Source organism: Bradyrhizobium sp. BR 10289, from assembly GCF_019455385.1.
Lineage (GTDB): Bacteria > Pseudomonadota > Alphaproteobacteria > Rhizobiales > Xanthobacteraceae > Bradyrhizobium.
Map to the genome: position 1 here is coordinate 1 of NZ_JACOFR010000041.1, position 46,186 is coordinate 46,186.

Annotated in this window: 42 protein-coding genes; 13 read left to right on the plus strand and 29 right to left on the minus strand. The window is 64.0% G+C overall.

The features are described 5' to 3' along the window. Window positions 1-251: 251 nt before the first annotated feature. The 7 genes from HYH08_RS36285 to HYH08_RS36315 all read right to left on the minus strand — a co-directional run bounded on the left by HYH08_RS36285 (window position 252) and on the right by HYH08_RS36315 (window position 7,807). Complete coding sequence (locus HYH08_RS36285; protein WP_220014612.1) at window positions 252-1,055, minus strand: hypothetical protein; 804 nt, start codon at window positions 1,053-1,055, stop codon at window positions 252-254. Between the two features lie 388 nt (window positions 1,056-1,443). Continuing rightward, complete coding sequence (locus HYH08_RS36290) at window positions 1,444-2,448, minus strand: 4-hydroxythreonine-4-phosphate dehydrogenase PdxA (RefSeq protein ID WP_220014613.1); 1,005 nt, start codon at window positions 2,446-2,448, stop codon at window positions 1,444-1,446. Further along, entirely contained in the window at window positions 2,445-3,983 is a 1,539-nt protein-coding gene (locus HYH08_RS36295; protein ID WP_220014614.1) for a tripartite tricarboxylate transporter permease, read from the minus strand. Before HYH08_RS36295 ends, HYH08_RS36290 begins: the two co-directional genes overlap by 4 nt. An 11-nt stretch (window positions 3,984-3,994) precedes the next feature. Beyond that, on the minus strand, window positions 3,995-4,477 hold the full coding sequence (locus HYH08_RS36300; RefSeq protein WP_220014615.1) for a tripartite tricarboxylate transporter TctB family protein: 483 nt from the start codon (window positions 4,475-4,477) through the stop codon (window positions 3,995-3,997). A 229-nt stretch (window positions 4,478-4,706) separates the two neighbouring features. After that, a complete protein-coding gene (locus HYH08_RS36305) occupies window positions 4,707-5,699 on the minus strand; it encodes a Bug family tripartite tricarboxylate transporter substrate binding protein (protein WP_220014617.1) in 993 nt (330 codons plus the stop codon). Between the two features lie 50 nt (window positions 5,700-5,749). Further along, a complete protein-coding gene (locus HYH08_RS36310) occupies window positions 5,750-7,003 on the minus strand; it encodes a CaiB/BaiF CoA transferase family protein (RefSeq protein WP_220014618.1) in 1,254 nt (417 codons plus the stop codon). Window positions 7,004-7,012: 9 nt separating this feature from the next. After that, window positions 7,013-7,807, minus strand: a complete 795-nt coding sequence (locus tag HYH08_RS36315; protein WP_220014619.1) for an enoyl-CoA hydratase/isomerase family protein — start codon at window positions 7,805-7,807, stop codon at window positions 7,013-7,015. Window positions 7,808-7,925: 118 nt separating this feature from the next. Here HYH08_RS36315 and HYH08_RS36320 point away from each other — a divergent pair, with 118 nt between their 5' ends. Both HYH08_RS36320 and HYH08_RS36325 read left to right on the plus strand, forming a co-directional pair. After that, window positions 7,926-8,591, plus strand: coding sequence for a GntR family transcriptional regulator (locus HYH08_RS36320; RefSeq protein ID WP_220014620.1), 666 nt, complete (start codon window positions 7,926-7,928; stop codon window positions 8,589-8,591). Between the two features lie 190 nt (window positions 8,592-8,781). After that, a complete protein-coding gene (locus tag HYH08_RS36325; protein ID WP_220014621.1) occupies window positions 8,782-9,753 on the plus strand; it encodes an MBL fold metallo-hydrolase in 972 nt (323 codons plus the stop codon). 60 nt (window positions 9,754-9,813) lie between these two features. Here HYH08_RS36325 and HYH08_RS36330 read toward each other — a convergent pair whose 3' ends face one another. Further along, complete coding sequence (locus HYH08_RS36330) at window positions 9,814-10,542, minus strand: haloacid dehalogenase type II (protein ID WP_220014622.1); 729 nt, start codon at window positions 10,540-10,542, stop codon at window positions 9,814-9,816. 166 nt (window positions 10,543-10,708) lie between these two features. Between HYH08_RS36330 and HYH08_RS36335 the strand changes: the two genes are divergently transcribed. After that, complete coding sequence (locus HYH08_RS36335; RefSeq protein ID WP_220014623.1) at window positions 10,709-11,905, plus strand: hypothetical protein; 1,197 nt, start codon at window positions 10,709-10,711, stop codon at window positions 11,903-11,905. A 75-nt stretch (window positions 11,906-11,980) separates the two neighbouring features. On the opposite strand, the gene glpX is transcribed toward HYH08_RS36335, so the two are convergent. The 4 genes from glpX to HYH08_RS36355 form a co-directional block, all read right to left on the minus strand. Then, window positions 11,981-12,982 carry a class II fructose-bisphosphatase gene (gene glpX / locus HYH08_RS36340; RefSeq protein WP_220014624.1) on the minus strand — a complete coding sequence of 334 codons (1,002 nt, stop codon included), beginning with the start codon at window positions 12,980-12,982 and terminating at the stop codon, window positions 11,981-11,983. Between the two features lie 93 nt (window positions 12,983-13,075). Then, entirely contained in the window at window positions 13,076-14,392 is a 1,317-nt protein-coding gene (locus HYH08_RS36345) for a homoserine dehydrogenase (protein WP_220014625.1), read from the minus strand. Window positions 14,393-14,421: 29 nt separating this feature from the next. Next, the gene (locus HYH08_RS36350; RefSeq protein WP_220014626.1) at window positions 14,422-15,642 is read right to left on the minus strand and encodes an LL-diaminopimelate aminotransferase; all 1,221 of its coding nucleotides are present in this window, start codon (window positions 15,640-15,642) and stop codon (window positions 14,422-14,424) included. Window positions 15,643-15,875: 233 nt separating this feature from the next. Then, a complete protein-coding gene (locus HYH08_RS36355; protein ID WP_220014627.1) occupies window positions 15,876-16,151 on the minus strand; it encodes a hypothetical protein in 276 nt (91 codons plus the stop codon). Between the two features lie 258 nt (window positions 16,152-16,409). On the opposite strand from HYH08_RS36355, the gene HYH08_RS36360 reads away from it, so the two are divergent. Beyond that, a complete protein-coding gene (locus HYH08_RS36360; RefSeq protein WP_220014628.1) occupies window positions 16,410-18,227 on the plus strand; it encodes a PHA/PHB synthase family protein in 1,818 nt (605 codons plus the stop codon). Between the two features lie 63 nt (window positions 18,228-18,290). Next, window positions 18,291-18,689 (plus strand): MAPEG family protein, encoded by a 399-nt coding sequence (locus tag HYH08_RS36365; protein ID WP_220014629.1) that lies wholly within the window; start codon window positions 18,291-18,293, stop codon window positions 18,687-18,689. A 3-nt stretch (window positions 18,690-18,692) separates the two neighbouring features. Here HYH08_RS36365 and HYH08_RS36370 read toward each other — a convergent pair whose 3' ends face one another. The 6 genes from HYH08_RS36370 to HYH08_RS36395 form a co-directional block, all read right to left on the minus strand. Beyond that, window positions 18,693-19,286, minus strand: coding sequence for a class I SAM-dependent methyltransferase (locus HYH08_RS36370; RefSeq protein WP_220014630.1), 594 nt, complete (start codon window positions 19,284-19,286; stop codon window positions 18,693-18,695). Between the two features lie 198 nt (window positions 19,287-19,484). Next, on the minus strand, window positions 19,485-20,468 hold the full coding sequence (argC, locus tag HYH08_RS36375; protein ID WP_220014631.1) for an N-acetyl-gamma-glutamyl-phosphate reductase: 984 nt from the start codon (window positions 20,466-20,468) through the stop codon (window positions 19,485-19,487). 43 nt (window positions 20,469-20,511) lie between these two features. Next, window positions 20,512-21,561: an N-acetyl-gamma-glutamyl-phosphate reductase gene (gene argC / locus HYH08_RS36380; RefSeq protein WP_220014632.1), complete on the minus strand. Its 1,050-nt coding sequence runs from the start codon at window positions 21,559-21,561 to the stop codon at window positions 20,512-20,514. After that, on the minus strand, window positions 21,561-22,241 hold the full coding sequence (locus HYH08_RS36385) for an FMN-binding negative transcriptional regulator (protein WP_220014634.1): 681 nt from the start codon (window positions 22,239-22,241) through the stop codon (window positions 21,561-21,563). Before HYH08_RS36385 ends, argC (HYH08_RS36380) begins: the two co-directional genes overlap by 1 nt. Before the next feature lie 241 nt (window positions 22,242-22,482). Further along, complete coding sequence (locus HYH08_RS36390; protein WP_220014635.1) at window positions 22,483-25,155, minus strand: DUF3857 domain-containing protein; 2,673 nt, start codon at window positions 25,153-25,155, stop codon at window positions 22,483-22,485. Between the two features lie 129 nt (window positions 25,156-25,284). Beyond that, complete coding sequence (locus HYH08_RS36395; protein ID WP_220014636.1) at window positions 25,285-25,815, minus strand: DedA family protein; 531 nt, start codon at window positions 25,813-25,815, stop codon at window positions 25,285-25,287. 272 nt (window positions 25,816-26,087) lie between these two features. On the opposite strand from HYH08_RS36395, the gene parE reads away from it, so the two are divergent. The 4 genes from parE (at window position 26,088) to HYH08_RS36415 (ending at window position 30,576) form a co-directional block, all read left to right on the plus strand. After that, complete coding sequence (gene parE, locus HYH08_RS36400) at window positions 26,088-28,127, plus strand: DNA topoisomerase IV subunit B (protein WP_220014637.1); 2,040 nt, start codon at window positions 26,088-26,090, stop codon at window positions 28,125-28,127. 395 nt (window positions 28,128-28,522) lie between these two features. Beyond that, entirely contained in the window at window positions 28,523-29,305 is a 783-nt protein-coding gene (locus HYH08_RS36405) for an outer membrane protein (protein ID WP_220014638.1), read from the plus strand. A gap of 293 nt (window positions 29,306-29,598) precedes the next feature. Beyond that, window positions 29,599-29,784, plus strand: a complete 186-nt coding sequence (locus HYH08_RS36410) for a hypothetical protein (RefSeq protein ID WP_220014639.1) — start codon at window positions 29,599-29,601, stop codon at window positions 29,782-29,784. Window positions 29,785-29,805: 21 nt separating this feature from the next. After that, window positions 29,806-30,576: an SDR family NAD(P)-dependent oxidoreductase gene (locus HYH08_RS36415; protein ID WP_220014640.1), complete on the plus strand. Its 771-nt coding sequence runs from the start codon at window positions 29,806-29,808 to the stop codon at window positions 30,574-30,576. A gap of 71 nt (window positions 30,577-30,647) precedes the next feature. Here HYH08_RS36415 and HYH08_RS36420 read toward each other — a convergent pair whose 3' ends face one another. The 5 genes from HYH08_RS36420 to HYH08_RS36440 all read right to left on the minus strand — a co-directional run bounded on the left by HYH08_RS36420 (window position 30,648) and on the right by HYH08_RS36440 (window position 36,302). Beyond that, window positions 30,648-31,481 carry an outer membrane protein gene (locus HYH08_RS36420; protein ID WP_220014641.1) on the minus strand — a complete coding sequence of 278 codons (834 nt, stop codon included), beginning with the start codon at window positions 31,479-31,481 and terminating at the stop codon, window positions 30,648-30,650. A gap of 389 nt (window positions 31,482-31,870) precedes the next feature. Next, complete coding sequence (locus HYH08_RS36425) at window positions 31,871-32,638, minus strand: outer membrane protein (RefSeq protein ID WP_220014642.1); 768 nt, start codon at window positions 32,636-32,638, stop codon at window positions 31,871-31,873. A 179-nt stretch (window positions 32,639-32,817) separates the two neighbouring features. Continuing rightward, entirely contained in the window at window positions 32,818-34,065 is a 1,248-nt protein-coding gene (locus HYH08_RS36430; RefSeq protein ID WP_220014643.1) for an FAD-dependent oxidoreductase, read from the minus strand. A gap of 357 nt (window positions 34,066-34,422) precedes the next feature. Next, entirely contained in the window at window positions 34,423-34,614 is a 192-nt protein-coding gene (locus HYH08_RS36435) for a hypothetical protein (RefSeq protein ID WP_220014655.1), read from the minus strand. A 164-nt stretch (window positions 34,615-34,778) separates the two neighbouring features. Then, complete coding sequence (locus HYH08_RS36440; protein ID WP_220014644.1) at window positions 34,779-36,302, minus strand: caspase family protein; 1,524 nt, start codon at window positions 36,300-36,302, stop codon at window positions 34,779-34,781. A 213-nt stretch (window positions 36,303-36,515) separates the two neighbouring features. Here HYH08_RS36440 and HYH08_RS36445 point away from each other — a divergent pair, with 213 nt between their 5' ends. From HYH08_RS36445 to fabA, 4 genes are all read left to right on the plus strand, one after another. Further along, window positions 36,516-37,481 carry an AraC family transcriptional regulator gene (locus HYH08_RS36445; protein ID WP_220014645.1) on the plus strand — a complete coding sequence of 322 codons (966 nt, stop codon included), beginning with the start codon at window positions 36,516-36,518 and terminating at the stop codon, window positions 37,479-37,481. Between the two features lie 298 nt (window positions 37,482-37,779). Then, window positions 37,780-39,324 (plus strand): DEAD/DEAH box helicase, encoded by a 1,545-nt coding sequence (locus HYH08_RS36450; RefSeq protein WP_220014646.1) that lies wholly within the window; start codon window positions 37,780-37,782, stop codon window positions 39,322-39,324. 177 nt (window positions 39,325-39,501) lie between these two features. Further along, window positions 39,502-40,569, plus strand: coding sequence for a GGDEF domain-containing protein (locus HYH08_RS36455; RefSeq protein WP_220014647.1), 1,068 nt, complete (start codon window positions 39,502-39,504; stop codon window positions 40,567-40,569). A gap of 77 nt (window positions 40,570-40,646) precedes the next feature. Continuing rightward, the gene (fabA, locus tag HYH08_RS36460) at window positions 40,647-41,186 is read left to right on the plus strand and encodes a bifunctional 3-hydroxydecanoyl-ACP dehydratase/trans-2-decenoyl-ACP isomerase (protein ID WP_220014654.1); all 540 of its coding nucleotides are present in this window, start codon (window positions 40,647-40,649) and stop codon (window positions 41,184-41,186) included. A gap of 2 nt (window positions 41,187-41,188) precedes the next feature. Here fabA and HYH08_RS36465 read toward each other — a convergent pair whose 3' ends face one another. The 6 genes from HYH08_RS36465 to sufC all read right to left on the minus strand — a co-directional run bounded on the left by HYH08_RS36465 (window position 41,189) and on the right by sufC (window position 45,998). Next, window positions 41,189-41,650: a TfoX/Sxy family protein gene (locus HYH08_RS36465; protein ID WP_220014648.1), complete on the minus strand. Its 462-nt coding sequence runs from the start codon at window positions 41,648-41,650 to the stop codon at window positions 41,189-41,191. Between the two features lie 201 nt (window positions 41,651-41,851). Next, complete coding sequence (locus HYH08_RS36470; RefSeq protein ID WP_220014649.1) at window positions 41,852-42,250, minus strand: HesB/IscA family protein; 399 nt, start codon at window positions 42,248-42,250, stop codon at window positions 41,852-41,854. Between the two features lie 49 nt (window positions 42,251-42,299). After that, complete coding sequence (locus tag HYH08_RS36475; protein ID WP_220014650.1) at window positions 42,300-42,671, minus strand: SUF system Fe-S cluster assembly protein; 372 nt, start codon at window positions 42,669-42,671, stop codon at window positions 42,300-42,302. Further along, on the minus strand, window positions 42,668-43,915 hold the full coding sequence (locus HYH08_RS36480; protein WP_220014651.1) for a cysteine desulfurase: 1,248 nt from the start codon (window positions 43,913-43,915) through the stop codon (window positions 42,668-42,670). The genes HYH08_RS36475 and HYH08_RS36480 overlap by 4 nt, the downstream gene beginning before the upstream one ends. Beyond that, window positions 43,912-45,234 carry a Fe-S cluster assembly protein SufD gene (gene sufD / locus HYH08_RS36485; protein WP_220014652.1) on the minus strand — a complete coding sequence of 441 codons (1,323 nt, stop codon included), beginning with the start codon at window positions 45,232-45,234 and terminating at the stop codon, window positions 43,912-43,914. The genes HYH08_RS36480 and sufD overlap by 4 nt, the downstream gene beginning before the upstream one ends. 11 nt (window positions 45,235-45,245) lie before the next feature. Further along, window positions 45,246-45,998: a Fe-S cluster assembly ATPase SufC gene (gene sufC, locus HYH08_RS36490; protein WP_220014653.1), complete on the minus strand. Its 753-nt coding sequence runs from the start codon at window positions 45,996-45,998 to the stop codon at window positions 45,246-45,248. Window positions 45,999-46,186: the final 188 nt, after the last annotated feature.

Here is a 46,186-nt window from a genome sequence, read left to right on the forward strand (position 1 = left end):
ATCGCGCTTATGGACGCGTTCGAGATGCATGACACCAAGTGATGCCGTGTCTGCTTTGGGTCATTCGCGTCGGTCGAGCTGAGGCGCGCCGGCTTCCGGTCCACCCTGAAAAGCCGACATTCTCAGTTCGGCAACGAACGTCGCAGTCGGGCCATGAAGAGACTCATGCACCGCAGCAATGTGGGCTCAGGAGCAGGCATCCTTGTTGCCAGACTGACGTATCAAGTGTTGCCTGCGCGGGCTGGCTGGGCCTATTTTTCGACAAATGAATCCAAGAGCAACAGAAACCGCTTCCTGATCTCGTCCGCTTGGTAAACGTATTTGCGACTGAACTCTAAAACCAGAACGCCGTATTGCGCCCCGGTCGGCCCCGCAACAGTGCAACCAGGATTCTTGTCCGTGATCTTCTCGCAGCTGAAAATCAAAGGGCCTTCAGTCGTATCCTTCAAAAACAGATCGGAATTAGAAGCCTCACATAGTCTGTAACCGGAATCGACCTGACGAAAAGCACCTTGGCCTTTCTCTGCACACCAACGATCCCACTCAAGCCGTCTTTTGGACCAGTCCAGCTCCTCCTGGCGCCCTCGGATAGTCGCATTCATCTGGTCTCGAAGTCCGCCGTAATGCGGGGGCTTTAAGAACTTATCGGCAGTGTTAGCCGTCCTTGGCACCAAGTCGGGAAGCAGGACGTGAATCTCGAACGTGGTCTCTTTGAGATCGGCACCTGGCCGGTTTAAATCCACTAGATAATTGCGCGGGATCTTGTAGACCTTTTTATCAAAAGCGATTGGGATCGGCCTCGTATCAAGAGAGACATACTCTTGAAAGAGTTCTTCCTCAGACGCATGCCTATCTACCATCGCTTCAAAGGACTCATGGCTCTGCAGCAGCGGATCTTGGTCAGCAGGGAGATAAATAACTCTGTAGCCCAGGAACGAGCCTGCGATCAGCGCAATCGCAGCGACGGTGCCGGCAAGCCACCTCATCGTGCCCTGCGTTTCCGCGCGGTTGCGATCGCTGGCCGAATAGTATTGCCTACGTCCAAACTCAGTCATGTCCGCGCTCCGCAGCGAGGAAGGGCATCGGGCGCTATCCTTGCGCTAAAAAAGCGAAGAGCTTTCAGCCCGAGCTGACTTCTCCCAGCTTCATCGCGATCTTGAGTAGAGTGAACTGGTGAATTTCCCGCTTGCGTATTTGGTTTAGCTTTCGTTGCGACGATTGCTCAAAAGCTTTGCTGGAACTCGGAACCGGCCGCAAGAAGCAACCGCCATCAAAAGTCGGCAATGGGTCACAAGCCGCCCTTGGCGGGTTGTTCGCCTTGGTCGGCTCATCTCCTGGAAGCAGGCTTTTTGGCTCTTCGACGCAGTTCGGCAACGGCTCATTTGCGGGCCTGGGAAAGCACCCAATGATCCGGCTTATGGTGAAGGTTGAGCCCTCGCGCAATCACTCCGCCCGGCGCGCCGCCATCTCCGCCGCGAGCAGCAGTGCAGCGCGGCTGGCGCCGATCGAGGCGATCCCCTGCCCCGCGATGTCATAAGCGGTGCCGTGGGCGGGCGTGCAGATCGGGAACGGGAAGCCGCCGAGCAAGGTGACGCCGCGATCGAACCCCATCAGCTTCATCGCGATCTGGCCCTGGTCGTGATACATCGTCAGCACGGCATCGAAGGCGCCGGCCTTGGCGCGCAGGAACACGGTATCGGCCGGAAATGGCCCCTCGGCGGCGATGCCGTCGCGCTGGCCGGCTGCGACCACCGGCGCGATCACATCGATCTCCTCGCGGCCGAAATTGCCGCCGTCGCCGGCGTGCGGATTGAGGCCGGCGACCGCAATGCGCGGGCGTGCAAAGCCGGCATTGCGCATGCAGGCATCGGTCAGCTTCAGCGCGCGATGGATGCGTTCGCTGGACAGGTTCGCCGCGACATCCTTCAGCGGAATGTGCGAGGTGACGCGCGCGTTCCAGAGCCGGTCGAGCACGTTGAATTCGCTCGCCGGGGTCTTGAGACCAACCACCTCCGCCGAAAACGCGATCTCGTCGTCATATTCGGCGCGGGCCAGCCGCATCGCATGCTTGTTGAAGGGAGTAAAACAAACGGCGTCGGCGCGACCGTCGCGGCCGAGCTCGAGTGCATGCTTGTAGTTAGCCAGCGCGAATTGGCCACCGGCGAGGGTCGCCGTCTTCGGCTCGACCGCACCGGCATCGAGGTGACGGAGATCGACGAACAGCGCCTCGCCCTTTGCGGCCCGAAGGTCGGTGCCCTGCTCCACCATCGTCATCTCAGGCTTGACGGCTGCAACGCGCGCGCCTTCGTCGAAGATGCGGCGGTCGCCGATCACGGCAATCCGGCAGCTCGCGCGGATATCGTCCTGCACCACCAGCTTGGCCGTCAGCTCCGGGCTGATGCCGGCGGGATCTCCCATCGCCAGTGCAACGAGCGGCTTTGCGGTCATATGATCACCTTCTCCTGAGCGGTCGTCTCGTTGGTGGGCGGCGCCGGCTTGCGAAAGGGGCGCGCCAGCTGAAGCACGAGCGGGAGCAACAGCAGCGCGATGCCGCCCACGATCAGGCAGGTCACCAGCTTGTTGGCGAAGAAGATGCCGAGCGATCCCTTCGACATCAGCATCGATTGCCGGAACGCATCCTCGGCCTTGTCGCCGATCACGATCGCGAGCACGAGCGGCGCCAAGGGATAGAACAGCTTCTTGAAGAGATAGCCGACGATGCCGAAGCCGAGCATCATGACGACGTCGAGATAGGAGTTCGACACCGAATAGGCGCCGACGACGCAGATGATCACGATCAGCGGCGCGATGATGACGAAGGGAATCCGCATCAAGGCGGCAAAGACCGGCACGGTCAGCAGCACCAGCGCGACCGCGACGATGTTGCCGACATACATCGAGGCGATCAGGCCCCAGACGAAGTCCTTCTGGTCGACGAACAGCATCGGGCCGGGATTGAGGCCCCAGATCATCAGCCCGCCCATCATGACCGCCGCGGTCGCCGAGCCGGGAATGCCGAGCGAGAGCATCGGCAGTAGCGCGCTGGTGCCGGCGGCATGATCGGCGGTCTCCGGCGAGATGATGCCTTCGACCTCGCCGGTGCCGAAATAGCGGCCGCGGCGCGAGAAGCGGCGGGCGATGCCATAGCTCATGAAGGACGCCGCGGTCGGGCCACCGGGCGTGATTCCCATCCAGCAGCCGATCGCGGCACTGCGCAGCAGCGCCAGCGCATGCCTGGGCAGGCGGCCAACCGCGCGGAACACCTCGCGCCAGTCGATCTTCGAGGACACGGCGCGGGCGTGAAACTCTTCCTCCACCGCAACCAGCAGCTCGCCGATGCCGAACAGGCCCATCACCGCGACGACGAAGTTCACGCCCTTGACCAGTTCGTCCACGCCCATGGTGAGACGGACGCTCCCGGACACCGTGTCGATGCCGATGGCGGCGATCGCAAAGCCGATGGCGAGTGCCACGACGGTCTTGATCGGCGCCGCGCCGCCCATGCCGACGAAGCTGGCAAAGGCGAGGAAATAGACCGCGAAATACTCCGCAGGCCCGAAGGCGAGCGCGACCTCTGCCACCCAGGAGGCGAGGAAGGTGATCAGGATGACGCCGACAAGCGCGCCGAATGCCGCAGAGCCGAAGGCGGTGGCGAGCGCCGTAGTCGGCCGGCCGTCGCGCGCCATCGGATATCCGTCGAAGGTGGTTGCGACCGAGGACGGCTCACCCGGGATGTTGAACAGGATCGAGGTGACGGAGCCCCCGAATAGCGCGCCCCAATACATGCTGGAGAGCAGGATGATCGCCGAGACCGGCTGCATGCCGAAGGTCAGCGGCAGCAGCAACGACACGCCGTTCGGCGCGCCCAGCCCCGGCAGCACGCCGACGAGGATGCCGAGCAGCACGCCGACGCACATCAAGGCCAGATGCGGCACGGTGACCGCGATGGTGAAGCCGTGGAGGAGCTCGGGGAGATTATCCATCGGCCCTGCCCCTAGAGGCCGAACGCGGCGGCGAGCGCGCCGTGCGGCAGGCTGACCTGGAACATGCGCTCGAACACGACGTAGAGCCCGAGCGCCGTTGCGGCGGCCATCGCGAGCGCGCGCGGCACGGATTGGTGCCTGGGGATCGCCAGCACCGCGAAGACATAGAGGGCTGAGGCGAGATACATCCCCAGCAGCGGGATCGCCGCGACGAAGATCGCGGCTGGCACGAACAGGCTCGTGAGACGGCGCAGCTCGAGGGGCGTGATGGCGATGGGGACGTTTGCGAGCGATGCAGCCGGCAGCACGCCTCGCACCAGATTATAGAGGCTTCCGCTCACGATGATGATGCCGGTCAGAAACGGGAACGTGCCGGCGTCCACGCCCGCGCTCGACCAGCCGATGCCGTTGTCCAGACTCTGGACCACGACGGCGACACCGAAGCTGCCGGTGAGGATGGCGGTCGCAAGTTCGAGGGCGCGGCGCGAGATCATGGAAGGCTCCCGTCGAGCATCGGGCCCAGCATTCGGTGCCCTCCCTGCGAACGCAGGGACCCATAACCCCAGGGAGAAGTTTGGCGAAGACTGGAAGTTAAACGTTCGTCGATACGACGCTCGACATCCATCGATAGATCACGCGGTATGGGTCCCTGCGTTCGCAGAGACGACAGCGGAGCTGCGGGAGAAACCCCGCGCCCATCAAGGCTGATGCGAGCGCCCAGCCTCACTTGACCAGCCAGCCCTGCTCGCCCGCGACCTGCTTGACGTGTTCGAGGTCCTCCTTGATGAACTTGTCGAACTCGGCGCCGGTGAGGAACGTGTCGACCTGGGAGGTTTTCTCGAGGTAGTCCTTCCATTCCGGCGTCGCCTGCACCTTCCTCATGAGATCGCCGTAGTAGGCCGCCTGCTCCGGCGTGACCTTGCCGGGCAGCCACACCGTGCGCGGCTGCTCATATTGCTTGATGTCGAGGCCCTGCTCGACGCAGGTCGGCACGTCTCCCCAGCCTTCGGTCGCGGTGATCTTGGCGCCCTGCGGCAGGCGCTTCGGGCTGAACACGCAGAGCGGCCGCTGCGTGCCGCCGCGCCATTGCCCGAGGCTTTCGCTGGGATTGTTGACGTGGGAGTCGAGATGTCCGCCGGCAAGCTGCACGGCGGTCTCGGCGCCGCTCTTGAACGGGATGTAGGTCAGCTTGACCTTGCCGGCCTTCTCGATCATGCGCGTCAGCACCTCGTCGGTGTCCTTGGACTGCGCGCCGCCCATCTTGAATTCGCCCGATGCGGCCGCCTTCAGATAGTCGCCTGCCGTCTTGTAGGGGGCGTCCTGCTTGACCCAGAGCAAAAACTCGTCCTGCGCCATCGCGGCGACCGGGGTGAGATCGGTGTAGTTGAAGGCGACTTTTGAGACGAGCGGCTGCTGCCAGGCGTTCGAGGTGCCGAAGATCACCTTGTAGGGATCGCCGGCGGAGGCCTTGCCGTAGACATAGCCTTCGGCGCCGCTGCCGCCGCCCTTGTTGACGACGACGATCGGCTGCTCCGTCAGCTTGTACTTGGTGATGATGTTCTGCACGGCGCGGGCGAGATTATCGGTGCCGCCGCCCGGCCCCGCCGTCGCCACGAACTCGATCGGCTTTTGCGGTTGCCAGGCAGCGAGCACCGGCATGGTGCTCGCGAGTACGGTGACGGCCGCGGACAGCAGAAGCTTCGACGTCCCACCCATGATTTCCTCCAGCTTTTTGTGTTTGTTTTTATATTGTCTCGATCGTCAGGTCAGGCGACGCGTTCCTTGCGTCTTCCCATGGCCCGGACGATTGCGCCTTCTTTTTCGAGCGCTTCGATCTGCGTTGGGTCGAAGCCGTATTCGGCCAGCACCTCACTCGTATGCTCGCCGTAAACCGGCGCGCCCGACAGCACCTTGCCCGGGGTCTCCGAAAACTTCACGGGAAGCCCGATGGTCTTGACGGGGCCGAGCGTGGAATGCTCGACCTCGACCACCATCTCGCGCGCCAGCGTCTGCGGATCGCTGAGAGCCTCCAGCATGTCGTGCACGGGGCCGCAGGGCACGCCCTTCTCCTCGAGCGCCGCGAGCCAATGCGCGCGCGACCTCGTGCGGAAGCGCTCGCTGAGCACCGCCTCGAGCTCCTTCAAATTCGCCATGCGGTCGGCCCCGCTCACGAAGCGCGGATCGGCGGCGAGCTCGCTGGCGCCAAGCGCTTCCAGCATCAACAGCCAGTGCTTCTTGTTGGCGCCGCCGACGACGAGCCAGCCGTCGGAGGCTTCGAAAGCCTGGTACGGCGCGTTCAGCGGATGGGCCGAGCCCATCGCGCGCGGCGCGGTGCCCGCGGCCAGCGCGATGGTGGATTGCCAATAGGTCTGCACCAGCGCGGCCTCGTAGAGCGAGGTCTCGACCCATTGGCCTTCGCCGGTCTTGAGGCGGTGGGTGTAGGCCGCGAGGATGCCCATGCTGGCGAGCAGGCCGGCGGTGATGTCGGACAGCGGCGGGCCGCATTTGACCGGCGGGCCGTCGGGGCGTTCGCCGGTAAAGCTCATGATGCCGCTCATGGCCTGGGCGACGAGGTCAAACCCGCGGCGGTGCTTGTAGGGACCGGTACGGCCAAAGCCGGACAGCGAGCAATAGATCAGCGACGGGAACTCCTTATGCAGGGCCTCATAGCCGAAGCCGAGGCGCTCCATCGCGCCCGGCGCAAAATTCTCCACCAGCACGTCGGCACTGGCGATCAGCCGCCGCAGCACCTGCTTGCCGCCGTCGGTCTTGAGGTCGAGCACGATGCCGCGCTTGTTGCGGTTCATCATCAGGAAGGAGGCCGCCTCGTCGCCGAGCTTCGGCGGCACCGAATGGCGGGTGTCGTCGCCAGCAGGCGATTTCTCGATCTTGATGACGTCGGCGCCCATGTCGGCGAGCATCAGGGTGCAGGTCGGCCCTGCCATGACATGGGTGAGATCGACGACCTTGAGGCCGGCGAGCGGTCCCTGACGGCGGGAGGTGGATTGCGAGCTTTGCATCGGGGCGTCCTATTGGCCGCGCCATTGCGGCGCGCGCTTGTTGAGGAATGCATCGAGCCCTTCGCGAAAGTCCTGGCTCGTGTAGCACATCAGGATGAGGTCTTCGCCCTCGTCCTGCGTCAGCCGCCGTTGCAGGCGGGCGACCGCCTGCTTGGTCGCATTCAGCGTCAGCGGCGCGTGGCTGGCCACGAGGCGCGCGACTTCGTCCGCGCGTTTGTCGAGCGCAGCGATGTCGTCGACGACCTCGCCGAGCAGCCCGACGCTGGCGGCCTCCGCGGCGTCGACGAGCCGCGCGGTGAAGATCAGATCCTTGACGCGCGCGGCGCCGATCAGGGCGGTGAGACGGCTGACATTGGACATCGACAGGCAATTGCCGAGGGTGCGCGCGATGGGAAATCCGATCTTCGTGCTGCCGGTGCCGATACGCAGGTCGCAGGCCGCCGCAATGCCCGCCCCGCCGCCGGTGCAGAAGCCGTTGATCGCCGCAATGGTCGGCACCCGGCACTGCTCGAGCGTGGTGAGCACGCGATCGATCCGGTTCTCGTAATCGATGGAGTCCTGCGGCGTCTTGAACTCGCGAAACTGGTTGATGTCGGTGCCCGAGGCGAAGGCCTTGTCGCCGGCTCCGCGCAGCACCAGGACCTTGATGGAGCGATCCTCGTTGGCCTCCTCGCAGACCGCAGCTAAGCGCTCGTACATCGCGAAGGTGAAGGCATTGCGCGCCTGCGGGCGGTTAAAGGTGATCCGCCCGATGCCGTCCTTGCATTCGAAAACGAGGTCTTCCGCCCCCGCAGCCTGGTCCATTTCCTCGTGTCCTCTTGTTTTTTACATTTTTGAATGCAAAATCTTCAATTATCAAGCTGGAACTTCCAAATATCGGCAGATAACTTCGTTTTTGCATTCAAACAGGAGCGCAAGGTCCATGCTTCATGAAGAGGTCGTCGGCCGTATCCGCGCCATCCTGCTCGACGGCGAGATTCCGCCGGGCGCGCGGATTCCCGAGCGTGAGCTGTGCGAGCGGCTCGAGATCTCGCGCACGCCGCTGCGCGAGGCGCTCAAGGTGCTGGCCGCCGAAGGCCTCGTGCAGCTCCTGCCCCATCGTGGCTCGCGCGCGGCGAAGCTGACCGACAAGGACATGCGCGACCTGTTCGAGGTCTGCCAGGGTCTGGAGGCGCTGGCCGGCGAGCTCGCCTGCGAGCGCATCAGCGATGCCGAGATCGGCGCGATCGCGGCCGCGCATGAGGAGATGGTGCGGCATTATCGCGACGGCGATCTGCTCCAGTACTATCGCGGCAACCGCGCCATTCACGAGGGCATCGTCGCAGCGGCCGGCAATCCCGCGCTGACCGCGCTCTATGCGTCCGTGACCGCGCGGATCCGCCGCGCCCGCTATGTCACGCCGATGACGCCGCAGCGCTGGGCGTTCGCGGTGAAGGAGCACGAGGCGATCCTCAACGCGCTGCAGCGCCGCGACGGTGCCGGCCTGTCGCACATCCTGCGTGCGCATCTGCGCCACAAGCGCGAAGAGGTTTTGCAGGCGGGCTTTGCCGAGACCGACGCCAACGATCTCGCGCTGCGGATCGCGTGAATCGCAGAGAGCCTGGCAGCGAACACAATCGTGACACAATCGTCGATTGCTTTCGTGAGCGCCTGCAAGGCCTCAACCAATTCCGCTTGCGAGCCGGTTTGAACCGGCGCAGCATCGCGGCGGTAGGCCCGCGGGCCGACCATCACGCGCGAACAATCGTGCGGATCAAAACAGAAAATGGAGGAAACGCATGACACGCGATGTCTCACGTCGATCCCTGCTCGCGCTCGGTGCCGGCCTTGGGGCCAGTGCCATGCTCGGCAGCAGCGCGCTCGCGCGGGCGCCGAAGCTCGGCACGCAAACGCCTTACTGGCACCGCTTCATTCTCGGCGATGCCGAAGTGACCGTCGTGTCCGACGGCCCGCTGCCGCTCGGCGATCCCTCCGGCACCTTCACCGGCGTTCCCAAGGAAGAGGTGAAGAAGATGCTGGCCGACAATTTCCTGTCGCCGGACAATGTCGTGCTGGAGCAGAACTCGCCGATCGTGAACACCGGCGACAAGCTGATCCTGTTCGACACGGGCATGGGCTCATCAAAGCTGTTCGGCCCGACCACGGGGCGGCAGCAGAAGAGCATGACGGAGGCCGGCATCAAGCGGGAGGACATCGACGCGGTGGTCTGCTCGCATGCCCATATCGACCACATCGGCGGCATCGTCGACGACGGCGGCAAGCCGCTGTTCCCGAACGCGCAGGTCTACATCTCCCAGACCGATTTCGACTTCTGGACCGATGAAGGCAAGCTCGACGGCGCGGCCAAGGATTTCGTCGTGCACGCCCGCAAGAACTTGCTGCCGGTGCGCGACCGCATCGTGTTCTTCAAGGACGGCCAGGAATTTTTGCCCGGCGTGCAGGCGATCGCAGCGCCCGGTCACACCGTCGGCCACACCATCTTCATGATCTCGTCGGCCGGAAAATCCTTCGCCTTCCTAGGCGACCTCTCGCACCATTCCGTGCTCCTGCTGGAGCGGCCGCGGATGGAGTTCTCCTACGACACCGACCCGAAGCAGGCCGCGGAGTCGCGCGTAAAACTGCTCACGATGCTGGCGGCCAACAAGGTCCCGGTGATGTCCTATCACTTCGCCTGGCCGGGCTACGGGCACGTCGCCAAGGCCGGCGACGGGTTCCACTATTATCCCGAGCCGATGCAGATGACGTTGTAGGCAGCACGTCCGCTCTGGGCGGCCTGTGAGCCACCCAGGGCTATGTATACCGATCCGAGGTCAGCACCCGAGCTCGTCGGCGACGCCGCCAAAATCCTTGGCGACGATGTCCCAGTTGCCGGTGGCTTCGAAGTCGATCTTCTGGTGCGGACCGTATTCGGTCGGGCGCGCAACGAAGGCGGTCTTCAGGCCATAGCTCTGCGCGGCCTTGAGATCGTAATTATGCGCCGCGACCATCATCACCTCTTCCGGCTTCAGGCACAGCAGCCTGGCGGCGCCGAGATAGGTTTCGGGATCGGGCTTGTAGTGCTCGAACAACTCGGCCGACATGATGAGATCCCAGGGGAGCCCGGCGAACTTCGCCATGTTGGTGAGCAGCGCGACATTGCCGTTCGACAGCGGCGAGATGACGAATTTCGTCTTGAGGCGGGTCAGGCCGGCGACGCTGTCGGGCCAGGGATTGAGGCGATGCCAGCCTTTGGTGAGGTAATCGAGATCGGCTTCGGTGAGGCCCTTGATCGCAAACTTCTCGACCAGCTTTTCCAGCGAGCGGCGGTGCAGATCGTCGAGCATGACGTAGCCGTTCTGCGGGTTCTTGCGCACCTCGTCCATCGAGGCCGAGTAGACCGCACGCCAGCCGTCGACTAAAGCGGTCCAGTCGGCGCTGATGCCGCGCTGCTTGCCCCACCACATGAAGTCGGTGATGAGGCTGGTGCGCCAGTCCACGACCGTGCCGAACACGTCGAACACGAGGGCTTTGACGCCGGAGAGATCTGATTTCGGTGTCATGTTTCGCTCCGCGGATTTTTCCTGCACCCGGTTGGCTCCGGTCGAGATCGAGGGCTTTAAAGCATGATCCTTTCCGTGCAACAATAGCGGTCGCCTGCCACGTCAAGCTCGTCCGCAACGAGCGATGTGACCAGCGTGAACCAGTCGGGGCGCGCGTGCATCAGCCATGACGACCATTCCTGTCGCGTACATATTGCTTGAAGATGCCCGCCTCCCCGACGAGGCGGCGCTGATCCGGACATTGCGCATTCGTCATCCCGAAATGCAGTGGAGCGGAAGCCCGGTCGCACCAGGCGACGGTGCTGACGGTCCGATGTTCATCCGTGCCGGCGATCATCTCATGACGATCCTCATGATGCCGGCGCCGATACCTTATGATCAGCAATTGTGGCAGCGCGCCTCGTGGCTATGGCCGGAGGCTTTCCACCGCGCCGGCCGCCACCGTGCGCATCTTGTCGTCGCGCCGATGGGATCTGCCGAAAACAATGCTGAAACGAAGGCGCTTGGGTACGCCGAGAACGCGCATCTCACGACAGCCTTCGTGGGTGCCGTGGTCGCAGCGCTGCCTGGTGTTGTCGCCGTGGTCTGGCAGGGAAACGTGGCTCGTTCGCCCGAGATGTGGCTGGAGCAATCGCGCAGCGCATTTGCCCCTTATCCAGATCAACCGTTCGCATTGTGGATCGAAATTGTCCCCTACCGTTCCGGCAAGACCGTCGGAGCCTATACGGTGGGATTGTCCGCGTTCACGGGACGAGAGATCGAGTTCGAGGTGGACGGGCTCGATCAACGCAGCGTCACCGCCCGCGTCGCCCAGTTTTCGGCATACCTGATCGGAAACGGCCCGGACGCCGTACCCAAGAGCGGCGCAGTGTTCGAGGCCGACTCCGAGATTGATCATCGCGTCGCGGTGCTCCACCGCAACTCGCGCTTCAACATCGGGCCGGTGATCTCATTCTCGTCCCTTGATGACCGGTCGGGAAGGATCAGGACCTATCCGATCATTCCCCCGGCCATCGCCCGGAATCACCCGCTGCTGCTGATGCTGGGCAAGGTCGGGCTTTTCGATCCGGCACAGGCCGAGAACCAGATCAGGCTCAGGCCGGATCACTACCAATCGGAAGTCCGCCTCGAGAGCTTCGATCAAGGACTCTCGCAGGCACTGTCCGGCATGATGGCAAGCGACAGCTATGCTGCAGCCGACACGAACGCGCGCCGCGCGCTCGCGAATGGGGACATGGCCTCCGCGAAGGCCCTTCTCCAACCCTGGGCCGATGACGTCGGCCAGCTTCAGTCGGCCGCGAAGCTCGCTCTGACCTTGTGCGACGCGTTCCTGTTTATGCCCGCGCCGCCTCACAGTCCGTAGCAGTCACGCGATGGATCAAGCCCGCAGCACGCGCCCGACCAGGGCGGTCGAACGATCGCGCGGGAGGTCGCGGCCTCAATCCAGATGGAACTTCGCGAGCTCGCGGTGTTCGGCCTTGATGTAGCGCACGGTGCCGGTGACGGAACGCATCACCACGGTCTCGGTCTCGATCACGCCGTCCTTGCGGAATTTGACGCCGGAGAGCAGCGAACCGGTGGTGACGCCGGTGGCGGCGAACAGGCAGTCGCCGCGCGCCATGTCCTCGATGCCGTAGATCATCTTGGGATCGTTGACGCCCATCTTCGCGGCGCGCTCTACCTTCTCGCCGGAATCGAGGATGAGGCGGCACTGCATCTGGCCGCCGATGCAGCGCAGCGCAACGGCCGCGAGCACGCCTTCCGGCGCGCCGCCGGTGCCGAGATACATGTCGACGCCGGTGTTGTCGGGGTCGGCGCAGTGGATCACGCCGGCCACGTCGCCGTCGGTGATCAGGCGCACGGCGGCGCCGGTCGAGCGTACGCTCTCGATGATGCTTGCATGGCGCGGGCGGTCGAGCACGAGCACGGTGATGCCTTCGGGCTTCACGCCCTTGGCCTTGGCGAGGCGGCGGACGTTGTCGGCCGGCGAGGCGTCGAGTTCGACGACGCCCTTGTCGTAACCGGGACCGATCGCGAGCTTCTGCATGTAGACGTCGGGGGCGTGCAGCAGCGTGCCGCCGTCGGCCATCGCCATGGTGGCGATCGAGCCCGGCATGTTCTTGGCGCACAGCGTGGTGCCTTCGAGCGGGTCGACCGCGATGTCGACCTCGGGGCCGGCGTTCAGGCCAACCTTCTCGCCGATGAAGAGCATCGGCGCCTCGTCGCGCTCGCCTTCGCCGATCACGATGGTGCCCTGGATCGGCAGCTTGTTGAGCTCGCGCCGCATGGCGTCGACGGCAGCCTGGTCGGCGGCCTTCTCCTGGCCGTGCCCGCGCAGCCGCGCTGACGACACCGCGGCCCGCTCCGTCACGCGCACGATCTCCAGCGTGAGAATACGCTCGAGCAAGGCATGCGGGGGGACTTCAATATGGGTCGACATCGGCTAACTCCTTCGAAACCGTTTGGGACAGGATGCCCTGCCCGCATCAACTCGTAACACCCACAGTTCGTTCGAACCGTGTCATTGCATGCTCTAGTTCTTCTCGATCCTGATGACCTGCGGCCGTCCGCTGATCACCTTGTCCTTCTGCACGGCGGCGAGCGCGCGGCGCACCGCGTCCTCATGCGTTGCGTAGGTGATCAGGATCACGGGCACAGGCACCGCCTTGCCGTCTGCGGGCGCAGCGCCGCCATTGGGATGACGCTGCACGATCGACTCGATCGAAATCTTCTGCTCCGCGAGCCGGGTCGCGATCCGAGCCGCTGTGCCCGGGAAATCGCGCGCCAAGAGACGGATGTAGTAGCCGCCCTCATGGCGCTCCATCGGCGCCTTCTTTGTCTCGTGGAGCTGCGCGATCGGCCGGCCGAACGGATTGGCGCGGATGCCGCGCGCAACGTCCGCGATGTCGGCGACGACGGCGGATGCGGTCGCGGCTCCCCCGGCACCGGGACCGACCAGCGTGATCGGCGGAATGCCCTCGCCATCGATCGTGACCGCGTTGGTGACACCCATCACCTGCGCGATCGATGAGGATTTGGGAACCATGGTCGGATGCACGCGCTGCTCGATGCCCTTGGCGGTGCGCACGGCAACGCCGAGCAGCTTGAGCCGGTAGCCGAGATCGTCAGCGGCGCGGAGATCTTCCGGCGCGATGGAGGAGATGCCTTCGACATACACCGCGCCCTGAGCAACTTTCGTGCCGAAAGCGAGGCTGGCGAGAATGGCGAGCTTCTGCGCGGTGTCGTGACCGTCGACGTCGAAAGATGGGTTGGCCTCGGCATAGCCGAGCCGCTGCGCGTCCTTGAGACATTCGGCAAAGGACAGACCCTCCTGCTCCATCCGGGTCAGGATGTAATTGCAGGTGCCGTTGAGGATGCCGTAGACGCGGTTGATGCCGGTTCCCGCAAGACCCTCGCGTAACGTCTTGATGACAGGGATCGCAGCGCCGACCGCTGCCTCGAAATTCAGCGCGCCGCCGTGCTTTTCGGCGGCCTTTGCCAGCTTCAAACCGTGCTTGGCCAGCAGCGCCTTGTTGGCGGTGACGACCGATTTGCCGGCATTGAGCGCAGCTTCAACCGCAGAGAGAGCGGGATCGCCGGCGCCACCCATCAGTTCGACGAAGCAGTCGACCTCGGGATGCGTGGCCAGCGCCATCGGGTCCTTGGCCCATTCGACGCCGCGCAGATCGATGCCGCGCTTCTTCGCCTTTGAACGCGCAGTCACAGCGACGACACGAATGCCGCGGCCGCTGCGGCCGGAGAGCACGCGGGCCTGCGTTTCAATCAGACGGACGACTTCGGCACCCACGGTGCCGAGCCCCGCTATGCCCACTTTCAGGGGTGCAACCATGATGCCTTGAGAAAACCTGTCGAAGAGAATTAGCGCCGGTTGGCGAGCGGAACGACGTTGTGCAACGTTTCGATGCCGCTTTCAAGGAAGCGGCGCACGCCGCGCGCGGCCTGCCTGATCCGTTGCTCGTTTTCCACCATGGCGATGCGGACATATCCTTCACCATGCTCGCCAAAGCCGACGCCGGGCGACACGGCGACGCCGGATTTTTCCACCATCAGCGTCGCGAACTGCATGCTGCCGACGCTGCGGAACGCCTCCGGCAGCGGCACCCAGGCGAACATCGAGGCCTCCGGCGGCGGAATCTCCCAGCCGGCACGGCCGAACGATTCCACCAGCGCGTCGCGGCGCTTGCGATAGGTGTCGCGCATCTCCTTGATGCAATCATCGGGACCGTTCAGCGCGGCGGTCGCGGCGACCTGCACGGGGGTGAAGGCGCCGTAGTCGAGATAGGATTTGACGCGGGCGAGCGCTGCGATGACGCGGTCATTGCCGACCGCAAAGCCCATGCGCCAGCCGGCCATCGAATAGGTCTTCGACATCGAGGTGAACTCGACGGTGACGTCGATCGCGCCCGGCACCTGCAGCACCGAGGGCGGCGGATTGCTCTCGTCGAAATAAACTTCCGCGTAGGCGAGATCGGACAGGATCAGGATCTCGTGCTTCTTCGCGAAAGCAACGAGGTCCTTGTAGAAATCGAGGCTCGCGACATAGGCGGTCGGGTTCGAGGGATAGCAAACCACAAGTGCCAGCGGCTTCGGAATGGAGTGGACGATCGCGCGCTCCACCGCCTCGAAGAATTGCGGCGTCGGCTCGGAGGGCACGGAGCGGATCACGCCGCCCGCCATCAAAAAGCCGAAGGCGTGAATCGGGTAGCTCGGGTTCGGACAGAGGATGACGTCGCCGGGCGCGGTGATCGCCTGGGCCACGTTGGCAAAGCCCTCCTTGGAGCCGAGCGTCGCCACCACCTGGGTGTCGGGGTTGAGCTTCACGCCGAAGCGGCGATCGTAATAGGCGGCCTGGGCCCGGCGCAGGCCGGGGATGCCGCGGGAGGCCGAGTAGCGGTCGGTGCGCGGCTTGCCCAAGGTCTCCTTGAGCTTCTCCAGCACATGGGGCGGCGCCGGCAGGTCCGGATTGCCCATGCCGAGGTCGATGATATCGGCGCCGGCATTCCGCGCAGCCGCCTTGGCCCGGTTGACCTGCTCGAACACGTAAGGCGGAAGGCGGCGGATGCGGTAAAACTCGTCCATGGCTCTCTGGGCTCCCGGCAACCGGTCAGGACAGAATCGACTGGTATCGAGTGGCGCAGATGACGACACCCGCCCGCCGGCTAAAATGGCTCAAAATCAAACACTTAGAGCAATCTTCGACTGCGGGACCTGAAATCGTTCGCCCTGACTCTCGGCTGAACTGAGGTCTTTTAGCACGGCAAGGCGGGGGCGCCAGCGATTACCTTGCGCACGGCCTCACTCTCCGCGCAAGCTCACTTGGCCTCCTTGGCGGCGATGGCTTGGCGTTCGCGCGCGGCGGCAAGCTCGGCTTCGATCTTGGCGCGTTGGTCCGGCGGGATGATCGCTTGGTCGCGATCCGGCGGCAGATCGTGCACCGGCAGGTAAGTGCCGGGCTCCCTGGGATGGGCTGGCGTGTCTGTGGATGTGTAATCCGCCAGCTGACTCGAACAGCCAGCCAGGGCAAGCGCCGCCATCAGCAGCGCGCCAAAGATCGGCAGCGACTTTTGCAGGTCCCTCAACGCCAACACTTGGGAAATCCCCTACTCGTCCCAACGCCAGGCTGTAGGGAGCTTATCCCAACAACCTGCCCAAGCTCAAACCATTGCTGCCCACAAATGGTTAAGAGCTAAGAAAACATCCAAGGCCCCAATGGTCCAAGAGTTGCACCCCGATTGTGACCAAACCAAGAAGCCTTCTCGCAGTGCAGCACATCTTGCCGCGTGTTTAGCGCCAAAGATGCGAGCTTCGCGGTGACGAATACGGAATGAATCGTTACTGTTATCTTCATGAGTACCGCCACGATCGATACGCCCCAGTCAGGCAACAAGTCCGAGACGAAGTTCGATGCGGAAGCCTTCGCGATGAACGTCGCGCGGGCGATGGAGAGCGGCGGCAAGGCGCTGGCCGCCTATCTCAAGCCGCGCGAGAGCGGCGAAGTGCAGGACCGCCCGCCGGCCGAGCTCGCCGAAGTGGTCAAGACCTTCACCTCGGTCGCCGAATACTGGCTGTCGGACCAGTCGCGCTCGACCGATTTGCAGACCAAGCTCGCCAAGGACTACCTCGACCTCTGGGGCTCGGCGGCGCGCCGCATGGCCGGACAGGATGCCGCACCCGCAATCGCGCCCTCGCCGCGCGACAAGCGCTTCGCCGATCCGGAATGGAAGTCGAACCAGTTCTTCGATTTCGTGATGCAGCTCTATTTGCTCACGACCAAGTGGGCGCAGGAACTGGTGCGCGATGCCGAGCTCGATCCGCAGACCCGCCGCAAGGCCGAGTTCTACGTCCAGCAGGTCACCAACGCGATCTCGCCCTCGAACTTCGTGCTGACCAATCCGGAGGTGCTGCGCGAGACGGTCGCGAGCAGCGGCGAGAATCTCGCGCGCGGCCTGAAGATGCTGGCCGAGGACATCGCCGCCGGCAAGGGCATGCTGAAGATCCGCCAGTCCAACCCCGACAATCTCGTCGTCGGCGTCAACATGGCGACGACGCCGGGCAAGGTGATCTTCCAGAACGAGTTGATGCAGCTGATCCAGTATGCGCCGACCACGGAGAAGGTGCTGCGCACGCCGCTGCTGATCGTGCCGCCCTGGATCAACAAGTTCTACATCCTCGATCTCAAGCCGGAGAAATCCTACATCAAGTGGTGCGTCGACCAGGGCATCACCGTGTTCGTGATCTCATGGGTCAATCCCGACAAGAAGCTCGGTGCCAAGAGCTGGGAAGACTACATGAAGGAAGGCCCGCTCACGGCGATGGACGTGATCGAGAAGGTCACCGGCGAGATGAAGGTGCATACCGCAGGCTATTGCGTCGGCGGCACCATGCTCGCGACCACGCTGGCCTGGCTCGCCGAGAAGCGCCGCCAGCGCGTCGCGTCCGCGACCTTCTTCGCGGCGCAGGTCGACTTCACCCATGCGGGTGATCTCCTGGTGTTCGTCGACGAAGAGCAGATCGCAGCACTCGAGCAGGACATGAAGGCGGCCGGGGTGCTCGAAGGCTCCAAGATGGCGATGGCCTTCAACATGCTGCGCTCCAACGACCTGATCTGGTCCTACGTCGTCAGCAACTACCTGAAGGGCCAGCAGCCAAGCGCATTCGACCTGCTGCACTGGAATTCGGATGCGACGCGCATGACCGCGTCGAATCATTCCTACTACTTGCGCAACTGCTATCTGGAGAACCGGCTGTCGGCGGGCACGATGGTGCTCGACAACACGCTGCTCGACCTCTCCAAGGTCAAGGTGCCCGTCTACAATCTCGCCACCCGCGAGGACCACATCGCGCCGGCGGAATCGGTGCTGTACGGCTCGCAATTCTTCGGCGGGCCGGTGAAATATGTGCTGTCGGGCTCGGGCCACATCGCCGGCGTGGTCAATCCGCCCGCCTCGAACAAGTACCAGTACTGGACCAACGACAACATCAAGGCGTCCAATCTCGCCGAGTGGATGAAGGGCGCGGTCGAGCACAAGGGCTCGTGGTGGCCGGACTGGCGGCAATGGCTGGCCAGCCTCGATCCCGAGGAAGTTCCGGCGCGCAACGTCGGCAGCGAGGCCGCGCCGCCGATCGAGGACGCGCCCGGCAGCTATGTCAGGGTTCGCGCATAGCGCAATGGCGCGCGCTTTCGTATAAGCTCGCTTTCAGCACAGCGACGAATGAGGGACCGGGTTATGACGCGTGAATTGTTCTGGCTGACGTGTACGGTGATCCTGACCGGCATTCTCTGGATTCCCTACACCATCAACCGCTGCCAGGTCCGCGGCCTCAGCGGCGCAATGGCCAATCCCTCGCGCGGCGACAAGCCGCAGGCCGAATGGGCGAACCGCCTGATGTTCGCCCACGACAACGCGGTCGAGAACCTTGTGCTGTTTGCGCCGCTGGTGCTGATCCTGAACGCGATCGACTATTCCTCGAAATGGACCGTGCTCGCCTGCGTCGTCTATTTCTGGTCGCGCGTCGCGCATCTGATCGTCTATGCGCTGGGAGTTCCGGTGTTTCGCACCCTCGCCTTCTTCGTCGGCTTCCTCGCGCAGGCCGTGCTGGCGCTGGCGATCTTCAGGGTGCTCTGAGGATCAAGCCGACACTTTCCGAACGACGAGATTGAGCATGTTGGCCGGCGTCTCGTCAAAACTCTGGATCACATTGGTGTCGGATGACAGCGTGGTCCACGGTCCCGCGCTGGCGTAGGTCGCCGCGAGCCATTCGGGCGATACGTAACTGTAATAGCGGCCGAGGCTGTCCCGGCCGTCACTCTCGCCCATCTTGTAGCTGGCATAGAACACGCCCGACGGTTTGAGCGCGCGATGAATCCGCGCCAGAATTCCGGAAAGCTCGTCGCGTGGCACGTGCAGCAGACAGGCGCTCGCCCAGACGCCGTCATAGGCCGCTTGCGCGTCCAACTGGTCGAACCGCATCGCCTCGACGGGCTGGCCCAAGCGCTGCGAGGCGATCGCCGCCATTTCCGGCGAGCCGTCGGTTGCTCGCACCGCAAAGCCTTCGGCCAGCATCACCGCCGAATGATGTCCGGCACCGCAGCCGAGCTCGAGAATCGCACCGCCTTGCGGCAGTAGGGCGAGAAAAGCCATGAGCCGCGTCGAGGGCGCTTTCTTCCAGCCGGCATAGGCCGCTGCGTTCTCCCGGTAGAATGTCAGTGTGATCTCATCCATGGGCTAGTTGCCTCCGAAGCCTCGAGCAGTCTGCCCATTCCGGCGGCAGCCATCAACCGCAGGCCTGCCCTGCCCGATAGATGACAGTGCGGCAGAAACCCGGGACCCAGACGGCCAAGATTTAGCAAGACGAATGGGCCCCGGCTCTGCAGCGCACCGCCAAGTGGCGCTGCGCTGCGTCCGGGGCACGAGACAGCCTTACTGATCAGCGAGCCCCAGCATCAGCCGCATGTTCTGCACGGCTGCGCCAGAGGCGCCCTTGCCGAGATTATCGAGCCGGGCGACCAGCACCGCCTGGTGGTACTTGTCGCTGGCGAAGACGTAGAGCTCGAGCATGTTGGTCTCATTGAGCGCCTCCGGCTCGATCCGGCCGGCCTTCGACGCCTCGTTCTGCAGCGGCATCACCGAGACGTATTTCGAGCCGGCATAGCGCTTGGCCATTGCGGCCTGGAGATCCGTGCCGCTGGGCTTGCCCGGCAGCGTGTCGAGCTGGAGTGGCACCGAGACCAGCATGCCCTGCCGGTAATTGCCGACCGAGGGAATGAAGATCGGCCGCCGCGTCAGGTTCGCATAGAGCTGCAGCTCGGGCAGGTGCTTGTGCTCGAAGCCGAGGCCGTAGAGTTCGAAGGCCGGCGCGCTGCCATCCTCGAAGCTCGCGATCATCGACTTGCCGCCGCCGGAATAACCGCTCACCGCGTTGACGGTGACGGGATAATCGGGAGGCAGAAGGCCGGCATCGACGATCGGCCGCAGCAGCGCGATGCCGCCGGTCGGATAGCAGCCGGGATTGGAGACTTTTTTTGCGGCCTTGATCCTGGCCGCCTGGTCCGGCGCCATCTCCGCAAAGCCATAGGCCCAGTCCGGCGCGACCCGGTATGCGGTCGAGGCATCCAGCACCTTCGGGCCTGCAGCACCCATGCTGTCGACCAGCGCAACGGTTTCCCTGGCGGCATCGTCGGGCAGGCAGAGGATGACGAGGTCCACCTCCTCCATCAGCGCCTTCTTGGCCGCGGGGTCCTTGCGCTTGTCGTCGGGAAGCGTCTTCACGACGACGTCGTTCTGGAGCTTCAGCCGCTCGTTGATGCCAAGGCCGGTGGTGCCGGAGCCGCCGTCGACGAAGACGGTGGCGGGCTTCCCGGCTGCGCCGGTGGTCGGGGCTTTGGTGGTGTCCGTAAGGCTCATGATACGCTCCTTTCGAGCATGTTCGTGTTCGTGGCGCTTCGCCTTATGGAAACAGCGCGATCTGCTCCAGGCCCGCGGTCTCCGGAAATCCGAACATCAGGTTCATGTTCTGGATCGCCTGACCAGCCGAGCCCTTCACCAGATTGTCGAGCGTCGAAAGCACGATCGCCCGACCCTTGATGCGGTCGGCGACGACGCCGATCTGAACATAGTTGGAGCCGCGCACGTTCTGCGTCTGCGGCAGCACGCCCTTTTTGGCGACATGCACGAACGGCTCCTTGGCGTACGCATTCTGCAGCGCCGCCCGCAGATCGTCGGGCGTTGCACCCTTGAGCTTGACGTAGGAGGTGCAGAACTCGCCCCGCGCCATCGGAATCAGATGCGGCGTGAAATTCACCGTTACCGCCGAGCCCGCCGCGAGGCTGATTTCCTGCTCGATTTCAGGCGCGTGCCGGTGAGTGCCGACCGAATAGGGCGACAGCCCCTCGCCCGCTTCGCTGAACAGCGTGTTCTGCTTCAACCCGCGGCCGGCGCCGGTGATGCCCGATTTCGCGTCGATGATGATGTCATCAACGTCGATCAGCCTGGCCTTCGCCAGCGGAACCAGCGCCAGCAACGCTGCGGTCGGATAACAACCGGGACAGGCAACGAGCCGCGCGGAAGTGATCTTCTCCCGGTAGAATTCGGTCAACCCATAGACAGCCTCGCCCTGCAATTCGAGCGCGCGATGCTCGTGGCCGTACCACTGCGCGTAGGTGTCCTTGTTGCGCAGCCGGAAATCCGCGGACATGTCGAGGACCTTGATCTTCGGGTTGGCCTTGAGCACGGCCGCGATGATCTCCTGCGTGGTGCCGTGCGGCAGCCCGCAGAGCACCGCGTCGAGCTTGGTCCAGTCGACCTTTTCCCACTCCACGAGTTTTGGCAGGTCGAGCATGAAGAAGTGCGGAAACACCTCGCTCATCGCCTTGCCTGCATGGGTGTTGGCAGTGAGCGCCGTGATCTCGACATTCGGGTGCCGCGCCAGCAGGCGCACCGCGTCGGCTCCGGTATAGCCGGACGCGCCGAGAATGCCGATCTTCTTCTTAGTGTTCATCACACGCCCCCTTCAGGCGTAACCGCGCGTTGTGCTTGTACCGTATCCGTTGCAAAGGCCAACGGTCTCGCTTCACGCATCAGGCCTGCGATCGCGCGCGAGTCCGGATCCGTCTGCGAGCCCAGCAGATCGGCGATCGCCGAATAGTCGGCGTCGGACTTGTGCTGGTTGAGCTTGAAGCTGCCTTCGACCTCTTCAACATTCATCACCAGACCGACGATCCCCTTCTTCATCGCCTCGAGCCGGCCTGCCGTCATCTTGGCCGACGTCCACGGCTGCTTCGGCAGCAGCCAGCTCTCGAACTTGTCGCTGAGCGTGTCGATCTGCACCGCCAGCTCAGCGTCCGACAACAACCGCACCGGTCCGCTCAGGTGCACCGCCTGGTAGAGCCATGTCGGCACCTGATCCGGCGAGACATACCAGTCGGGCGATACATAGGCATCGGGGCCGTTGACCGCGAGCAGCCAGGACGCGCCACCCGCAAGCTTTAGCAGCGGATTGTGACGGGCAAGATGAAAAGCGGCCTGCGGCGTGCCGTCGGCGGCATAGGTCAAATAGAACGGCAGCGGGGATGCGACCGGCTTTTGGCCGTCGAAAGCGCACATGGTGCCGAAGCCGCGCGCCTCGGCGAATTTCAGGCTCGCGGCGCGATCCTGCTTGAAATGGGGTGGCGTGTACATCGTGGTCTCCTGCTGGGCCTCCTAAGGGGGCCGCCGGATCAGATCGCGCTGACAGGAGAGAGAGAATGCCGCGGATCGGGTCCAGCGGCAAAGACGATGATCTCAAACGCGATCGACCGCCCAAACCGCTAAAGAGCGGCGGCGGCGACGGGCGAACAGGGTGGTCGCGGCGTTGATCATGGCGCGCGGCTATAAGGCCATATCGTCCGATCGTCAAGCTGGGGAACTATCGCAGTGCCCTCTACCATCGCGCGAGGCCGAGACGACCGAAGAGCGAGCCCCAGAAGGAACCGCCGCCACGTGTCAGCTCGTAAAGATGAGCTCCCGCCTGCTCGTTTCCGCGATCGTACGCCTTGGTGTACCACTGGATTGCCTGCTGCGCGTCCTTCGGCACACCGGTGCCACTCTCATAGGCCCAGCCCAGATTGTATTGGGCTGAGCTGTCGTTCTGCTCGGCGGCCATGCGCAGCAGGGATACGCCCTTGGCGAGATCCTGCGGCACCCCCTGCCCTTTGATGTGCAACAGGCCGAGGCTCATCTGCGCGTAGCTGTTGCCCTGCTCCGCCGCCCGCGAAAACAGATCGACGGCCGCGGCAAGGTCCTGCGGAACGCCACGACCGTCGCGATACATGGCGGCAAGGCGCATCTGGCTGTAGGCCTTCCCCTGCTCCGCGGCCTTGGCGTACCACTCAGCCGCCTGCTTCAGGTCGCGAACCTGCGCCGGCCCTTCCTCCTGGAGATAGGCAAGTTGCTCCTGGCTGTAGGGATCGCCCTGCTCGGCGGCCAGGCGAAACCATTTGACCGCCTCGCCGGTGTCGCGCTTGGTGCCGCTTCCATCCCGATACATCGCCCCCACATGGGCCTGCGCGCGGGCGTTGCCGATTTCGGCGAGCGGTTTCAACCGCTCCATTGCGCGTTCGAAATCGTGAGCGAGATATGCGTTCGCCCCCTCGGTGTAGTCGGCGCTGACCTCAACAACCGCGAATGCTCCCTTCGGAGTGAGGCCGATCGGCCCGTACCTGAACTCGTCGAGCTTGTCGAAGCCCTTCTCCATGATCGCGGCGAATTCGGCCGGACAGACCGGCGCGTCGAGCGTCAGGCGCAGGACGGCCTTCGAGCGGATGATCTTGCCGTCGAGATCGATGGTGCCACGAACCTCGATCCGACCACGGACTGATCCGTAGCCCGTCCGGCCTTCGAACGTCTGCGAATAGTCGACAGGCGCGGGCTTCTCGTAAAAGAAAACATTATCGGGAATCGTCAGCGACGCGGCCTCGCGGTATTCCATCGATCGGCAGCTGAAAGGCCTGCCGTTGGATTGGCGCACGGCCAGTCGCAACAGCAGCGATCGCCTCGGGTCGGTCAAAGGCAGCATCCTGATGCTGTTCGGGCGGTCGAGACTTACCGGCTTGGTAATCTGAAACGTCGACGTGATCGCAAAGTCGTCGGTCAGTTCGCGCGGATTGGGATAGCTGTAATCGCCGCTGCCGGTCAGACCAGCCTGCTCAATCAGATTCCTGGCGGTCATGCGCCGGTCGGTGTCGTCCAGCCCTTGCGCGAGCACGCGTCCCAATTGCGCGCCGATGCCGGTGCCGGACAGGATCGACCGTGCCTCGCGTTTCCCGTCCCTCTCGAGGACATAGTCCGTCTCCGCTGAGAGGACGAACCGCGCCGCCTCGACCAGGGGAATTCGTCCCAACGTGCCCTTGTCGATGTTGAGGACCGGCTTGCCCGCAAGTTCCGGCGGCAGCGATCCGAAGGCGAAGAGAGAGGCTGTCGGATCGAGGTACTGGTCAATCTCCGGGACGTAAGCGATCGCGTGGTCAAAATTTGGCGTCGCCACCTCGGTGAGCACGTATCGCGCGCCCGCATTCACCGCGACCAGATTGGCTTCTATGCCCTGGGCGGCCAGCAGCGCCTTGAAAAGCGTCGCATGCGCCTTGCAATCGCCATAGCGCGCGGCCAGGACGGCCGAGGCCGGCTGTGAGGTCCAGCCGCCGTCCTCCAGTCCAATGCCGACGTAGCGGATGTTGCGGGCCACCCAATTGTAGATGCGTTCGATCTTGGCTCGCGAGCCGGTCGCCTCGCCGACGATCTCCCGCGACAGCCGCGTGATCTTTTCGTCCGGTCGTGCCATGGGCGCGTTGCGGGCGTTCATCGTCGCCGCGAAAGCGGCATAGTCGGCAAACGTGCTCGCCTCGAAACGCGCGGCGTATGAGAGAGCCTCGTCGTCGATCTGGCCGGGCCTCGGCGTGTCCTGCCGGAAGCGCACGCGATGAACGATGCGATCGTCGCGTCTCTCTTCCGAGTGCTCGACATTGCGCGATGCGATCCGCAGCGGCCTGGATGCCGGCCCGTCCACGATCACTTCGAGCAGTTCGGGAGGCTGGCTCGCCGGCTCGCTCCAGACCCGCGCGAACTCGCCTGGAAATCTCGCCTGCTTGGCCTTGTAAACAAGACGGCCGCGAATGCTGTCGCCAGGAGCAACGTGCGGAAAGGCGATGATCCTGTTGCGGACCTCGTCAAAATAGGGCGAAGAGGTATCCGTCGAGGTCGGCTGATCGCGAATGGCACGCTCGTCGACCGCGATCACGCCGCCATCGGTCTTGAGGGTCGCAAGCTCGGTCGACGACAATTCGTCAAAATAGCTGTTGTACTGAAAACTCTGTTGCGCGATCGCCTCGGCCCCCTTCTCGTCGAGCGCCTTGATCTCGAACTCGAAGACCTCGTTGCTCAGCCCGGCTTCATCGAATGTAATGGTGTGACGGGCGATTGTTCGCCGCCAACCCGGGTCGACCCAGCCGGGCCTCGTATCCGGGCCCGATGAGTCCGCGCCATACGATTCCATGCAGGGCGACAGCAGCAGCGCCGCCAAGAAGACTGACGAGAAGGCTGAATAAATTCGCACGATCATCTGTTGAGCGCTCGGCCAACCAATTCCGAGAACTCAACTAACAAGCGAACATTACCGGTGGCACTCTTAAGAAGAACAACTTTTATGCTTCTTCCGCCCGCCGGTCCGTCGGGATCGCAAACCGAAAGCTCAGATCACCCGCCAGATCCATTCCATGATCTTGGCCATGACGTCGCCGAACAGCAGCAGCGCCGCCGACCAGACCAGCGCGGAAACGAAATTGGCGGCCTGGAAGCTCCAATAGGGCATCTCGAAGATGCCGGCGGCGAGCGGCACCGAGGCGCGCAAGGGGCCGAAGAAGCGACCGATGAAGATGCTGGGCACGCCCCAGCTGCGCACGAAGGCTTCGCCCTTGGGCAGGATTTCCGGATAACGCGACAGCGGCCACATCTGGGCGACCTGCTCCTTGTAGCGATAGCCGAACCAGTAGGAGACCCAGTCGCCGAGCGCCGCGCCGATCGCTCCCGCAATCCAGACGGGATAGAAGCTGATGCCGCTCACCCCGATCAGCGCGCCGATCGCGACCAGTGCGCCCCAGGCCGGGATCAACAGCGAGATGAAGGCGAGCGACTCCCCGAAGGCGAGCAGGAACACGATCGGGGCGGCCCAGGCCTGGTGAACGCGCACGAAATCGGCCAGGGCGTGCGCAAACTGCTCCATCTAGAAATTGCCTTCCCGCCCTGCCTCAAGGTGCTGCGATGAAAAGGACTGGTAAGCCAAGCACTTGTGTGACATCAAGTCACAAATCCCGCCCCCGAGAGGACCGGGACCTCAAATTGCCGGGAATTCCTGGATCTGCGGCGTAAAATCGCCGGGATTGGCTCCCACCCACACCCGCCTCCACGGCACGCGGTGACCGCATGGGTCCAGCCGTGGCATAGTCGCCTCAACCGATTCGCCGCCTGCGCGGCCCTCAAAGCACATCAAGATATATGTCCAAGCAGTTGAAAACCAAAGCAGACCTGTTCCCGGCGGACGAGCAGAAGCCGCGTGCGCCCGCCAAGACGGCATCGCGCGGGAGCGGCGGCGAGGCCGACTACACCGCGGCCGACATCGAGGTTCTCGAAGGCCTGGAACCGGTGCGGCGCCGACCCGGCATGTATATCGGTGGCACCGACGAGAAGGCACTGCATCACCTCTTCGCCGAAGTCATCGACAACTCGATGGACGAGGCGCTGGCGGGACATGCGACCTTCATCGGCGTCGAGCTCAGCGCGGACGGGTTCCTGACGGTCACCGACAACGGCCGCGGCATCCCCGTCGATCCGCATCCGAAATTCCCCAAGAAGTCGGCGCTCGAAGTCATCATGTGCACGCTGCATTCGGGCGGTAAGTTCGACAGCAAGGTCTACGAGACCTCGGGCGGCCTGCACGGCGTCGGCATCTCCGTCGTGAACGCCCTCTCCTCGCGGCTCGAGGTCGAGGTCGCGCGCGGCCAGAAGCTGCATCGCATGACCTTCGAGCGCGGTCACCCCAAGGGCAAGCTCGAGGACCTCGGCAAGGTCAACAACCGCCGCGGCACGCGCGTGCGTTTCAAGCCCGACACCGACATCTTCGGGCCCAAAGCCGCGTTCAAGCCGCAGCGCCTGTTCAAGATGACGCGCTCGAAGGCGTATCTGTTTGGTGGCGTCGAGATCCGCTGGAACTGCGCGCCCGAGCTGCTCAAGGGCGTCGAGGACGTGCCGGCGGAAGCGACCTTCCATTTTCCCGGCGGCCTCAAGGATTATCTGGCGGCGGCGATCCACGCCGACACGCTGGTGCATCCAGACATCTTCTCGGGCAAGTCGGGCCGCAACGGCGCGCACGGCGCCTGCGAATGGGCCGTGGCCTGGACCGCGGATGCCGACGGTTTTCTGTCCTCCTACACCAACACCGTGCCGACGCCTGATGGTGGTACGCATGAATCCGGCCTGCGCAGCGCGCTGCTGCGCGGCCTGAAGGATCACGCCGAGCGTGTCGGCCAAGGCAAGCGCGCCTCCTCCATCACCTCGGAAGACGTGATGGTGGGCGCGGCCGTGATGCTGTCCGTGTTCGTGCGCGAGCCCGAATTCCAGGGCCAGACCAAGGATCGCCTTGCCACCGCCGAAGCGCAGCGCATCGTCGAGCAGGCGATGAAGGATCCGTTCGACCATTGGCTGTCGGGCAATCCGAACATGGCCAACCGGCTGCTCGACTTCGTGATCGACCGCGCCGAGGAGCGGCTGCGCCGCCGCCAGGAGAAGGAAACCGCACGGAAAACCGCCGGCAAGAAGCTGCGCCTGCCCGGCAAGCTCGCCGACTGCACGGATGCCGGCACCGAGGGGTCCGAGCTCTTCATCGTCGAGGGTGACTCGGCCGGCGGCAGCGCCAAGCAGGCGCGCGACCGCAAGACCCAGGCCGTGCTGCCGCTCCGCGGAAAGATCCTCAACGTCGCTTCCGCTGGCAAGGACAAGCTGACCGCGAACGCGCAGCTCTCCGACCTCGTGCAGGCGATCGGCTGCGGCCAGCTGCTGCATTATCGCGAAGAGGATCTGCGCTACCAGCGCATCATCATCATGACCGACGCCGACGTCGACGGCGCGCACATCGCTTCGCTCCTGATCACCTTCTTCTACCGGCAGATGCCGAAGCTGATCGACGAGGGGCACCTCTTCCTCGCGGTGCCGCCGCTCTACAAGCTGACCGCCGGCACCAAGTCGGTCTATGCGCGCGACGACAAGCACAAGGACGAGCTGATCAAGAGCGCTTTTAATGCCAACGCCAAGGTCGAGGTCAATCGCTTCAAAGGCCTCGGCGAGATGATGCCGGCGCAGCTCAAGGAAACCACCATGGATCCAGCGAAGCGGACGCTGCTCAAGGTGGTGCTGCTGCCCGACGACCGCGATACCACGGCGGATTCGGTGGAGCGGCTGATGGGCACCAAGGCCGAGGCGCGCTTCGCCTTCATCTCGGACAAGGCCGAATTTGCCAGCGACGAGCTGCTGGACGTCTGAGGCCGCCTGCCTCGCACCGCAGGCAGGCTTCCATCAGGGCTCCGGCTTCAGGTCGGGGCCTTTTGCTTGTGCTGTCATCCGCACAACCAGGCGACTCGGCCAACGACTCAGGGGCGCCGCAAGCTGAGGCACGATTGCCTCCATTTCGGACAAAGGCCGATTGCTAACGAAAACCTACCCGAAGCCCAACTTCCAAAGATCAAGCAACCCATTGTGATCACTTTCCTTTTTTGAATCCGGTCCCGGCTTTTCAAAACCCCTCCGGCGCGCGTTTTCCGGCGACTGTGCCTGCCCTGCAACAGCATTTCGTGGGGAAACGTCTATAGTCCGGGCATCAGATGACACGGACTTCAGTGCGCTCGCGCCTGCTACGAACCAAGGTTGGGGATTTTACCATGAAGAAGATTGCACTCGCACTGACCGCGATCGCGGCGATGACCGGCTCGGCCTCGGCTGCGGATCTCGCAGCTCGCCCGTACACGAAGGCTCCGGTGGCGGCGCCCGTCGCCAACTGGACCGGCTTCTACATCTTCGGCGGTGGCGGCGGCGGCCTCTCGAATGCCGACCAGCACGTTGAGACCACCGTTGGCGCAGTCCCGCTGACCATCGATCAGCGTCAGGGTGGCTCGGGCTGGTTCGGCACCGTCGGTCTCGGCTACGATTGGCAGTTCAACAGCACCTGGGTCGCCGGCGTGTTCGCTGACGGTCAGTTCGGCAGCATCCGCGCCACCATCCAGGATCCGCTCCTCGGCATCACCGGCAACCAGAAGCTGGAAGACTCCTGGGCCGCGGGCGTGCGCCTCGGCTGGCTGGTCGCTCCGAACGTTCTCTCCTACGTCAACGGCGGTTACTCCGGCGCTCACTTCGGCAGCACCAACTTCCTGACCCTGACCGGCCTTCCGGCTGGCGTGCACCTCAACGGCTACAACCGCAACGGCTGGTTCGTCGGTGGCGGCGTCGAGAACAGCCTGAACTTCTTCGGCATCTCCTCGCCCGGCTGGTTCATGAAGACCGAGTATCGTTCGGCCTTCTACGATCGCAAGACCTCGGACATTCTCACCGACGCCGGCAATCTCCCGATCGGCCAGAGCATCCGCGCCAACAGCTGGAACCAGACGATCTCGACCTCGCTGGTCTACCGCTTCAACTGGACCGGTCCGGTCGTCGCCAAGTACTGAGCTTGAAAAGCACTGAGCTGAACTCGACTTCAGACGTCAAAGCCCCGGCATCGTCCGGGGCTTTTTCGTTGTGCAGTGCTGTTCGCGGCTGAGATGCCGGAATCGTCCCTGCCCCAGCCAGGACAACTTGCCCACAATCTTGCGCACGGACATAGGTCCTCAGGAGCCTTGCATCCGCTGCCCATTGTATCCGAACCGAAGCTGCGGCTAGTCTGACCCGAAGTTTTCGCGCGCCTGCGGCAATCGTTCATGCCGTGAGCCGCGACAGAAGCAGACCAAATGGGGAGGAATGCATGCGCAGATTTCTGCTTGTCGCAGGCTTGTTTGCCCTCGCTGTGGGGCTGCTCTGGATCGGACAGGGCACGGGCACCGTCACCTGGCCGCGATCGAGCTTCATGGTCAACCAGCTGCAATGGGCCGGCTATGGCGCCGCCATGGCCGGCTTCGGGCTGGTGCTGATCTGGCAGAGCAACCAATAGAAGAAACCAGGACATGAGAGCATGACATCCAACCGGTTCGATCTTCGCGGCAAGGTCGCGATTGTCACAGGAGGCAATGGCGGCATCGGGCTCGGCCTTGCGCACGGCCTCGCCGACGCCGGCGCCGATATCGCCGTGGTCGGACGCAACGAGGCCAAGTCGGCGGCGGCTGTCGCCGACCTCAAGGCGCGCGGCGTCAAGGCGATTGCCGTCAGCACCGACGTGACCGACAAGGCGGCCATCGCAGCCATGATCGACCGCGTGGTGAAGGATCTCGGCCGAATCGACGTCCTCATCAACAATGCCGGCATGAGCATCCGCAAGCCGCCGCACGAGCTCGAGCTCGACGAGTGGAACACGGTGATCAATACCAACCTCACCAGCGCCTTCCTGTGCTCGAAGCTGGCCTATCCGCATCTGAAGGCATCGGGCAACGGCAAGGTCATCAACATCGGCTCGATGATGTCGATCTTCGGCGCGAGCTTCGCCACCGCCTATGCGGCGAGCAAGGGCGGCATCGTGCAGTACACGCGCGCCTGCGCCAATGCTTGGGCGCCCGACAACATCCAGGTCAACGCCATCCTGCCCGGCTGGATCGACACCGACCTCACCCGCGGCGCGCGCAAGCAGGTCTCGGGACTGCACGAGCGGGTGCTCGCGCGCACGCCCGCGGGACGCTGGGGCGACATCGACGATTTCGCCGGCATCGCGGTGTTTCTCGCCTCGCCCGCCTCAAACTTCGTCACGGGCACTGCGATTCCCGTCGATGGCGGCTTCTCGGTGATGGCGTAAGCCGACCCGTGCTCACGAAAAAGCCCCGGCGTGACAGCCGGGGCTTTTGTGCCAGCGCAACTCGGGAGAGATCAGTACTTCGCTACTACGGGGCCGCCGAACCGATAGTTGACGCCAATCTTGCCGGTGTGAACGCCGGGATCGGAGTTGCTATTGGTGTACACGATCCCAGCAAGACCTGCACCGGCAGTGCCGGACTGGGTATATGTCTTCTGCGTACCGAGATAGAGGTACTCGCCCTTGATGGACCAGTTGGAGTTGAAGGCATACTCGACACCAGCTCCGACCGCGTAGGTGACCTGCGTGTCACTATGTCGGGTGAGGAGCGTAGCTGGGCCGCAGCCGGGAGCGCCGGCACCGACACAGGGATCACTGAAGCTATAAGACTTGGCAACGAAGGCGACACCGCCTTTGACATAGAACAGCGCCTGGTTGGCGGTCCAGCCAGCGCGGCCCGCAATGACACCGTAGGCATCGCCGATGCGGGTGGTGTTCACGCTGTCAGGCAGGCTGAAGCCGGCCGTAACGGCATTGACGTCCTGCCTTGACCCATGCAGGTGAAGGTAGCCAGCCTCGCCTTCGATACCGAGCACGAAATTGGTGCCGGGCTTCTGCCAGTTGTAGCCGATCGTGCCGCCGCCGATGAAGCTCGAGCCGAGGCTGTACGGGGTGTTGAGGCCGGTCCCGTTGTAGAAGAAACCGGCGGGAGTAGTGGGCTCGCTCGCGGATGCGTCACGATCCGCGCCCGCACCGCCAACGAAGCCGCCGATGTAAAAGCCGGTCCAGTTGAACACGGGCGGCGGAGCGATGGGGGGTGCCTTGACGGCCATGTCGGCCGCGGAAGCGATGCTCGTCACGCCCAACAGAAGCGACATCCCTGCTACAAATTCCAACGCCTTCTTCATCGGTATGTCCCCTGGGAAAAATCAGCAGAATCGGAAAAAACGAGGCGAGTTGATTTATACGGCGCCTCGCCCGGGCAGCGATGCCGAATCCACCGTTCCCGTGCACTATTCGAGAAAAAGCGACATTTCAGACACGCAAAGGTGTGTGTATCTGACCTATACTCGTTTCAGGATTAGAGTCCTATCGAAGGACACGCGCCGCCCTTGACTGACGAAGGGCTCCCCTTCCCATCAGGAAAAGTGAGCATGAGTCCGTTCGCAGCGACGACTCACGGTGCAGTTCTGGTCACGACCTCGAGCTCGCCTTCACGCAAAAAAGAAGCCCCGGACGAAGCAGGGGCTTTTGAATTTGGGTCGTGATCTTTTTTTGCTGGTTGGTCGTTGATTGCTCAGTAGCGCGCGATGACCGGCGCGTCGAACTTGTAGCTGGCGCGCACGACGGCCCACTGGAGGTCGCGCGGCTTGGCATCGAAGGTGTAGTTACCCGAGGTGCCGCCGAGCTGATAGGTCTGGCCGCCGAAGGCCGCGTAATTGTATTCCAGGCCGACGATCCAGTTGCGGGTAATGCCGTATTCCCAGCCGGCGCCGACGGTCCAGCCGTTGGCCCAGTGGGTCTGACCGCCCGAGCCCGTCGCGGGGCCAACGGTGTCGCTGACGTTGAGTCGGTTGTTCACGCCAGCATAGCCGCCCTTGATGTAGAACAGGTTGTTCTGCACGGCGAAACCGGCGCGCCCGACGACGGTCGCCAGCACATTGGCGCGCCAGGTGAAGATGTCGTCACCGGCACCGAACGCGGTGTTGACAACCGTGCCCTTGTTGTCGAGGCCGGAGATCGTACCCTCCATGCCGAACACGTAATTGTTGGCTTGCCAGTTGTAGCCGATCTGGGCGCCGCCCATGACGCCGGAGTTACGCTGGCGGAAGCCCTGGCCCGGCGACAGATCGCCGAACGGTGCGCCGGTTCCGTTGTTGATGAACTGCTCATTCGTCCATGCGCCACCGATGTGGCCGCCGACGTAGAAACCGGTCCAGTTGAACAGCGGCTCGACATAGGCGGGCGCCTTCGTGTAACGCGCACCGAGATCGGCGGCGGAAGCAGCGCCGGTCGAAACCAGAGCGGTCGTGCAGGCGAAGGCGGCAATCAATTTGTTACGCATGGTACACCCCGTGTCCTTTGATGGGTGCACGCTCACACGCAGTTCTTACTCAAATTTGAATCAAGAAAGTTAAGACGCCGGATTGGCGGATGCGCCGTCTTGAATCGGATGGCGCTGTTGCACACGCGCAACGCGAAGCGCGCAATTTAACGCGGCATTATCCCTACCGAATTGTAGCGCTACGGTGTTGGCGCTGTCTTCGACTGCACATGCTCGGGCCGCACACCGAGCGCAAGCAAGCGCGCTGGAATGCCCTGGAGCCATGGCAGCGCGGAGATGAGACGCACGACCAGCGGCACCTTCAGCGGCCGGTTGCCGCCGCGCAAGGCGCCGCTGATGATGTTGTTCTGCACGACGACCTGCATCGCCTGCGTCATCTTCACCGGGAACTCGCGGCGACGGCGGACGGCGTCGAGCTCGTCCTCGGCCGGGCAGCCGCGCTGAAGCTTGTCGGCGAGCAGGTTGGCGGTTGCGACCGCATCCTGCACGGCGAGATTGACGCCGACACCGCCGACCGGCGACATCGCATGCGAGGCGTCCCCGATGCAAAGCAGGCCCGGACGCGTCCAGCGCTTGAGGCGGTTGATCGCGACCGTGAGCAGCTTGACGTCGTCAAAGCTCCTCACATCGCCAATGCCGGATCGAAGCACCGGCGCCATGCGCACGACGTCGTCGAGCAGCGCCGGTAGGCCCCTCGCCTTCACCGCATCATATTGTCCCTTGGCGATGACATAGGCGCATTGCCAATAGTCGCCGCGGTCGAACGTGACCATCATCTTGCCGGGATCGATGCGCGCGAACAGGTTCTCGGTCTCGTCGGCCTTGCGGCCGACGCGAAACCAGAGCACGTCCATCGGCGCGCCGATCTCCTCAACTGCGAGACCCGCGCGCTCGCGCACGAGCGAATGCCGGCCGTCGCAGGCGACGGTGAGATCGGCTTCGATGTCGACGATGCCGTCCGGCGTCTTCGCGCGCACGCCGCCGATGGTCTCGCCACGGCGGATCAGGTCGACGGCCTCCGTGTTCATCATCACCTTGAGCGACGAGAGGCGCTGGCCGGCCTCGCGCAGGAAATTCAGAAAGTCCCATTGCGGCATGAAGGCGATGAACGGATATTTGGTGTGCAGCCGGCGGAGATCGGCGATCCGCACCTTGGTGCCGCCGAACAGACCGTCCATCGTCTGCAAGCGCTGATGCGGCAGCTTCAGAAAATCGTCGATCAGGCCGAGCTCGTCCATCATCTGGAGCGTCGAGGGATGCACGGTGTCGCCGCGGAAGTCGCGGAAGAAATCCGCGTGCTTCTCCAGCACCACGACGTCGATGCCGGCACGCCCCAGGAGATAGCCGAGCATCATGCCGGCCGGCCCGCCGCCGACGATGCAGCAGCGGACTTTTGTGGTACTGTTCGGTCGTTGTTCGGATGTCATTGTCGCCGCGACGCGCCGTATCCGTTGGACATCCTAGCGCCAGTTCCGGCTCAGCGCAGTCCGAATCTGGGTCTCGCGCCTGCGGACCGGTCGTCTGCTCCGGGGAATCGGATCGGAGCTGACGCCGCTGTGGAACACTACGGTTCCATCGCAATTCGGCCGTAGCCTCAGATTCGACTCAAATCGGAAACGGTAATACAAGTTGTATCGCCATAGAAGATCGCGTCACTGAATGAACGCGTCTCTGCGAGGAAACCAGGTGGGGAATGCCATGCCGGAGGCATTGCAGATCAATTTCGCGCTGTGGGGTATGATCATCTGCGCGGTGATCAAGATCAGTCAGCTGCTGCCCGCAGCTTAGCCCGAGATCATCCAGCTCACGACACCGAGCGTGGTGCGGCTGAGGACATAGAGCCAACCAATCATTGCGACGCCGACGGTGGTCAAATAGGCGCCAGCGAACGCGCGCTCGCGGAGCGGCGTCTTCTCGATGAGTTCCCCCGTTGCGATGTCCGCGCTCAGGCTTGCTTGATTAGCTACATCCGCCATGTGTCACCTCCGACGTTCCTACCACGAACTATGTCCCGGGAATGTTGCAGCGAGCCGACAGCAACTTGGACAGCGCGAGGCCGTAGCTGGGCAAAAGCGAGACGCGATGGATCCCGAATGGTCAGGCGACCCGGGCGTCTCGATCCGCGCGACGATCGCGTACGTCAATTGTTGCTGCGGTTCACCGTCCGAAAGCTCTTGATCTCCGACACGCTGCCGTCGCGATAGGTCAGTTCCACCGAGACGAACTGGGTGGCCGGATTGAGCTTCATGTAGAGCGGCATGCCGGCGCTGATCGCGCTGGGGTCGCGCATGTCGCAACCCGGCATCTTCAGCACCTGGTTGGGAACCGCGCTGTCTATGCCGATGCGCACCTCGCGGATGGCGCAGCGGTAGGAGACGAGGTGCGTGTAATAGACCAATAGCCCGTTAAACTCGCGGAACGACAGCCAGCTCGTTGCGGTCATATCGAGGATCTTGCGCTGGTCGCGGATCAACGCCGCTTCAGGGTCGAACTTGATCGGGAACGGCCCCTGCATGTCGCCGGACTGATCGACATAGCGGACCTCGATGGTTCCGGCCTGGGCGTCCGGCGGCAGCTCGATCGAGGGATTCGGCATCCGCTTGCGGGTGCGCGGATCGAGCGTGTCGATGAAACCGGTTTCGCGGAAATCGCCATTGCCGGCCATGCGCCAGGAAATGCCGAGCGTCGGATCGGCGAAGGAGAACACCACGCTCCAGCCGCCATTGTGGCGCGAGAAGCTCGCGATCGGCGCGTTGGTGGCCTCCTCCTTCGGCACGCGCGGCACCGCCACCGGCGGCAGCGCCGCAAGCTTCTGCGGCGGCGGATCGGCCGGACGCGCGGCCGCAGAAGCCGCATCCTTGGCCATGCCGCTCAGGAAAACGTCGTCGACCATCTGGTCGAAATAAACCGGCACCTGCTTGTGCTTGACGGTGTCAGCCATCTCGCTGACGAGGCGGCGGGTGCGCTGCGCGACCTGCACGAGGTTCTCGCCGGGCTGCAGGAGCTCCTTGGCAAAGGTGCGCGTGAACACCGAATTGGGATTGGCATCGTCGTTGGACAGGCGATCGAGCGCGGTCTGGCGGGGGCCTGCCGAGAACACCGAGAACACGCCTTCGGGCAGCTGCACCATCGGGGCAAGCCCGCCGCCGCCGGCGACGGCGCGAGTGCCCTTGCGTTCGAACGGATTGTTGCGGCAGGCATCGAACACCAGGATCGAGGTCCGCGCCTTCTTGTTCTGAAGACGCTCGACAATGCGATCCGCGAGAATAGAAGCATCGCGCACGAGCTCTTCCTGCCCTTCGGTTGCGGCCGGCACGTCGGTCGGAAGCAGATAGTTCTGGCCCGCAATCTCGAAACCGTGGCCGGCGTAGAAGAAGAACGCGGTGTCGCCCGGCTCGATCGACTTGTCGAAGGCAAGCAGCGTCTCGGAGAATTGCTGACGGCTCTGGTTCTCGGCGACCATCACCTGGAAGCCGAGTTGCTTCAGCGTATCGCCCATGGTGCGGGCGTCGTTGACGGCCTTGAGCAGCTTCGGAACGTTTCTGTAGTCGTTGTTGCCGACCACGAGCGCGACGCGCTTTTCGGCATGTGCGGGGAGCGCGAGGCAAGTCACGCTTGTGGCGAGGCCAAGGGCCGCCAGAAATCGAAAAAGCCGACGCGTCATCCCAGAATTCCCGTTGCAGATTGGCCTTCGTTCCGTTTGCCTCGAACCGGGGTTCATTGGAACTCGCCACCGTTGATGATAGTCGGTCCAGCCAGATCAAGGGTTCAACGCTGGCGGCCATCGGTTTCATCATCTGGCCTATGGCGGAGTGCGTCGGAATCTGCTTCTTCTTGGACGATTTGCCGGGCAATTGCGCTGCAAGCGGGGGCTGCCGTGTATCGCTGGTGTACTGACGAAGTCGAGCCGCATGACCGTTTCGACTATTGGCGCGAGGTCCGGTCCAAGGGCCTGTTCGGTGTCACGGCCGAGCTCGAGCGCGAGCGGCGCGCGGACTTCTACGGCGAATTCTCGCTGCGCCAGCTCGGCGGCGGCGGTCTGGTCGAGCTGAAAGCCTCGGCTTACACGGTCGAGCGCAGCACCTCCGATATCGCCTATGCCCCGGGCGACGCCATCTGCGTCTACCAGCAGCTCGGCAGCGGCGGCTGGTTCGGCGGCATGCGGGCCAGCGACTTCTCGATCGCCAATGGCAGCTTCGCCACCAGCCACACCGATTTGCCCTACCGCACCGCGCCGCTCGGCGCAGGCGGCTTCCACCTGCGGATCCTGAAGATCCCCGTCAGCGCCCTGCCCACGCAGGACAGGCGGGTGCGCGAGCTGACGCCGCGGACCTTCGACGATCCCACCCTGGCGCCCCTGCTCGGCGCCTGCTTCGCCGATCTCGGCGAGGCCGCCGCCGGCGACGACGGGACCTTTGACGCAACCTCCCTGGTCCAGGCGCTGGGTCAGCTGGCGCTGATCGAACGCGGCGTCGTGCGGCCCGGCAGCCGGCTTGGGCAGGCCGCGCTGCGGACTGCCCGCCTCTCGCAGGCACGACGCCTGATCGCGCGCCACCTCCAGAACCCGGATCTCGCGCCGGCGATGGTGGCCGATCTCCTCGCCGTCTCCGTGCGTCACCTGCACATGCTGTTCGAGGCCGCCGAGAAGAGTTTTTCGCAGACCGTGACCGACGAACGGCTGAAGCAAAGCCGCCGCCTGATGCGCGAGGCGCCGGTCCGGCTGATCGCCGACATCGCGACGTCATGCGGCTTCGAGAGCCTTGCGACCTATTACCGGGTCTTCAACGCCGCCTATGGCATGGCCCCCGGCGACTTCCGCGCTCAGGGTTCCGAGGGGCACTAAGCGCCTCCATGGTCCCACCTCCTCGGCCATGGCCGAGGCGGAAAACCCTTCTGCGCCCGTGATTTGGGCAAAAACCTCAGGGTTTTTAGGGTCTTCCCGCGCCTGCTCCATTGACTTTGGCCAATTCCCGCCTATGTTCCGGGTCGACGCGGCTCAGATCGAAGAGCGATTCCTGAGCCTTGCGCTTTGTTCGCGTGAGTCAGCACCCCCAGCTTCCCAAGGAGCGCGCCGTTTCGGGGTGGAACGCGACCAGCCTTATTACCCTCGATTCCGAACGGCGGTTTCGACCAGAGGCTCAATGTCCTTTTCAAATCTCGGACTGTCCGAAAAAGTCCTCGCCGCAGTGGCGGCCACCGGTTACACCAACCCCACCCCCATTCAGGAACAGGCGATCCCCCACGTCCTCGCGCGCAAGGACGTCCTCGGCATCGCCCAGACCGGCACCGGCAAGACCGCGGCCTTCGTGCTGCCGATGCTCACGATCCTCGAGAAGGGCCGCGCCCGGGCGCGCATGCCGCGCACGCTGATCCTGGAGCCGACCCGCGAGCTCGCAGCGCAGGTGAAGGAAAACTTCGACCGCTACGGCGCCGGCCAGAAACTCAATGTCGCGCTCCTGATCGGCGGCGTCTCGTTCGGCGACCAGGATGCCAAGCTGATGCGCGGCGTCGACGTGCTGATCGCGACGCCCGGCCGCCTGCTCGACCACACCGAGCGTGGCGGCCTCCTGCTCACCGGCGTCGAGCTGCTCGTCATCGACGAAGCCGACCGCATGCTGGACATGGGCTTCATTCCCGACATCGAGCGCATCTGCAAGCTCGTCCCCTTCACGCGGCAGACCCTGTTCTTCACCGCGACCATGCCGCCGGAAATCCGGCGCATCACCGAAGCCTTCCTGCACAATCCGCAGAAGGTCGAAGTTTCCCGCCCCGCCACCACCGCCGTCACCGTCACGCAGGCCCAGGTGCCCGCCGGACGCGAGGCGCACGAGAAGCGCGAATTGCTTCGCCGCCTGCTGCGCGAGGCCAAGGATCTCAAGAACGCGATCATCTTCTGCAATCGCAAGCGCGAGGTCGCGATCGTTCACAAGTCACTTCAGAAGCACGGCTTCAGCGTCGGCGCCCTGCACGGCGACATGGACCAGCCGGCCCGCATGGCCGCGCTCGATCAGTTCCGCAAGGGTGAGCTGCCGCTCCTGGTTGCCTCCGACGTCGCCGCCCGCGGCCTCGACATTCCCGAGGTGAGCCACGTCTTCAATTTCGACGTTCCCCATCACGCCGACGATTACGTCCACCGCATCGGCCGCACCGGTCGCGCCGGCCGCACCGGCACCGCGATCTCGATCGTGACGCCGCTCGACCAGAAGTCGATGGCGGCGATCGAGAAGCTGATCGGCCAGAGCATTCCGCGCGCCGAAGGCGACTACGAAGTCCATGCAGAAGCCGGCGATGCCGCTGAGCGTCCGCGCGAGCAGCGCGGCCGCGAGCAGCGCGGCCGCGAGCGGTCGCGTGGCGGACGCGGTAAGCCGCAGCGCGGCGAACGCCGCGGTCACGATCGCGAGCGCAGCCACGAGCCGCGCGAAGCGCGCGGCGAGGCCAGGCACTCTTCTGAAACAAGGCCCCCTGCCGAAGCGAAGCCCGCCCGCGAGGCACGGCCTCCGCGCGAGGCGAGGCCGTCATCCGAACCGCGTCACGGCGGCCGTCCGCAGGCCAACAATTCGCATGTGCCGTCGATCGGCCGTCCCGAACCGCGCCGCCAGCGCGAGGCCGACACCGAGCCCGGTGATCATTCGCACCTGCCGGCGTTCCTGCTCCGCCCCGTACGCTCTTCTCCCGCCGGCGCTTGAAGCCGCATAGGACGTCATAAGGCGCCTCGGATCCGGTTGAACCCAGGCGTTTCACACTTTTTATGACGCATCGGCCACCGTATATTTACTGGCCGTTCACAATCACCCGTTAGCCTGCGAACATAATTTAAGCATTACTGCGGTCGACGGCGCATCGACCGTTGTGGGGTATGTTCCGTGGTCAAAGTTCTCGACGAACACGAACGAACGATGGCGTTCGCCGAAGTGGCGCTCGGTCAGATCCGATCGCTCCGGCAGACGGCAATTCCCCGCAATTACGAGATCTGGTACGTCTACGCGACCGGCTATAACGCCCCGCTCAACAAGATCATCAACGAGACGCTCGCACGCCACGGCAAGCTGACCGAGGGCGATCTCGAGCAGATCTACGAGACCTATCTCTCACACATCAAGACCACCGACCGCATCGACAAGGTCGGCGCGCGCGTCATCGGCGAGATTGACGACGTGATGAAGGTGCTCAGCGAAGCCCTCGGCATGACCGGCTCCTATGATGCCAGCCTGTCGGGCGCGACCGAAAAACTGTCGGCGGCCAAGAACCGCGACCAGATCAAGTCCATCGTCGAGACGCTGCTCCGTTCGACCAGCGAGATGCGCGAGACCAACAAGGCGCTGGAAGACCGGCTGACGCTGTCGAAGAACGAGATCAGCAATCTCCAGCAGAGCCTGGAGGCGATCCGCGCCGAGAGCCTGACCGATCCGCTCACCGGCCTCGGCAACCGCAAATATTTCGATCGCATGATCGGCATGGCCGTGCAGAGCGCCCTCGCCTCCGGCGAGCCGCTGTCGCTGCTGCTGTTCGACATCGACCATTTCAAGTCGTTCAACGATTCCTACGGCCATCTCACCGGCGACCAGGTGCTGCGGCTCGTCGGCCTGTCGCTGAAGCAGACCATCAAGGGCCAGGACATCACCGCCCGCTATGGCGGCGAGGAGTTCGCGGTGGTGCTGCCCAACACCGCGCTGCGCCAGGCCCTCACGGTGGCCGATCACATCCGCCGCGCCGTGATGGCAAAGGAATTGAAGAAGAAGTCCACCGGCGAGATCCTCGGCCGCGTCACCATCTCGGTCGGCGTCTCCATGCTCAAGCAGGGCGACGACACCGACGCGCTGATCGAGCGTGCGGACGCCTGCCTTTACGCCGCCAAACGCAACGGCCGCAACCGCGTGATCTGCGAAGCGGATCCGGAATACGCGGTGGAGACACACAGCCGCGTGGCGTAGAGGGAGCGGCGCCGCGTTGCGCGCGCTTGACTTTCCACTTTAGCGAACGACATCTTCCCACCGCCTGAGCATCGAGGATTTATCGTCGTGCCCATCCCCATGACTTCCACACGCCACAACCGTCTTACACCAAGGATGAGTTGCTGAGATCGAGCGAAGGCGGCTATTTCGGCCCGGGCAATGCGCAACTGCCGGCACCGCCGATGCTGATGATGGACCGCATCACCGAGATCAGCCTGGACGGCGGCGAGTTCGGCAAAGGGCATATCGTCGGCGAGTTCGATATTGTGCCGGGCCATTGGTTTTTCGATTGTCATTATCGCGGTGACGCGATGATGCCAGGCAGCCTGGGCCTTGATGCGATGTGGCAGATGGTCGGCTATTGGCTCGGCTGGTCGGGCTCGCCGGGCAAGGGCCGCGCCATCGGCGTCGGCGAGGTCGAGGCGACAGGCGAAATCACGCCGACGACGCGACATGTGCGCTACGAGGTCGCCATGCGCATGGTCCGACGCGGCAAGCTCGTGCTCGGGATTGCGGATGGGCGCGTAGTTGCGGACGGTGTGAGTGTCTTTACGGCGAAGGACATGAGGGGCGGCCTGACCAAGGCCGTGGATTGAGCTCAAGCTCCTCGCTTCGCGCGCTTTCGAGCCGGCCCCTTTTGACTGCCCCTCTTCGCGGCTTTCGCTGGCTTGGCGGCCTTCTTCGCCAGCTTGCTTGCAGTCTTTTTCACCGCCGCTTTCTTCGCCTTCTTCGGCCGCTTCTTCACCTTGGCGCGCTGGGCGGCGGCGAGCGCCGCCCGCGCCCATTGCGCAAGCTCCTGGGAATCGTCGAACAGGCGCGCGGGCAGCTCCCAGTAGGAGTTCACCAGCACGGTCTTGGCGCGGGTCGAATACTGGAACGGCTTCGAGCCCTCCGCTTCAAAGTCGGGGATAGTCACTTCGTCCGCCCGGAAGAACAGGCCGGCGCGCAAGGACAGCGCGAAGTTGACACCATCGACGGAAATGCCGTGGCCAGAGAACATCTTTCGGATGGTGACGGGGCCGAAATCGGAAAACAGGTCGATCAGGAATTCGCGGTCCATGGGCACGCTCTCTCGTGCCCCGGACGCAGCGCAGCGCTCCTTCAGCGGTGCGCTGCTGAGCCGGGGCCCAGTTCTGCACCGATTGACTATAGCGTGGGTCCCGGCTCTCCGCAGCGGCGGCATAAGCGCGTTTACGCGCGTCTTCGACGCGCTATGGCGCCGCAGCGGGTCCGGGACACGAGACCAGAGCGTGGAGCGAGACTACCCGTCGATCTTGGCCGGGCGCAGCTCGACCGACTCGCCGCAGCCGCAGGCGGAGATCTGGTTGGGGTTGTTGAAGACGAACTGGGCCTGCATCTTGTCGGCCTTGTAGTCCATCTCGGTGCCGAGCAGGAACAGCACGGCCTTTGGATCGACCAGGATCTTGACGCCCTTGTCCTCGACGACCTCGTCGGTCGGGCGGACATCATGGGCGTATTCGACCGTGTAGGACTGGCCGGCGCAGCCGCCGTTCTTGACGCCGACGCGCAGGCCCACGATCTCGGAATCGGCGCGGCTCGTCAGTTCGCTGATGCGCTGGGCGGCGGCATCCGTCAGCCGCATCACCTGCGGGCGCGGACGCCGGGGTTTTGGTGAGGATGCTGGTGTTGCCTGTGTCATGTCAGTGATGTGGTCCGTTGCGGAGCGAATTCAATATCAGGGGTACACGTCACCACATGTTGAGCACGAGGCGGGCCTCATCGCTCATGCGCTCGGGCGACCAGGCCGGCTCCCAGACCACCTTGACATCGACCACGCCGACGCCGGGGACGCTGGCGACCGCGTTCTCGACCATGGTCGGCAGCTCGCCGGCGGCCGGGCAGTTTGGCGTCGTCAGCGTCATCTGGATGTCGACCGAGCGATCATCCTTGATCTCGACCTTGTAGATCAGACCGAGCTCGTAGATGTCCGCCGGGATTTCCGGATCGAACACGGTCTTGAGCCCCGCGATGATCTCGGTGGTGAGACGCTCGGTCTCCTCCGGCGGCAGCGCCGAATGGGTCTCCATCGGATTGGCTTTGATTTCGGCCGTGTCACTCATGCGAACAAATCCCGCGCCTTCAAAAGCGCCTGTGCCAGATGATCGACTTCTTCCCGCGTATTATACATGCCGAACGAGGCCCGGCAGGTGGCCGTCACGTTGAACCGCTCTAAAAGCGGCATCACGCAATGGGTGCCGGCGCGCACCGCGATGCCCTGACGGTCGATCACGGTGGCGACGTCATGGGCGTGCGCGCCCTTGAGCTCGAAGGAGATCACCGGGCCCTTGCCGCGGGCCGTACCGATCAGCCGCAGCGAGTTGATCTCGCGTAAGCGCTCCTGGGCGTAGGCGGTGAGATCGGCCTCGTGCGCGGCGATGCGCTCCTTGCCGATCGAATTGACGTAGTCGATGGCGGCACCGAGGCCGACGGCCTCGACGATCGCGGGCGTGCCCGCCTCGAACTTGTGCGGGGGATCGCCATAGGTGACGATTTCGCGGGAGACCTCGCGGATCATCTCGCCGCCGCCATTATAGGGACGCATCGCGACGAGGTGGTCGTACTTGGCCCAGAGCACGCCGATGCCGGTCGGCCCGTACACCTTGTGGCCGGTGAAGACGTAGAAGTCGCAGCCGAGGTCCTGGACGTCCACCGGCAGATGCACTGCGCCCTGGCTACCGTCGACCAGCACAGGGATGCCGCGCGCGTGGGCGATCTTCACGACATCATTGACCGGCACGATGGTGCCGAGCGCGTTCGACATCTGCGTGATCGCGACCAGTTTGGTCTTGGACGTCAGCAGCTTCTCGAACTCGTCGATGAGGAAGTTGCCCTCGTCGTCGACCGGCGCCCATTTGATCACGGCGCCCTGGCGTTCCCTGAGGAAATGCCAGGGAACGATGTTGGAGTGGTGCTCCATGATCGAGATGACGATCTCGTCGCCTTCTCCGATGTTCGGCCCGCCCCAGGACGAGGCGACCAGGTTGATCGCCTCCGTCGCATTGCGGGTGAAGATCACCTCTTCGCTGCGGGAAGCATTGATGAACTGCGCCACCTTGGTGCGACCGCCCTCATAGGCTTCGGTCGCGGCATTGGCGAGGTAATGCAGGCCGCGATGCACGTTGGCGTATTCGCTCGTATAGGCCTGCGTCATGCGGTCGAGCACGGCGCTCGGCTTCTGGGCGGAGGCGGCGTTGTCGAGGTAAACCAGATTCTTGCCATAGACCTGAAGGCTAAGCGCCGGAAAATCCTGGCGCACGCGCGCGACGTCATAGCTCCCGTTCTTGACTGCCGGATGGTCGCTCATTGGCGCCGCTCCAGCCAGCGCTCGGCAATGCCGATCACGTGCTCGCGCAGGCCGTCATCTGCGATCTGCTCGATCGCCTCACCGACGAAAGCCTGGATCAGCAGCGCCTGGGCCTGCTTCTCCGGCAGGCCGCGCGCCTTCAGATAGAACAGCAGGCTCTCGTCGAGTGCGCCGGCGGTGGCGCCGTGGCCGCAGGAGACGTCGTCGGCGAAGATCTCGAGCTCCGGCTTGTTGTCGGCCTCGGCTTCGTCCGAGAGCAGCAGCGCGCGCGTCATCATCTTGCCGTCGGTCTTCTGCGCGTCGGGGCGGACGATGATGCGGCCCTGGAACACCGAATGGGCGCGGTCGTCGATCACGGCACGGAAGGTCTCGCGGCTGACGCAGTTCGGCACGGCATGGTCAACCACCAGCGTGGTGTCGCCATGCTCGGTCTTCTGCAGCAGGTTGACGCCGTTGACGGAGAGCTCGCTGCCCTCCCCCGCCAGGGTGATGAAGCCTTGCAGGCGGCTGACAGCCGCACCGGTCGTCATGTTGAAGAAGTTGAACTTCACGTTCGCGCCGACGGTCACGAATTGCGAGGTAATGTTCGCGGCATCAGGCGCATCGTCCATCAGGCGGATATGCGCAACGTCAGCGTCATCGCCGACCCAGAGGATCAGCGCATCGTTGATCTGATAGCCGCCTGTCTTGCCGGCCGCGACGAAACTCTCGACGACCGTCGCGCGGACGTTTTTGCCGATCCGCAGATGCGAGCGAGTGAACGCGGATGCGCCAGTCGCTGTCGCGACGTGAATGATGTGGATCGGGGCGGATAATTGCGTTCCGTCAGCCACCGAGACCACAACGCCGTCCGTCGCCATCGCCGCATTGAGCGAGATCACGGCATCGGTCGCGGTTGTCTGAAGGAGATCCCCAGCGGCGGCATTGGCCTCGTTCGCCAGGACCTCTTGCAGCGTCTTGAGGCTCACTTCGGACGCGAGTGCGCTGACGTCGGATAGATCAGCCGCGAACACGCCGTCGACCAGCACCAGCTTGCGGGCGCCTGCGATGGCATGCGCCTTCACGGCCTCCGCGGCGCGCTTCAGAGCGGCCGCGTCGGGCGCAGCTGCGAGCGGCAGCACCTCGCCGATCAGCGCGCGCAGGTCGGTGTATTTCCATTCCTCGATCCGGCGATGCGGCAGGCCGAGACGTTCATAGGTCTCGAACGCCTCGCGGCGCAACGCGATCACATCAGGCGAACCCGGCAGGCGGCCTTCGGCGCTGGCGAACAGATCGCTCACCGCGCGGCTGCCTCCGGTCTTTGCCACAGCAACGTTCATCGCAAAATTCCTTACGCGGCATCCTCGAACTGGGCGTAGCCGGACGCTTCCAGCTCAAGCGCGAGTTCCTTGCCGCCGCTCTTCACGACACGGCCCTTCGACATCACGTGCACGATGTCGGGCACGATGTAGTTCAGCAGCCGCTGATAGTGGGTGATGACGACCATCGCGCGCTTGGGCGAATGCAGCGCGTTGACGCCGTCGGCGGCGATGCGCAGCGCGTCGATGTCGAGGCCGGAATCCATCTCGTCGAGGATGCATAGGCTCGGCTCGAACAGCGCCATCTGCAGCACCTCGTTGCGCTTCTTTTCGCCGCCGGAGAAGCCGACATTGACGCCGCGCTTGAGCATGTCCTGCGGGATGTTGAGCGACTTCGAGACCTCGCGGACCTTCTTCAGGAAGTCCGGCACCATCAGCTCGCTCTCGCCGCGCGCCTTGCGCTGGGCGTTGAGCGCGGTGCGCAGGAAGTTCATGGTGGTGACGCCGGGGATCTCGACCGGGTACTGGAACGCCAGGAACACGCCCTTGGCGGCGCGCTCGTCCGGCGACATCTCCAGGAGGTCCTCTCCCTTGAACAGGATCTGGCCGTCGGTGACCTCGTAGCCGGGCTTGCCAGCGATGACGTGCGAGAGCGTCGACTTGCCGGAGCCGTTCGGCCCCATGATCGCGTGGATCTCGCCCTCGTTCACCGTCAGCGTCAGCCCGTGGAGGATCTCTCGCTCCTCGACACGAACCTTGAGGTCTTTCACTTCAAGCAAAGCCATCTTGGTATCCAGTTTATTCAATTGATGTTGGAGCGCGCGAGGCGCGCCGCGAGGGGTCGGCGATCAGCCGACCGACCCTTCAAGCGAGATCGAGATCAGCTTCTGCGCTTCCACCGCGAACTCCATCGGCAGCTGCTGCAGCACGTCCTTGACGAAGCCGTTGACGACGAGGCCGACCGCCTCCTCCT

Coding starts and splice junctions, on each gene's coding strand:
- HYH08_RS36425 (WP_220014642.1), bottom strand. CDS start 32,638: ATGCGTAACAAATTGATTGCCGCCTTCGCCTGCACGACCGCTCTGGTT.
- HYH08_RS36440 (WP_220014644.1), bottom strand. CDS start 36,302: ATGACGCGTCGGCTTTTTCGATTTCTGGCGGCCCTTGGCCTCGCCACA.
- HYH08_RS36465 (WP_220014648.1), bottom strand. CDS start 41,650: ATGGACCGCGAATTCCTGATCGACCTGTTTTCCGATTTCGGCCCCGTC.
- HYH08_RS36415 (WP_220014640.1), top strand. CDS start 29,806: ATGACATCCAACCGGTTCGATCTTCGCGGCAAGGTCGCGATTGTCACA.
- HYH08_RS36395 (WP_220014636.1), bottom strand. CDS start 25,815: ATGGAGCAGTTTGCGCACGCCCTGGCCGATTTCGTGCGCGTTCACCAG.
- sufC (WP_220014653.1), bottom strand. CDS start 45,998: ATGGCTTTGCTTGAAGTGAAAGACCTCAAGGTTCGTGTCGAGGAGCGA.
- HYH08_RS36390 (WP_220014635.1), bottom strand. CDS start 25,155: ATGATCGTGCGAATTTATTCAGCCTTCTCGTCAGTCTTCTTGGCGGCG.
- HYH08_RS36470 (WP_220014649.1), bottom strand. CDS start 42,250: ATGACACAGGCAACACCAGCATCCTCACCAAAACCCCGGCGTCCGCGC.
- sufD (WP_220014652.1), bottom strand. CDS start 45,234: ATGAACGTTGCTGTGGCAAAGACCGGAGGCAGCCGCGCGGTGAGCGAT.
- HYH08_RS36365 (WP_220014629.1), top strand. CDS start 18,291: ATGACGCGTGAATTGTTCTGGCTGACGTGTACGGTGATCCTGACCGGC.
- HYH08_RS36345 (WP_220014625.1), bottom strand. CDS start 14,392: ATGGTTGCACCCCTGAAAGTGGGCATAGCGGGGCTCGGCACCGTGGGT.
- HYH08_RS36385 (WP_220014634.1), bottom strand. CDS start 22,241: ATGTACACGCCACCCCATTTCAAGCAGGATCGCGCCGCGAGCCTGAAA.
- HYH08_RS36310 (WP_220014618.1), bottom strand. CDS start 7,003: ATGCAAAGCTCGCAATCCACCTCCCGCCGTCAGGGACCGCTCGCCGGC.
- argC (WP_220014632.1), bottom strand. CDS start 21,561: ATGAACACTAAGAAGAAGATCGGCATTCTCGGCGCGTCCGGCTATACC.
- HYH08_RS36290 (WP_220014613.1), bottom strand. CDS start 2,448: ATGACCGCAAAGCCGCTCGTTGCACTGGCGATGGGAGATCCCGCCGGC.
- HYH08_RS36370 (WP_220014630.1), bottom strand. CDS start 19,286: ATGGATGAGATCACACTGACATTCTACCGGGAGAACGCAGCGGCCTAT.
- HYH08_RS36480 (WP_220014651.1), bottom strand. CDS start 43,915: ATGAGCGACCATCCGGCAGTCAAGAACGGGAGCTATGACGTCGCGCGC.
- HYH08_RS36335 (WP_220014623.1), top strand. CDS start 10,709: ATGACGACCATTCCTGTCGCGTACATATTGCTTGAAGATGCCCGCCTC.
- HYH08_RS36430 (WP_220014643.1), bottom strand. CDS start 34,065: ATGACATCCGAACAACGACCGAACAGTACCACAAAAGTCCGCTGCTGC.
- HYH08_RS36410 (WP_220014639.1), top strand. CDS start 29,599: ATGCGCAGATTTCTGCTTGTCGCAGGCTTGTTTGCCCTCGCTGTGGGG.
- HYH08_RS36295 (WP_220014614.1), bottom strand. CDS start 3,983: ATGGATAATCTCCCCGAGCTCCTCCACGGCTTCACCATCGCGGTCACC.
- HYH08_RS36315 (WP_220014619.1), bottom strand. CDS start 7,807: ATGGACCAGGCTGCGGGGGCGGAAGACCTCGTTTTCGAATGCAAGGAC.
- HYH08_RS36435 (WP_220014655.1), bottom strand. CDS start 34,614: ATGGCGGATGTAGCTAATCAAGCAAGCCTGAGCGCGGACATCGCAACG.
- HYH08_RS36285 (WP_220014612.1), bottom strand. CDS start 1,055: ATGACTGAGTTTGGACGTAGGCAATACTATTCGGCCAGCGATCGCAAC.
- glpX (WP_220014624.1), bottom strand. CDS start 12,982: ATGTCGACCCATATTGAAGTCCCCCCGCATGCCTTGCTCGAGCGTATT.
- HYH08_RS36325 (WP_220014621.1), top strand. CDS start 8,782: ATGACACGCGATGTCTCACGTCGATCCCTGCTCGCGCTCGGTGCCGGC.
- HYH08_RS36405 (WP_220014638.1), top strand. CDS start 28,523: ATGAAGAAGATTGCACTCGCACTGACCGCGATCGCGGCGATGACCGGC.
- HYH08_RS36320 (WP_220014620.1), top strand. CDS start 7,926: ATGCTTCATGAAGAGGTCGTCGGCCGTATCCGCGCCATCCTGCTCGAC.
- HYH08_RS36300 (WP_220014615.1), bottom strand. CDS start 4,477: ATGATCTCGCGCCGCGCCCTCGAACTTGCGACCGCCATCCTCACCGGC.
- parE (WP_220014637.1), top strand. CDS start 26,088: ATGTCCAAGCAGTTGAAAACCAAAGCAGACCTGTTCCCGGCGGACGAG.
- HYH08_RS36450 (WP_220014646.1), top strand. CDS start 37,780: ATGTCCTTTTCAAATCTCGGACTGTCCGAAAAAGTCCTCGCCGCAGTG.
- argC (WP_220014631.1), bottom strand. CDS start 20,468: ATGAGCCTTACGGACACCACCAAAGCCCCGACCACCGGCGCAGCCGGG.
- HYH08_RS36475 (WP_220014650.1), bottom strand. CDS start 42,671: ATGAGTGACACGGCCGAAATCAAAGCCAATCCGATGGAGACCCATTCG.
- HYH08_RS36305 (WP_220014617.1), bottom strand. CDS start 5,699: ATGGGTGGGACGTCGAAGCTTCTGCTGTCCGCGGCCGTCACCGTACTC.
- HYH08_RS36420 (WP_220014641.1), bottom strand. CDS start 31,481: ATGAAGAAGGCGTTGGAATTTGTAGCAGGGATGTCGCTTCTGTTGGGC.
- HYH08_RS36330 (WP_220014622.1), bottom strand. CDS start 10,542: ATGACACCGAAATCAGATCTCTCCGGCGTCAAAGCCCTCGTGTTCGAC.
- HYH08_RS36350 (WP_220014626.1), bottom strand. CDS start 15,642: ATGGACGAGTTTTACCGCATCCGCCGCCTTCCGCCTTACGTGTTCGAG.
- HYH08_RS36360 (WP_220014628.1), top strand. CDS start 16,410: ATGAGTACCGCCACGATCGATACGCCCCAGTCAGGCAACAAGTCCGAG.